Genomic DNA, 50,751 nt, shown 5'->3' with positions numbered 1-50,751 from the left:
ACCACCAGGTGAAGCTGCGCGGGTTGCGTATCGAGCTTGGCGAGATCGAGGCCCGGCTGCTGGAGCAAGCGCAGGTGCGCGAGGCGGCGGTGTTGGTGGTGGAGCAGCAACTGGTGGCGTACGTGGTAGGCGAGGCGACGGTCGAGGCGCTGAAGGCGCAGTTGTCGCGCAGCCTGCCGGAGTACATGGTGCCGGCCCAGTGGCTGTTCCTGGACGCTTTGCCGTTGAGCCCCAACGGCAAGCTCGACCGGCGCCAGTTGCCGAGCCCGCAGGCCCAGGCGCAGAAAGCGTATGTCGCCCCGGAAGGTGAGCTGGAGCAAGCCATCGCGGCGATCTGGCAGGACGTGCTACGGCTTGAGCGGGTGGGACGTTCAGACCACTTCTTCGAACTCGGTGGTCATTCGCTATTGGCCGTCAGTGTGGTTTCGCGCCTGCAACTGGAACTGGGGGTGGCGGCAACGCCGCAGATGTTGTTCCAGCATCCGCGATTGGCGGCGTTCGCCGCTCAGTTCAATGACGATGGTCTGCAAGGGACTGATGACAAATTCAGCAGGCTCGAGTCCCTGCTCGATGAAATGGAGGAAGTGTGATGGACAAGCAAGTTGCCGCACGGATCGCCCGTCGGTTCATTGCGCTACCCCTGGAAAAGCGAGCACGTTACCTGCAAACCATGCTTGCAGAAGGCATCTCGCCCGCGCAGCTTCCGATCCCTGCGCTGAGCGATGAATTTGAGCAGTTGCCGCTGTCCTATGCCCAGGAGCGTCAGTGGTTCCTCTGGCAGCTTGAACCCGACAGTGCCGCCTACCACATACCGCTGTCGCTGCGCCTGCTTGGCAATCTCGACCTTGCGGCGCTGCAACACAGCTTCACGGCGCTGCTGGGCCGCCACGCCGCGCTGCGCACCTGCCTTGAGCAGCGTGACGGAACACCCACCCAGGTAGTGCTGGAACAGGTGCAGATGCAGGTGCAGGTGTGCGCGGACGAAGCGCTCGATGACTTCGTGCAGCGCTTGACTCGCCAGCCCTTCGACCTGGCCAATGCACCGCTCTTGCGTGCGGGGGTCGCGCGGCTGGGTGACGGTGAGCATGTGCTGGTGGTGATCATGCACCATATCGTCTCGGACGGATGGTCGATCAAAGTCATGCTGGGTGACCTCATCGAATTCTATCAGGCAGCGCTCGAAGGCCGTGAACCACGGCTACCGGCGTTACCGGTGCAGTACACGGATTACGCCATATGGCAGCGGCGCTGGATGGAGGCAGGCGAGCGCGACCGTCAGTTGCAATACTGGACCACCCAGCTGGCCGGCGAACCCGACGCCCTGGAGTTGCCGTTGGACTTCGCTCGCCCACCGCAGCAGAGCTACCGGGGCGCGCGCCATGGCCTGGCACTCGATACTGACCTGGCAGGTGCCCTCGATGCGCTCGCTCGTGAGCAGGGCGTTACCCTGTTCATGCTGCTGCTGGCTGCCTATCAGGTGCTGTTGCACCGTTACACCGGCCAGGACGACATACGTGTCGGCGTGCCGGTCGCCAACCGAAATCGGGTCGAAACCGAGGGCTTGATCGGCTTCTTCACCAATACCCAAGTGCTGCGTGCCCAAGTCGACAGCCGGGAGCGTTTCAGCACCTTCCTGCAACAGGTTCGCGAGGCCGTGGTCCAGGGGCAGAATCATCAGGACCTGCCCTTCGAGCAGTTGGTCGAGGCCCTGCGCCCGGAGCGCAGCCTGAGCCACAACGCGCTGTTTCAGGTGATGTTCAATCATCAGCGTGTCGGCACGGGGCAAGCACGGCAATCGCTGGCAGCGGACTTGACCCTTGAAACCATGCCGGTGCAGGTTCACACCGCACAGTTCGATCTCACCCTGGACACCTTCGAAAGCGAATCTGGGCTCAGCGCTGCGCTGACCTACGCCACTGACCTGTTCGAGCCGGCGACCATCGAGCGCCTGGGGCAAAGTTGGCTGACCCTGCTGCGCGGTGTCGTCGCTGACCCGCATCTCGCCATATGCGACTTGCCGTTGCTCGATAGCCAGGTGCAGCAGGCGCAACTGATCAGCTGGCAGGGAGAAGTGCGTCACGACTCGCACGAGCAGACCATCCACGCAGCCATACAGGCGCAGGTGTCGCGTGACCCTGAGCGCTTGGCGCTGGTGAATGGGCTGGAGCGCCTGAGCTATGGCCAGCTCAACGCACGTGCCAACCGCCTGGCACGCCACCTGGTCAGCCTGGGTGTAGGCCCGGAGGTTCGGGTCGGCGTAGCCATGGTGCGTTCCTCCGAGCTGGTGGTAGCCTTGCTGGCCGTTCTCAAGGCGGGCGGCGCCTATGTGCCGCTCGATCCGGACTACCCCGCCGAGCGTATCGCCTACATGCTGGAGAACAGCCAGGCACCGCTGCTGATTAGCCAGGTGGGCGTGATCGAGCGCCTGGCAGTGCCGACGGGCACCCAGGTACTGTGCGTCGAGCCTGGGGAGCAATGGCTGAGCGAACTGGCGGGCACCGACCTGGCCGAAACTGCCCATGCGGATAACCTCGGCTATGTCATCTATACATCAGGTTCGACCGGGCGGCCCAAAGGAGTCGCGATCTGTCACCGCAACGTAGCCGCGTTGCGCCAATGGACGGCCAGGGTATACGCGGTCGACGACCTGCAAGGCGTACTGGCTTCGACGTCGGTGTGCTTTGACCTCTCGGTGTGGGAGCTGTTCGTGACCCTGGGCCTCGGAGGCTCCATCGTGCTTGCTCGCAATGCGCTGGAGCTGGCCGAGCTGCCGGCAAGGGACGAAGTACGGTTGATCAACACCGTCCCATCCGCCATCGCTGCACTGTTGCGCGAGGGCAGCATCGGGCCGGGAGTGCGTATCGTCAATCTGGCGGGCGAGCCGCTGAAGCAGCCCTTGGTCGATGCGTTGTATAAAGGCACGCAGGTGCGCTGGGTGTACGACCTCTACGGGCCGTCGGAGGACACGACCTATTCCACCTGGACCTGTCGCGAAGCAGGTGGGCGAGCCAACATCGGTCACCCATTGGACAATACCCGTGCTTACGCATTGGACCTGCAACTGAACCTTGTACCGGTAGGGGTCGGCGCCGAGTTGTACCTGGCCGGCAGCGGTATCACCCGCGGTTATCTGGCCAACCCCGGGCTCACCGCCGAGCGTTTCGTACCCGACCCGTTGCACGGCAATGGCGAGCGGATGTATCGCACTGCTGATCGGGTGCGCTTCGACGGTGAGGGGACGATCCAGTACCTGGGGCGTCTGGACCATCAGGTGAAGGTGCGCGGCTTTCGCATCGAGACCGGCGAAATCGAAGCACGTCTGCTGGCCGATGAGCAGGTGCGTGAAGCCGCCGTGCTGGTGCTTGATGGCCCCCATGGGGCCATGCTGGTCGCTTACGTGGTCGCACAGCAGGCTACGCCGACGCGAGAGCGGTTGCGCAAGGTATTGGCGGTGGACCTGCCCGACTACATGATCCCGGCGCAATGGGTGTTTCTGGAGGCCCTGCCACTGACCCCCAACGGCAAACTGGATCGCAAGCGCCTACCGGCACCCGACCTGTCAGAGCCTGCGCATGACCGTCAGGCGCCGGCCAACGCATGGGAGCAGCGCCTGCTGGACGTATGGCGGGCGGTGCTCAAGATCGACCAGTTGGGTGTCACCGACAACTTCTTCGAAGTCGGCGGCGACTCGATCGTTTCGATCCAGATGGTCAGCCGCGCACGTCAGGCCGGCATTCATTTCACGCCAAAGCAGCTGTTCCAGCACCAGACCGTGCGCAGCCTGGCCTCGGTCGCCACGGCCGATGGGCTGAGCGATATCGACCAGGGTGAAGTGCAGGGCGGGGCGCCGCTGTTGCCATTCCAGCGTTGGTTCTTCGAGGCGCCGATCGTCGACTGCCAGCACTGGAACCAGTCGGTGCTGTTACGTTCGACTGCCAGCCTTGACCCAGGCGCCCTGGAGCAGGCATTGCAGGCGCTGATCGTTCATCATGATGCCTTGCGTCAGTCGTTCCACCCAACGGCAGGCGTGCAGGCGCTGCACCGTAGTGTTCAGCAACAGCGTTTGGCCTGGCAACAAATGCCTGCACTGGGGTATTGCCGTATCGACCGCCAGGAGCAATTGCTTGAGGTTTGCGAGCAAGCCCAGCGTAGCCTTGATCTGGAGGCAGGGCCTCTGGTGCGTGCTGTGTTGATCGATTTGCCGGACGCTAGCCAGCGGTTGCTACTGGTGATTCACCACCTGGTGGTCGATGGTGTTTCCTGGCGGATCTTGTTCGAGGATCTGCAACAGGCCTACCGTGACGCCCTGCAGCAGCGGCCGATACGCTTGCCGGCCAAGACCAGCTCGGTACAGGCCTGGGCACAGCGCCTTCAGGGCTACGCCACGGGAGCGGCAATGGAGCATCGAGCCTACTGGCTGGCTCAGGCCAATGGCGTCGAAACCGACCTGCCACGCGATTGGCCGGTGGAACAGCCGCGCAACAGTGATGGCCGCAGCGTTGAAACCCGCCTAGGCAAAGAGCTGACGCGGCACCTGCTGCAAGAAGCTCCAGTCGCCTACCGCACCCAGATAAACGATCTGCTGCTGGCTGCCCTGGCGCGTACGCTGTGTGCCTGGGCGGACAGCTCGGCGGTGTTGGTGGAGCTGGAAGGGCATGGCCGCGAGGAACTCTTCGACGATATCGACCTGGTACGCACGGTTGGCTGGTTCACCAGCGTTTACCCGGTGCGGTTGGATAACCACGCGCTGCCGGGAGCGTTGATCAAAGGTGTCAAGGAGAAGCTCCGTGCGCTGCCGGACAAGGGCTTGAGTTTCGCAGCCTTGCGTCACCTGGGCGATGAAAAGACCCGCGCTGCATTCGCTGAGCTGCCCCAGGCCCGGGTTACCTTCAACTACCTGGGGCAGTTCGACGGCGCGTTTTCCGCCGACGAGCAGGCCTTGTTCGCACCGTCCGGCGAATACGCAGGTGCTGAACAGAGTGGTGCATCACCGATGGCCAACTGGCTGGTGCTCAATGGCCGGGTGTACGCTGGCGAACTCAGCTTGACCTGGTCGTACAGCTGCCAGCAGTACCGTGAAGAAACCGTGCAGGCGCTGGCCGACACCTATGCCCGGCAGCTGGCTGAACTGATCGGCCACTGCTGCGATGCAGAAACCGCAGGTGTGACGCCGTCTGATTTTCCATTGGCCGAACTCGACCAGCAGCAACTTGACGCCTTGCCGATTTCGGCGGGGCAGATCGAAGACATCTATCCTCTGTCGCCGATGCAGCAGGCCATGCTGCTGCACAGTGAAGCTGACAGCGAGTCTGCGTTTTACATCAACCAAGTCGACTTGCCGATTCATGGTTTGCAGGTCGAGCGCTTGCGCGAGGCCTGGCAGGCGGCCATCGACCGGCATGACATCTTGCGGACCAGCTTCCATTGGCCTGACAACAGCGAGCGACCGGTGCAGGTGGTTCAACGTCAGGCTCTGCTTGACCTGCGGTTGCTCGATTGGCGCGAGCAGGCGCAACCCGAGCACGCTATTGCAGAATTGGCGACGGCAGACCGGGCGCTCGGCTTCGACTTGGCACGTGCACCCTTGCAGCGCATCACACTGATTCGCACTGGCGAGCACGATTACCGGATGCTGTGGACCAGCCATCACATCCTGATGGACGGCTGGAGCAGTTCCCGGCTGTTCGGCGAGGTGCTTGAGCATTATCACGAAGGCCAGGTGGCCAGCCCGACGGCGCGCTATCGCGAGTTCATCGCCTGGCTGCAGCGCCAACCCGGCGAGGAACTGGAGCAGTTCTGGAAACAGCGCTTGAGCACGTTGCAGGAGCCCACGGCGCTGAGCCAGGCGATCTACCCCCGCCATGACAGCGAGGCGGCTGGGCACGAGGCCTTGTACTCCAGCTGGGACCCGCAGCAGACCGAGCGCTTGCAGCAGTTCTGTCGGAGCTGCCGAGTGACACTCAATACCTTGGTTCAGGCGGCCTGGCTGTTGGTGTTGCAGCGCTTCACCGGGCAGCGCACCGTGGCCTTCGGGTCGACGGTGGCAGGGCGCCCCGCGTCGCTGGCCAATGCCGAACAGACCCTCGGCCTGTTTATCAATACCCTGCCAGTCATCCAGACCGTGGAACCGTCTCAACCGGTCAAGCAGTGGCTTGCCCAATTGCAGGATTACAACCTCGACCTGCGTGATCATGCTCATGCGCCGCTGGCCGATATCCAGCGGTGGTCGGGTATGGGCGGTCAACCGATGTTCGACAGCATCATCGTGTTCGAGAACTATCCTATCGACGAGCGCCTTGGCCAGGCAGGTGAAAGCGAACTGAAGTTCGGTCAGTCGAACAACCATGATGTCACCAACTTCGCGATGGATTTGGCGGTGACGGTGGGGCAGCGCCTGTCCATCGAGTATCTCTACCTGCGTGCGAGCTTTGCGCCCGAGGCAGTAGAGGCTATTCGTACTTGCATGGAGCATACGCTGGAGGCGCTGGCCGAACAGGCAGAGCGGCCGGTGGGGCGCCTGCCACGCTTGCCGGCGCTTGAGCAGCAGGCATTCGAGCAATGGAGCCGTGCGCCCCAGAGCGGTCACGAGCCGGTGACTGTCACCGAGCTGATCGCTCGTCAGGCAGTGGAGCGCCCGGAGGCCGTCGCGGTAAGGTGCGGCGAAGGCCAGTTGACCCACGCCCAGTTGCAACAGCGTGCCAACGCGCTGGCGCATGTCTTGCTGGCCCAGGGGATTGGGCCTGAGACGGTGGTGGGGATCGCCCTGGAGCGCTCACTGGACAGCATCGTGGCGTTTTTGGCCGTGCACAAGGCAGGTGCTGCTTACCTGCCACTGGACATCGATTACCCCGCCGAGCGCCTGGCCTACATGATCCAGGATTGTTCGATGAAGCTGCTGGTCGGACGGGACGATACGATCCGACAGTTGGCACCGCAAGGCCTGGCCTGCATCGATATGGGCGCGCTGGACTGGGATGGCCTGCCATCTCATCCTCCTCGCTCAGCCTGCCTCCCGGAGCACTTGGCTTACCTGATCTATACCTCTGGTTCTACGGGCCAGCCCAAGGGAGTGGCGGTGACCCATGGGCCTTTGAGCATGCATTGCCAGGCGATCGCCGCGTTGTACGAGATCGATACCGACACCCGCGAGCTGCTGTTCATGTCGTTCGCCTTCGACGGTGCCCAAGAGCGTTGGCTCAGCGTACTTGGCCACGGCGGGGAACTGGTGCTGCGCGACGGTGAACTGTGGACGGCCGAGCAGACCTGTGCGGTATTGCACCAACGGCGTATCTCGATTGCTTGTTTCCCGCCTGCCTACCTCAAGCAGCTGGCCGAGCATGTGCGCGACAGCGGGCAGCCGGCGCCGCCAGTGGCGATCTACTGCTGCGGCGGTGATGCCGTACCGGCTTCGTCCTTCGAGTTGATTACTCGCGTGCTGCACCCTCGTTACCTGACCAATGGCTATGGCCCTACGGAAACAGTGGTAACGCCGATGTTGTGGAAAGCCGATGCACAGGCCCGATGCGGCGCGGCTTATGCGCCAATCGGCCGAGCCGTGGGAGCCCGTGCCCTCTATGTGCTCGATGATGACCTCGAACCGTTGCCAAGCGGCATCGCTGGTGAGTTGCATATCGCCGGTGAGGGTATCGCGCGGGGTTACCATGGCCGTCCTGGGCTGACTGCCGAACGTTTTGTACCAGACCCCTTCGGTGCGCCGGGTAGCCGTCAGTACCGCAGTGGCGACCGGGTGTTGCGACGTGAAGACGGTATCCTCGATTACCTGGGGCGGGCTGACCACCAAGTGAAACTGCGTGGTTTCCGAATAGAACTGGGCGAGATCGAAGCGGCCTTGCGCCGTCAGGATGGGGTTACCGATGCTTTGGTCGTCGCCCGAGAGCTGGCCAGCGGTAAACACCTGGTGGCTTACGTAGTCGGCAGCGAAGGGTGGGAGATCGGTGATGGGCTAAAAGAGCGCTTGCGCCAGGAGTTGCCCGATTACATGGTGCCTGCCTACCTGGTGGGCATGCAGAAACTGCCGGTCACCGCCAACGGCAAGCTCGATCGCCGCGCGCTGCCTGAACCTGAGGTGCAAGTGGGGGCCTATGTGGCGCCGGTCAGCCCTGCTCAGCGCATGCTGGCGCAGATCTGGGAGCAGACCCTGCAGGTCGAGCGTGTGGGTATCCACGACAACTTCTTCGAGTTGGGCGGTGATTCGATTCTCAGCCTGCAGGTGGTTTCCAAGGTTCGCAATCACCCTGATCTGGACATCGACCTCAAGCTGCGTGATCTGATGCGGTGGCAGACCATTGCCGGCCTGTTCTCCCGGGAGGAGATCCTGGCTCCGGGGCGTGAGGATGTCAGCGCGCAGCTGGCCACTGAGGGTTGGTTCGCACTGCTGCCCATTCAGCAGTGGTTCTTCGACTGCCCGATGAGCGAGCGCCACCACTACAACCAGGCCTTGATGTTCCGGCCGCGACAGGCGCTGAATGATGAGGCGTTGGTGCAAGCGCTGCAGTACGTGGTCGCGCAGCACGACAGCTTGCGCTTGCGCTTTCGCGAAACCGATGGCCATTGGTATCAGAGCTACGACCTGCAGCAGGCGCAACCGTTGGGCGACTGCTTCTGGCGCGAGCAAGCGGATGACGAGGCCGCGCTGCAAGCCTGCGTCAACCGCGCGCAACGCAGCCTCGACCCGCAAAACGGTCCGTTGTACCGATTCGTGCAGGTGGACCTGGCCAACGGTGAACAGCGCCTGTTGATGGTGATTCACCACCTGGTGGTCGATGCAGTGTCCTGGCGCATCCTGCTGCAGGACTTACAAGAGGTTTACCCTGCGTGCAGCCGGGGACAAACGCCGGATCTTCAGGTGCGCAGCAGCAGCTACCGGGCCTGGGTCGAGCGTTTACAGGGTCAGGCTGCGCAGCGTGCAGCGCGGGAGTTGGACTACTGGCTCGAATGCCTGCCCGACAACGATCAGCTGTTCCCGTGCGACAACCCGCGTGGCAAGAACCAGGTGCGTTACCAGGCTGGGGCGCATTTCGCCCTGGACGCAGACCAGACCAGCGACCTGCTCAAGCGTGCGCCGGCTGCCTACGGTAGCCAGATCAACGATCTGCTGCTGACGGCGTTGGGCCGCGCCATTTGCCACTGGGCGGCAACGCCGACTGCCTGGGTGCAGTTGGAAGGCCATGGGCGCGAGGATCTGTTCGATGAACTTGACCTGAGTCGAACGTTGGGTTGGTTCACCACGATGTTCCCGGTACGCCTGGATTGCCCGCCCGAGCAAAGCGAGGCCGATGCTTTGCGCAGCGTACAGGCGCGGCTTCAGGCTGTGCCTGACAAGGGCATCGGCTATGGCGTGCTGCGCCATATGGCCGGGCCTGAAGTAGCCGCACGCATGGCACAAACTTCAGCGGCGCGGGTTACTTTCAACTACCTCGGCCAGTTCGACCAGAGCTTCGACGACAAGGCTCTGTTGATGCCGGCACCGGAAGGCCAGGGTGACTGCTACAGCCTCGAGGCGCCTCTGGGCAACTGGTTGGAAATGGTTGGCCAGGTTTACGACGGGCGTTTGTCGATCCGCTGTGTATACAGCACGCGGCGCTATCGGGCGGCGACCGTGGAGCGCTTGATGCAACGCCTGCAGTACGAACTGCAAGCATTGATCGTGCACTGCGTTTCGGTTTGCGAGGCAGGTGTCGTCTGATGTTCATGCGGGAGGCAGGCCTCCCGCTTTCGTTTTCAGCTGCAGGATATTGCTTTGATGACCCTACACCCCGATATCGGTGCATTTCTCGACCTTGCCGACCAGGCGCCAGTCCAGCAGGCACCGCTGCATACCCTGGCGCCGGTGCAGGCGCGGGCGTTGTTCGAAAACACCAGCCGCCAGCTGTCGTGGGCGGCGCCGTTGGTAGAGCCCGTGCATCTGGACGTCACCCGCGAGGACGGCAGTCGCTTGCCGTTGCGCCTGTATCGGCCTGGAAGCTCGGCGCCTACGCCGGTGATAGTGTTCTTCCACGGTGGCGGCTATGTGGTCGGAAGCCTGGATTCGCACCAGGGCATCTGCCAGGAATTGTGCCAGCGTTCAGGTTTTGCCGTGGTGTCGGTCGGCTACCGCCTGGCCCCGGAGCATCGTTTTCCGCAACCCCTCGAAGACGGGCAGCGCGCACTGCGCTGGCTTGCCACTGAGGGACCGGCGTTGGGCCTGGATACCACGCGGGTTGCGTTTGCCGGAGACAGCGTAGGCGCAAGCCTTGCCACCGTGCTTGCGCAGCAGGCGGGCCTACCTGGCTTCGAGGGAATTCGTCCGCGCTTGCAGTTACTCTGCTACCCCATGACTGACGCCAGCCAGCGGCACGTATCGCGAGAGTTGTTCGCCGAAGGTTACCTACTCGAAGATTCGACCCTGGAGTGGTTCTACGACTGCCATGCGCGTCAGCCGGAAGATCGCGCCGACCCGCGCTTCTCGCCGCTGTTGGCCGAACAGCTGGAGCACAGTGCGCCCGCATGGATCGGCCTGGCGGGTTTCGATCCATTGTTCGATGAGGGCCTGGCCTATGCGCAGAAGCTGCGACTAGCGGGTGTGACGGTTGAGTTGGTGGAGTATGCGGGGCTGACTCATGACTTCTTGCGGATGTCTGCGGTGGTACCGGCCGTGCTTGAGATTTACGACGAGATGGTCGATGCACTGAAGCGTTATCTGCAGTGAAAACTGCCACTGCGGCGTTTCGCTGAACATGAAAAAGCCAGTCGATCGACTGGCTTTTTAGTGGGCGTTGGATCAGAACGTACTGCGCAGGGTAAGCACGTACTCGCGAGGGTTGCCATACCAGTTGTTGATCGCGTTGGTGCCAACGGTCTGGTAATACTTCTTGTCGAAGAGGTTGTTGACGTTGAACGACGCGTTCCAGTGTTTGTCGATCTGGTAGTCGACCAGTGCGTTCCATACGGCATAGCCAGGCTGTTCATAGGAGAACGGGTTGACCGTGGTAACGCTATTGCCGAAGGCGTCTTTGACCGTCGAGGTGCCGCTGACGTAGTTACGGCTTTGAATGTTGGCGCCCAAACCGACTTTCCAATTGTTCAGGTCACCCGGTAGGCGATAGCTGGTGAACAGTTTGAGCAAGTGTTTCGGGGTTTGCGAACTCAGCGGCTTGCCACGGTTGGAGGCGGTGCCGGTCTTGACCTGTTCGTTGATGTTGAAGGTATAACCTGCGCCGATCTGCCAGTTAGGTAGCAGTTCACCGGTGATCTCCGCATCGAAGCCCTTGCTCACGATCTTGCCGCCCGCTTCGTAACAGCATGGGTTGCCGACCACGGTCTCGGAGTTGAGTAGCATGGCCTCGTTTTCGCGCTTGGTGTAGTAAACCGCGAGCGAAAGGTTGGCCTTCTTGTCGAACAGTTCCGCCTTGGTCCCGAGTTCATAGGTGTCGCCGGTCATCGGCTTGAGCGAGCTGTGGTCGGTGCCCAGGTAGTTGGTTTGAGGAATGTAGATCTGGCTGTAACTGGTGTAGACGGACCACTGGTCATCGATGTTGTAGACCAGGCCACCGAATGGTGTGACGACACCGCTTTCCTTGCCTCCGGTGGGGTAGACCATGCCGTCGGCGGGGGTGACGCTGGTGATGTTGTCGTCATAGTCGGAATAGCGGGCGCCCACGATCAGCTTGAGCGGCTCGGCCAGCTGGGCGCGAAGCGTGGCGTAAGCACCGCTCTTGCGCTGGTTCCAGGCCGGGAAGTAGATGTACATTCCTGGCATGGCGCCTTCGGGCTGGCTGCCGATGTTGTTGGCGGCTGGGTTGACCGGGATGTTGGCCATGCCCAGGCGATACGATTCGAAGCTGCGACGGGTTTCCTGATGGTCCACGCCGAACACGACTTCGTGCTCAAGTCCGAATGCCTGGAAACGCCCCGAAACGTTGGCGTCGTAGAGATCCTGGTCGATGTTGTAGTTGCGCCCCCAACGGGAGAACAACGAACCGCGCCCCGTCACGTCGTCGATGGTGCCGGTGGCCTGGCCGATGTTCTGCGAGATGTCTTGGTGATAGCGGGTGTAGCTGCCGTTGGCTTTCCATTGTTCGTTGAAGCTGTGCTCCAATTTCACGAACATTTCATTGGTTTCGTAATTTGCCGTTGACCAGTCGGCTGCCAGCGAAGTGTCTCGAGACAGGCCGATGTCCGCGCCGGTGTTGTAACGCGGCAGGCCGCTGTCCCAATAACCTTTGATCTTGCGCCATTGATGGCTACCGCCGAAGGTCAGCAAGGTATCGTCGGTAAGGTCGGCTTCGAATATGCCGTAATAGATCTCTTTCTTGCTGTTGGTGGTGTCGTAGAAATAGTCACGGTCCTCAACCGCGAAGACCCCGCGACCCCGCAGCTTGCCCTCGAAGGCGATAGGGCCGGTCACATCCACTTCCTGGCGATAGTTGTCCCAGCTGCCTGCCGATGTGGTGGTCTTGATCTGGTTGTAGGCCAAGGGCTTCTTACGCACCAGGTTCAGCGTGCCACCGGGTTCGCCGGTGCCACTGAACAGGCCATCGGAGCCCCGCAGAATCTCGACATGATCGTACATGGCCATGTCTGGAAGCGATTGGTAGTTCTGCTGGCGAATGCCCGGTGCGCCGCCGTCAGTCTGCACGCTGGTGACTTCGAAGCCCCGTGAGTAGAACTTGGTGTCGACGCCATTGCCGCCAACCACGGTCACGCCGGTCAGTTTGTCCAGCGCCTGCTCCATGTTGGTGATGCCCTGGTCTTCCATGTTCTGGCGAGTCAGCACCGAGACGGACTGAGGGATTTCACGCAATGCGACGGGTGTTTTACCGCCTACCGATACCGCGCCGGTGGTATAGGAACCGGAGTTCTCGGTTTGATAGCCAAGCCCTGCAGCGGTTACCGAGGTGGATTCGAGTTGGATCTGATGCGCATTGCTTTCCAATGGCGCCATCAGCGTGACCGTGTTGCCGTCGACGTTGTAGCGCAGCCCGGTACCTTGGATCAGGCGCTTGAGTGCCTCGATACTGTCGATCTCCCCTTTGATCGCGACAGTTCGGACATTCTTCACCGAATCAGGGCTGTAGAGAATCTGTAACTGCGCTTGCTTGCCCAGTGTCTGTAGCGCCGTAGCCAAAGGTTGAGATGGGATGTCGAGGTTGGCCAGTTCGGCGTGCGCCTGACCCGCGCAGGCCATCAGCAGGGCAGTGCTCAGGGCTAGCAAAGGTTGAGAAGCGGGACGGGAGAGCAGTGCTCGGCTGCTGGTTTTCGATGATCTGTTGTGCATCTGTGGCTTCCGTAAGTGCTGTAATTATCAATGAGAATTATTCTTCTTCAATATGACGCAGCTCTGCTGCAAAACCGGAAACAATTCTGAAAAAAAGTTGTTCTGCAGCCAGCCGGTTCATGCCGGTCTTGTGCAAGGCAGGAGGGCGGGTGGAAATCGCGCTGCTTGAGCGCGCGGGCGATTGCCCGCGCGTCGATCGTCAGGCCAAGGCAGCCCGTTCGCTATGCACCTGGCCGGCATGCAGACGCACCAGCTGGTCGGCGACGTCGAAATACCGGTCATCGTGCGAAATCACGATGATGGTTTTACCCAGGCGTTGCAGCTCGGGAAGCAGCTCGGTGTAGAAAACCCGGCGGAATGTCGGGTCCTGGTCCGCGGCCCATTCGTCGAACACCAGTACGGGGCGTTCATCGAGCCAGGCGTTGACCAGTGCCAAGCGCTTGCGCTGCCCGGTAGACAAGTCGGTGGTGGTGAATCGGCCGTCTCGGATATCTACCTTGTGGGCGATTTCAAGGCGCTCCAGGTAATGCCTGGCGGTGTCCGGAATCTGCCGGTCGCCCAACAGTACGTCGTCGAACAGGTAGTAGTCGGCAAATACCGTGGTGAACAGTTGCCGGTAATCGTCGCGATCCTGATCGGTGATGGCCTGGCCATTGACGTTGACCACCCCTTGTTGCGGCACGTACAAGCCCAGCAGCAGCTTGATCAAGGTGGTTTTGCCACAACCGTTCTCACCGACGATGAAGGTGATTTCACCTCGTTTGAAGCTGAGGTTGACCGGGCCCAAATGGAAAGGTTGCACGCCCTCGCGCGCAGCGAACGTGAAGCTGACATCCTTGAGTTCCAGACTGTTCACCGCGTTGGCAGGTGCCGCGCTGTCTTGAATCAGCAGGTGGGGCTCCGGCGAGGAGAATTGCTCGGACAACTCGGCGATACGGCGAAAGGCGATCTGCGCGCGGCTGACGATCGGTAGCGTACCGACAAGATGTTCAAGTGGTCCCTTCATGTACAACAGCACCAACACGAAGCCGCTCATCACTGTTGCGTCGGAATTGGGCCATAGCGTCTGCAGCGCCAATGCCATGCCGATCACGACGAAGAACAGCATCGAACCGATGCTTTTGGCGATGACGAACGTATTGATCGAGCGCATCTGAATGTTGCGAATTTCGTCGGCGGTGTGGCAGATGCCGTCGCGGTACATCCGGTGCCGGCGTGGGCGATGAATACGCAGTTCCTTGGCGCCTTCGGCGATGCCGTGGTAGTGCTTTTGCAAGCGGTCCTCGGCGTCGCGGGCCTGGAAGAAACCACGAATACCCCTTGCCCTTGCCAGATATTGGACGATGGTGCCGAGGGCCAAAGCGGTCAGCATCATCAGGAACATCGGCCAGGACAGCACGGCCAGATAACCCAGGCACCCCAGCGTGACGGTCAGCGAGATCGCCAGCGGCGCGAAGGCGAAGGCGAAATCGCTGATGGTGTCGACATCGTGGGTCAGCACGGGGATCAGGCGGTGGCTGCGAAAGCGCTCTATCTGCTCGATCGGTGCCGACAGCACTTTCTCGCCCAGCTGTTTGCGCAACTGAGCGATGATGTGCTGGCCGACATAGTTGGTGCCGATGTCGGAAAGGATGGTGCTGACCAAGGCCATGGTACACAGCCCTGCAAAGCCCAGTACCAGGTCGGGCCCGAATCCGTCCTGGCTATGCAGCCCGTTGTTGATAGTGGCCAAGAGCGCGGTGACGCTGAGGCCACCGATCATCCCGAGGATGATTGACACCAGCACTACAGGCCAGAAGGGCTGGAGCAGGGCCAGCAGTTCGCGCACGGCCCCGCGGGGTTGAATGCTCATCGAAAGATTCCCGTTTTCAGACGCAGGCTCTGAGCAAGGGGTTGCTCAGGTTGTAGTCGGCCCATGCTTGCAGGCGTGAGCCGATGCTGGTGAGGACGTAGGTGTTTCCCGGAAGTGAAGTCGGGGTCATGGTTGCGGTTCCTCGGATGGTGGGTAGGGAGGCCGCCGGGCGCCCCTTGTCCTGCGCAAGTACACCGATAGGAACGAGCCGGGCAGGGGAGAATTTACCGCCGGCCGGCGCCTCAGAGCTCGCGTGCCACGCGCAAGCCCAACCAGTCGCCGCGGTTGTTGGCGAAGGCATTGTTGCGGTTTCCCGAGCGCGAGAATATGGGGGCCTCGCCCCAGTCGTTGCCGCGAATGCTCACCAATTTGCAATCGCTGTCTTTCCATGCGCTGCCGTCACTGGGGGCCCCTGCGTAGCTGTCGTGATAGCAGTCCGCAACCCATTCGTAGACGTTGCCGTGCATGTCGTACATGCCAAAGGCGTTAGGAGGAAAGCTGCCCACCGGTGAGCTGTAGCTGAAACCATCCTTGGGGCCATAGACGTTGGAGTTCTTGCTGATTTCAAAGTTGGCGTCAGGCTCGAACGGGAACGCCTTGGTAGTGCCACCGCGAGCTGCGTACTCGCGTTGCGCCTCGCTGACCATGCTGTAACGGTGGCCGGTTTTCTTCGATAGCCACGCCACGTATTGCTCGGCGTCGTAATAGCTCATGCAGACGGCTGGCTGGCGCGGGCCCTGTTTGTAACTGGGCTTGGCGTTGGTGCAGCGTCTGCCCGGTCGGTCGTCACCATCAGGCAGCACGATACCGGTTTCCTTCTGGTAGGCCGCCCACTCACCGGCGGTGACCTGGAAGCGGCTGATGGCAAAAGGTTTGGCGAAGGTCACGGGGTGCTGGGGAGACTCGTCATCCTGACGGCCCATTTCGTCTGCTGGGGTACCCATGGTGAAGGTCCCCGCTGGCAATACCACCAGTTCCGGGCACAGCTTGTCGCAATCCCGGAATACCGTACCGGGCTTGGCAGTGGCCGTTGCGGCAAGGGTCGGTAGGCTGCAGGCGGCCAGCAGTGCGGCCAGGGTCAGGTGATGCAGTGGTGCGCTCATGAGTGGGGCCTTGTTCAGAGTTGCTGGGTTATCAGGGCCATGGCCCGGTCGATCTGCTGCTCGTCGTTGAGCAGGCTGGGGGCCAGACGGATGACCGGGCCGACGTCGCGATACACTGCATCGCACATCACTTTGTTTGCAGTGAGGTGGGCGGAGACGGCGTCGGGGTCGCGGTCTTTGATCCGGAAGAACGTGAAGCCAGCCGAATAGCGTTCGCTGCGCGGCGTTACCAGCTGAATCTGCCGGTGTTCGCAGAGGCGATCCTTGAGCAGGGTATTGAGCTGATGGATGCGCTGCTGCACATCCGCCTTGCCCAGCGCCAGGTGCAGCTTGAAGGCTTCGCCGGCTGCCCAGCGATACTCGAAGGCATGGTAGCCGCCGGGCGTCATGATGGTGCCGAAGTCTTCGTCACGGGAGAACGTGGCGACAGTGGGCGTGAGATGCTCCATACCGGTGGATGCGGCGCAGATGATGCCGGTGCCGCGCGGGCCGAACATCCACTTGTGGGTGCCGGCGATGAAGTAGTCGCAATTGAAGTCGGAAAAGCGGGCGTTTTCCACGCCAAAGCCGTGCACGCCATCAACCACGTAGATGATGCGCTCGGCTTCGCTGCGTTCACGGTTATGCCGGCGCACCAGCTCGCCAATCTCTCCCACCGGCAGTTTGACGCCGCTGCTCGAATGCACCCAGGTCATGCCGAGCACACGCGTGTTGGGCTTGATGGCCTTCTCCAGGGTAGCCAGCACTTGATCGGTGGATACTGTCCAGGGTGTGTCGAACAGCCGAATCTTGCGCACTGCGGTACCCTGGCGCTGAGTACGGAAAGCCAAGGCCTTGTGGACCGAATAGTGCTCATGCTCGGTCACCAGGATTTCCTGGCCGGCGTCGAGCGTGAGGCCGCCATAGATCATTGCCAGGCCTTCGGTGGTACTGCCGGTCAGTGCGACCTGGCGCGGCTGCACGTCCAGATAGCGCCCGGCCCATTCGCGCACTTCGTCCTCGCGCTGCCACTCGTATTGGCTTTCCCAGTCCATCAGGGCGGCGGGGTTGCGGTCCAGGTTGGCACGATGGCGGTCGATGGCCGCTTGCACCGGCCGTGGGTGGGCAGTGACCAGGAAATTCGCGAAGTGGGCCACTTGTGGGTCGAGCGGGAACAATTCCCGCAGGGCTTTCCATTTGTCGCCACCACTGGATGGCTTGTCGGCCGTCGCCAGGGCTTCGGGTAATATGGGCAAGCTGGCGGCCAGCAGGCCGGCCTGTTTCAGAAAGGTGCGGCGGTTGCTCATGGCAAGCTCGTCTCAGCGATGGGCGACAGGAGTGGCGGCCTTTTGGACTTGGGCCCAGGCCCGCAGGAAATTACCCGCCCAGAGCTTGGCGATATCGGCCTCGCTATAGCCGCGCGTCAGCAGTTCGGCAGTGACATTGCGGATCTCACTCACATCCTTCCAGCCCTCCAGGCCGCCGCCATCGTTGAAGTCAGAGGCGATGCCGACATGGTCTATGCCGACTTTCTTCACCGTGTAGTCGATCGCGTCAACGTACTGCTTGAGGGTGGCCTTGGGTTCTTCTTCGAGGATGGCGTATAGCGCGCTTGCATATTCACCGAAGCGGGCCTCGGGCCAGATGGCGATCACCGCATCGCCCGGCATCAGCGCGTTGGTCAAACTCTGCAACGGTGGCAGATCGAAGCGCGCACGCAGGGCGTTGAGCTTGTCGAGCACTGGCTGGGTGAGCGGTTTGAGGTATTGGCCAAAGCCGACCACCTGAATCACGCCACCGCTGTCCTTGATCAGCTGCATTTCCTTGTCGGACAGGTTACGCGGGATGTCTACCAGGGCCCGGGGTGCCGAGTGCGACGCGACGATCGGTGCGCGGGTCAGGCGTGCGACGTCCTGCAGCGCCAGGGTCGACATCTGTGATACGTCGATGATGACGCCTAGGTCATTGAGGCGTTTGACTGCTTGTTCGCCCAGGGGCGACAAACCGCCCAGCGCATCGGCAGTGTCGTTGAAGAAGGGCAGCGGGCGCGACGAGTCGGCCCAGTCGTTGTTGCCCACATAGCTGAAGCCGAACATGCGCATGCCGCGCGAAGCCCACAAGTCCAGCTGGGACAGGTTATGGCCGAGTGGGTAGGCGTTGAGCATGCTGATGAAGATGGCGAATTTGCCCTCGCCGTTGAGGCGGCGGAAGTCGTCGGGGGTATAGGCGATGCCAACCTGGTTGGGGAAGTCCCGCACCATGCCGGTGATGATCTTGTAGCGCGCTTCCTGCTCCTGTCGCGCTGCGTCGACGAAGCCTGGAGTGGGGCGATGTGGCGCATTGGGGCCGTTCCAGATTTCCGGCCAGCCAAAGACGGTGAGCGCCGCACCGGAGAGGCGGCCACGGTTGGCCTTGACCAGGTCGAACTGGCCAGGGCCGTCCTTATCAGCTTCGTGGCCGCTGCCGCCAAGCGCCAGCGGCACGGTCACGTGGCTGTCGAAGGAGAGCATGTGCTCGTGCAGTTCGTTAGCCTGCTGGACGATTTTCAGAGGGTAACCGGCATGTTGCTGTTGCCAGAAGTAATAGCCGGTGGCACTCCCCAGAGCGGCCACCAGCGCCAGGGGCAGGCCGATGTAGAGGGCCTTGCGGGAACGGGTCTTGGTCATTGCAATCTCATTGCACGATTGATCGGGACGGCCCGCCGGTGCATGACGCGCTGCAGGGGCAGACTTGGGTATCAGGTGGACGAGCGAAGGCCTGGCAAATTTATCGATGGCGCCCGCCAGGGCCATGCCGCGGCTTCTTAAATTTTGCCCAGGCGGCAACGTTCTAGCCTTGGACGGAGCCATGCTCCATGGCCGCAATAAATGCTCAGGTAGTTGCAATGACGATTTCTCGACGCGGGTTCATCGCCGGTGTGGCATTGACGGGCGTAGTTGTGCCCAGCGTGATGTATGCGCGGAATGTGCAGCGCCAGCGGTTCGATGAGCAGTTTCCGGAAACGCCTGGTGAGGCGGTGGTGGAACTGGCCGATGCCCCGCTGCAACAGTTGGGGGACACCTTGCGCGGTATCTGGCAGTTCAGCCTGCAAGGGCGCGATGCCGGTTTGCTCGGCCTTCCAGACGGTGAGCTTGAGATGTTTCTCGACGTTGCCTCCAGCGGGCGTGGCCTGCGCGGCTACCTCGACACCCCTGAGCGATTGCGCGGCGCCGAAGAGCCGCGTTACCGGGTAGTGGGCGACCTTCTGGCCGATGCGGGCAGGACCTTGCGTTGGCGCTTGTTCTCCACGGAGTCTGGCGAAGTGCAGTATCAATGCATCGTCGTGCTCGATGAAGTGTGGGGGGCGTTCGGCAATGCCGGTCAAGCGACGCTCAATGGGCGCATCGCTGTACTGGATCGTTCCTTGGCGCTGCCGGTTGAGGACAATCGTTTTGTCGCACTCAAGCGCAGTTTCCCCGAAGCACGCCAACGCACGCCGTTGTCACCGGCGCTGCTGGCCCGTCTGGTCGCGCCGGAGCATCGCTTGTTCCACCAGCTGTGGCATGCCTCGCGTGACAAGTGGCACAAGCTTGCCGAGGACAAACAGGCCGCTTTGCGTGGCCTTGGCTGGCAGCCAGGGCCAAGGGATCATGAGCGTGACGCCCGCGGCCGGCACAAGGACCGCAATGGCTCAGGCGAGGACTTTTTCTTCATGCACAGGCATATGCTGAGCGCCGCCAGGGCCGTTCAGCCGTTGCCATCGTGGACGCGTTTTCCGCTGCCGCAGCCAGAGCTCGAGCGCGATCGCAGCGGCTTTGCCGATTATTTCGACAACCATGACGGAACCGCCTTGCCTCCCACCTGGCGCGCTGCAGGCGATGCTGCCTATACCCAGTGGGTGCGTGACATCAAAGCTCCAGATACTTTCCACGGCAATTTCCAGGTGTGGGAGTCGCGTTACACGGACCCTCACTACCTGAGCACCCTGACCCTTGGCCAGTTCGGTTCGGAAATGGAACTGGGCATCCATGATTGGCTACACATGCGCTGGGCCTCGGTACCCCGGGACCCCTCCAGTGGTTTGCCAGTACCGTTCGCCCGGCAGCCGGAAGACTTCGCAGCACGCTGGTTCGAGCCGGAGAACGATTTTCTCGGCGACCCGTTCTCATCCCATGTGCATCCGATGTTCTGGCACTTTCATGGTTGGATCGATGACCGTATCGAGGACTGGTTTCGCGCCCACGAGCGCCTGCATCCAGGCCAGGTAAAGCGCACTGAAGTCAACGGCGTGCCGTGGTTCGCGCCGGGCCGCTGGGTCGAGGTGGCCGACCCGTGGCTTGGCCCGGATACCCATGGCTGTTCGATGATGCCGGGCTTGCGGCCAGGGCACAGTGTGGAAATGGACCCGGAAACCATGAAGCTGGCGCTGCGGATCATCTTTGCCGAGGACGACCTGTTTTCCCGCTTGCGCGAGAAGGTGCCGCAACGGCCCTGGTATGCGCGCAACCTGAAGCTGGCGCAGCGCTGACCAGGCCACGGTACCTGTGCCGACAGGAGCCGTGGCCTGCGTTGGCAACTAAAGCTCGACCTGCCACCCCCCTCCCAATGCCTTGTACAACGCTACGCTGCCTTGTAGCCTGGCCAGGCGAAGCTGCGCTTGCTGGTCTTGAGCTGCATACAAAGTGCGTTGGGTTTCCAGCACCGTCAGCAAGGTTTCAGCCCCGGCGCCGTAGCGTTGCTCGGCGAGGTCGAACGCGGTGCCGGCCTCCTGCACTTCCAGGTCTTGCCACTGGCGTTGACGGTCGACACCTTCAATGGTATTGAGGGCTTTCTCGACATCGGCAAAGCCGGCCAGGATGCTGCCACGGTAGTTTTCCAGCAGTTCTTGCTGTTCGGCTTCGGCCAGCTCACGTTCGGCACGCAGTCGGCCATTGTTGAAAACCGGAGCAACCAGGCCTGCTGTGAGTAGCGAGTAGCTGCTGTCGAGGATATGGGCGAACGTGGTGGCCCCCGTTCCCAACGCGGCGCCGAGGGTGATCTTGGGTAGCAGCGCCGCCTGCGCCACCTGCACGTTGGCATGGGCGGCGGCGAGTCGCGCTTCGGCGGCAGCGATGTCCGGGCGACGGCGTAGCAGGTCGCTGGGCACGCCGCTGCCGATGGCAGGCCATTGGACGCTGGCCAGCGCCTGGTCCGCCTCGGGCAAGGCTTGCAACGGGTCGCCGAGCAAGCTGGCAAGGATGAGCCTGCTGTCTCGCCACTGCTGTTCTAGCAACGGTAACTGACGCTCCTGCGATGCCACCAAGCCACGCTGCTGCGCCAACTCCAACTGAGTGGCCGAGCCCGCCTGTCGGCGGGCTTGGATCAGGTCTAGCACGTTGCGGGCATTGCTCAGATTGAGCCGTGCGATGCGCAGTCGCTCTTGCAAGGCCAGGCCCTGCAGGTAACTGTCGGCCACCGCGCTGACCAGGGTCAGCTCCACCGTCTGACGGTCGAAACGGCTGGCATCGAGCTCATGCAGGGCGCTGGCCCGCGCAGCGCGAAGGCCGCCCCAGAAGTCGAGTTCGTAGCTGGCGGTGAGCTGAAGGTCGAACGTACGGTAGGTCGGATAGTCCTTGCTGACGTCGAGCGGGTCGTTACCCTCTCCGTGCAGCAGGTGCTGGCGGTTGCCATTAAGGCCTAGCTGCAGCTCCGGAAGCAGGGAGGCGCCAGCTACCACGGCGCGTGCCTGGGCCTGGCGTACCCGCGCGGTGGCAGCCGCGAGATCGTGGGCGTTGCTGAGCGCGCGTTCGATCAAATGATCCAGCTCGGGGCTGGAAAATGCCTTCCACCAGTGGGCGCCAGGCAACGGGGCCACATCTGTTGCCCTGCCGCTCTGCCAGGCAAGCGGGGTGGCGATACCTGGGGCAGGCGTAGGCGGCGTACTGCAGGCCGTTAGGCAGAGGCAGACGGTCAGCAGGTTGAGGCGGCTGGGCAATGTCATGACTTATTCGCTGGTAAGGGCTTTGACCGGGTCGAGTCGGGCGGCTTTGCGGGCCGGCATGAAGCCGAACACGATGCCGGTGGCAACGGCGCAACTGAACGCACCGAGAATGGCTGGCAGGGCGAAGGCCACCGCGATGTTGGCCATCAGCAGTCCGCCGCCGATCAACAGGGCCAGGAGGATGCCGGTTATGCCACCCACCATCGACATCATCACTGCCTCGCTCAGAAACTGGCGCAGGATGTCGCGCTGTCGAGCGCCGGTGGCCATGCGGATGCCGATCTCGCGGGTGCGCTCGCGCACGGTCATGAGCATGATGTTCATCACGCCGATACCCCCCACCAACAGCGAAATCGCCGCGATTGCCCCAAGCATCAGAGACAGGCTGTTCTGGGTGCGGGCTTCGGCCTGGATCAACGCAGCGTCGTTGGTCAGCTCGAAGTCGGCCTTGCCCTGATGGCGCTTGCGCATCAGCCGGTCGATGGCTGCCTCGGTCTCGGACACTCGGGCTGAGTCGGCGGAGGCGATGATTACGTACTCCGGGTCATGGCTGCCGAACAGTCGGGTAGAAGCGGCAGAATAGGGCACCACGATACGCTCGTCGCTCTTTTGATCCCCAGAGCTGGCCCCCTTGGCGGCAAGCAGGCCGACCACCTGGAAGGGCACGTTCCCGATCAGCAGGTACTGGCCTAGGGCATTGGCGTCGGGCCCCAGGAGCTTCTCTCGCACCTTCTGGCCGATTACTGCCACGGCGGCGCCGGCACGTTCGTCGGCTTCGCTGAAAAAGCTGCCTTCGACCACGGGCCAGTTGAGTATGTTGGGGAACTCGACATTGTTGCCGCCGACATAAAATTTCTGGTTGTTGTTGCCATGGCGCACCATCACGTCACCACCGATCACCGGCATGATGCGTTTGACCTGTGGTAGCTCGGCAATGGCGTCAACATCATCAAGTGAGACGATACCCGCAGGTTCGCGCAGGGTCGCGTGGCGCCCATTGAGGTAAAGGATATTGGAGCCGAACGCTGCCATTTGCGCCATGACCTGGCGCTTGCTGCCTTCGCCCACGGCGAGCATGACCACGACCGAGGCCACGCCGATGACGATTCCGAGCAGGGTCAGGGCCGTGCGGAAGTGGTTGATCCACATCACGCGCCAAGCGGCTTGCAGTGCTTCGAGCGGCTCACCCTTCCAGGCGCCACGCAGGGTCGCGCCCTGGTCCAGGCGTTGGCGCAAGTCGCCAGCCTGCAGGCCTTCGCGGGTGTCGTCGGCTGGCTGCTGTGTGGCGCTGTCACTGATCATCAGCCCGTCGCGGATCTCCACTACCCGATGCGCTCGTGCGGCGACCTCGCGGTCGTGGGTAATCAGGATAATCACGTGCCCCTGGCTGGCCAATTCGTCGAGCAAGGCCATGACCTCGGTGCCGCTGTGACTGTCCAGGGCTCCGGTCGGCTCGTCTGCCAGAATGATATGCCCTCCGTTCATCAGGGCTCGGGCAATCGACACGCGCTGCTGCTGACCGCCGGACAACTGATGCGGACGGTTGCTGGTACGGCTGCCTAGGCCCAATCGTTCGAGCAGGGTGGTGGCGCGTGCATGGCGTTCGGCAGCGGGCGTGCCTGCATAGATCGCAGGCATTTCCACATTTTCTTGCGCCGACGCCGAGGGGATCAGGTGGTAACCTTGGAATACGAAGCCGAACGCCTCGCGCCGAAGCCAAGCCAGTTCGTCGCTGGCCAACTCGGCCACATCCTTGCCCGCGAACCGATAGCTGCCGCTGGTGGGGCGGTCGAGGCAGCCGAGAATGTTCATCAGCGTCGACTTGCCGGAGCCGGAGGCGCCGACGATGGCGATGAATTCACCGGGGAGAATGCTCAGGCTGATGCCGCGCAGCACTTCGACCCTTGGCGTATCGATACCGCCGTAGGCCTTGCGTATGTCGCACAGTTCGATCAAGGGGGTGGACATTCAGCCTCCGCTGGCCAATGTTGCGCCAATGACCAGGCGCTCGCCTTCGTTGAGGCCATCGAGAATTTGCACTCGCAGCCGATCGCTCAGGCCGGTACGCACCTGGCGTTGTTCGATCCGGCCATCGGCGCCCAATACCTGGGCCAGGCGCATGCCTTCGCCGGCGCCGTCATCGAACGCCGCCAGCGGTGCACTTAGCACCTGGCGGGCCTGGCCTGCGACGAAGAACACCTGGGTCGTCATGTCCGCCATGAGCGCACCGTCGGGGTTGTCGACATCCAGTAGCACGGTGTACTGCACCACTTGGCTGCTGGTACTGCTGGCAATGGCGCTGGCCGGGCTGCCGCCCCGGCTGGTTTGTTCCAGCGGCTTGGGTGGAATGGGCAATATCTGCCGGACCGTACTGTTCCAACGGCGCTTACCGCCCGCCAAGGTCGTGAAGTAGGCAGACATGCCTGGCTTGACCTTGCCAATGTCGGCTTCTGAAACCTGAGCCCACACGGTCATCGGTGACAACCTGGCGATACGCAGGATCAGCGGCGTCTGCTGCTGGGCATTGAGTGTCTGGCCTTCACGCGCATCCACTGCTACCACTGTGCCGTCGATGGGTGCGTAGATGCGTGTATAGCCCAATTCTGCCTCGTCGCTGCGCAAGCTGGCCTTGGCTTGCAGTATCTGCGCCTGGTACATCGCGATACGAGCCTGGGCCACCTTGAGCTGTGCCTCGGCCGATTGCAGGTCTTCCTCGCGTGTGGCACCTGCCTTGGCCAGTTGTTGCTGGCGCTGTAGCTGCTGGCGGGCCAGGGTGGACTGAGCCTGCTGTTCACTTAGCTGTGCCTTGAGCGTGTCGATCGAGAAGCGCCCGGCGTCGAGCTTTGCCTGCTGGGTCGAAGGGTCGATTTCCACCAGCAACTGGCCTTTGCGCACCTGGTCGCCCGCTTCGACGTGCAATGTGCGAATCTGCCCCGACGCTTGTGCCCCGACATCGACGTAGCGCCTCGGTTGCAAGGTGCCCAAGGCGGTGACGCTGCTTTCGATATCGGCCCGAACGACAGCGACGGTACTGACCGGTTGGGCATCGAAGGGCAGGCTCTTCCAGGCCAGCAGGCTGCCCAGTCCAACCAGGCCCAAGGCACCGAAGAGGATGCGGTGGCGTTTGTGGGGTAAGCGTCTCATGCGGACTTCCAGCCAGGGGGATGGGCCACACGCGGCCATACTTGGCGCGCACGGAGGTCACAGTTAGACGAAGGCGGCATGAATGGATTTAGCCGGGACGGGGCTGCAGTGTCGAGTTGCTGAGAATAATTATAATTTGTAAGATCGCACCCTGATATCACTCAGCCTCCAGGCAGCGCAGGCCATTGCCGTGCTGGGACGATCCAGGTGCCGTTGTGGAACACTACTATCGTGAATTGGTGAATTTCCTTAGTGCGCGATTGGGTAGCCGCCAGGCAGCCGAAGATGTGGCCCACGATGCCTACCTGCGGTTGCTGGAGTATCCCGGTCTGCAGCAGGTCGAGCACCCGCGTGCATTTCTCTACCGCACGGCACTGAACCTGGTGGTCGATCGCCATCGGCGTCATCAGGTGCGCAGAGCCGAACCACTTGAGGTGCTTGATCAGGACGAGTGCTGTTATGCCGCCGTGACTGCGCCGCAGGTGCAGACCGAGCAACGGCTTTCATTGATGCAGAAAGCGCTGGCCGAATTGAGCCAGCCTTGTCGCGACAGCTTCCTGCTGCGCAAGCTCGAAGGCCTGTCCCATCAGCAAATCGCCGAACGCCTGGGCATTTCCCGCAGCCTGGTGGAAAAGCACATCGTCAACGCCATGAAGCATTGCCGGATACGCATGCGCCAGTGGGAAAGCTGAACAGGCGCCAAGGGCCGTGTGAAAATTCTGTGTACTGGCCACTTGATTTCTCACTGTTTCCCGACAACTATCTACATTGACCCCTCCAGGAAATGGCCTGGTGGTTGCCTGTTGCTGGCGCAGTTTGGTCAGGGAGCGTGCCCTTATTACTCCAACTGCCCAGGTCCGCCCATGACGAACAAGACGCTGCGCATCCTGATCGCCGATGAGCATCCCTACCAGCGCTTGCAGCTGGAAAAGCTGCTCAATGGCCTGGGTTACTACCGCATTGCCCCCGTTAATTGCTTCGAAGAGCTGCAGCGCCTGGTGCAGAGCGCCTTGCAGCCGTTCGACCTGCTTTTGGGCAACATCGAGCTGGCCAGCCACGCCGGGGTAGACCTGGCGCGGTTCTGCCGGGTCAGCACGCAGATCCAGCATGCCTTGCTGTACCACTCGCAGCACCTGAAGGTGCCGGTGGTGCCACCCACCGAGCGCGAGGCGGTGAGCCTGAGCCTGCCGCAGGCGCCGGACAGCGAGGCGCTGGAGTCGTTCATGGCGATCATCGACGGCCCGGTGCTGGTCGGCAAGATCGCCTTGCCAGCAGGCCTTGGCAGCAGCGCGGCCTACACCCGCAAGCACAGGAACTTCGGGCAGACGGTGTTCAGCCGTTAGGGGCGGTGGGCAGGGTTTTGCTATCCTCTTGCCCTTTGCCGATTCTGCGGACCCTGCCATGACTGCCATCGATACCGCACGCCCGCCCCGGTTCAGCCGCGGCGACCACCGGACCCTGGGCCTGGCGGCACTGGGCGGCGCGCTGGAAATCTATGATTTCATCATCTTCGTGTTCTTTGCCCTGACCCTCAGCCAGCTGTTCTTCCCGCCGCAAATGCCCGAATGGCTGCGCCTGTTGCAGAGCTTCGGGATCTTTGTCACCGGCTACCTGGCGCGGCCACTGGGCGGCATCTTGATGGCCCACTTCGCCGACCACCTGGGGCGCAAGCGGGTGTTCAGCCTGAGCATCCTGATGATGGCCTTGCCGTGCCTGCTGATCGGGGTGATGCCGACCTACGCCGATATCGGCTACGCGGCGCCGTTGATCCTGCTGGCGCTGCGCATTCTGCAGGGGGCAGCGGTGGGCGGTGAGGTGCCGAGCGCCTGGACCTTCGTCGCCGAGCACGCGCCGCCCGGGCGCCGGGGGTATGCCCTGGGCTTCCTGCAGGCGGGGCTGACCTTCGGTTACCTGCTGGGGGCGCTGACGGCGACGCTGCTGGCCCAGCTGTTCACGCCCCAGGAAATTCTCGACTACGCCTGGCGCTACCCGTTCCTGCTGGGGGGTGTGTTCGGCGTGATCGGCGTATGGCTGCGCCGCTGGCTTAGTGAAACGCCGGTGTTCCTGGCCTTGCGCGAGCGCCAGGCGCAGCCGGTGAAGTTCCCGTTGCGCCAGGTACTGGCCGAACACCGCGCGGCGTTGATTCCGGCGGCCTTGTTGACCTGCGTGCTGACCTCCGCCGTGGTGGTGCTGGTGGTGATTACCCCAACGGTGATGCAGCAGCGCTTTGCCATGACGGCGGGGCATACCTTTGCCCTGAGCAGCGTGGGTATCGTGTTTCTCAATATTGGCTGCGTGCTGGCCGGGCTGCTGGTGGACCGCGTGGGGGCGTGGCGTGCGCTGATGGTCTACAGCCTGCTGCTGCCGCTGGGTATCGGCGTGTTGTACGCAAGCCTGGTGGGGCAGTGGGGCATGACGTGGCTGGCCTATGCGCTGGCTGGCCTTGCCTGTGGTGTGGTGGGGGTGGTGCCGTCGGTGATGGTGGGGCTGTTCCCGGCCGAGATTCGGGTGTCGGGTATTTCCTTTACCTACAACGTGGCTTATGCGTTGTGGGCCAGTACCACGCCGTTGGCGCTGATTGCACTGATGCCGTGGAGCCCGTGGGTGTGTGTGGGTTTTTGCCTGGTCATGGGCACGGTTGGGTTGCTGACGGCCCTGTATTTCGGGCGTCGGGCTCGGGGGGGAGCTTCAGAAGCATCGCGAGCTTCGCTCGCTCCTACGGGGTGCACACGCTCCCGGTAGGCGCGCCGCAATCCCCTGTAGGAGCGAGCGCAGCTCGCGATGGGCTGCAAAGCAGCCCCGGTGTGATGCGCCGCGCAAGCGGCGCCCTCTGACCCGTTTACATGTTCGGGTAATTCGGCCCGCCCGCACCCTCAGGGGTCACCCAGGTGATGTTCTGGGCCGGGTCCTTGATGTCGCAGGTCTTGCAGTGCACGCAGTTCTGCGCGTTGATCTGGAAGCGCTTGTTGCCGTCTTCCTGGGTCACCACCTCATACACGCCAGCTGGGCAATAGCGCTGTGCCGGCTCGTCGTACAGCGGCAGGTTGCTGGCGATCGGCACATTCGGGTCGGTCAGCTTCAGGTGGCAGGGTTGTTCCTCTTCGTGGTTGGTGCTGGAGAGGAATACCGAGCTGAGCTTGTCGAAGCTGAGCTTGCCGTCTGGCTTGGGGTAGTCGATCTTCTTCGAGTCAGCAGCCAGCTTCAGGCAGGCGTAGTCCGGCTTGGTGTCGTGCAGGGTGAACGGCAGCTTGCCGCCGAACCAGTTCTGGTCGACATAGTTGAAGGCCGCGCCCAGCAGGGGGCCGAACTTGTGCATGGCCGGGCCGAAGTTGCGGCTGGCGAACAGTTCCTCGTACAGCCAGCTGGCCTTGAACGCGCTGACGTAGCCGTCGAGCTGATCGCCACCCTCACGGCCAGCGGCCAGCGCTTCGGCCACTGCCTCGGCGGCGAGCATGCCCGACTTCATGGCGGTATGGCTGCCCTTGATCTTGGCCACGTTCATGGTGCCCAGGTCGCAACCGATCAGGGCGCCGCCGTTGAACACCATTTTCGGCAGCGAGTTGATTCCGCCCTTGGCCAGGGCCCGGGCGCCGTAGCTGATGCGCTTGCCTCCTTCGAGGTACTGGCTGATCACCGGGTGGTGCTTGAGGCGCTGGAACTCATCGAACGGCGACAGGTACGGGTTGGCGTAGGACAGGTCGACGATCAAGCCGACCACCACCTGGTTGTTTTCCAGGTGATAGAGGAACGAGCCACCGGTGTTGTCCTTGGCCATTACGTCCAGCGGCCAGCCGGCGGTGTGTACCACCAGGCCCTGCTCGTGCTTGGCTGGGTCGATTTCCCAGATTTCCTTCAGGCCGATGCCGTAGTGCTGCACGTCGGCGTCGCTGTCGAGGTTGAAGCGCTTGATCAGCTGTTTGCCGATGTGGCCACGGCAGCCTTCGGCGAACAGGGTGTACTTGGCACGCAGTTCCATGCCGGGGGTGTACAGGCCGTCTTTCGGGTTGCCTTCGCGGTCGACACCCAGGTCGCCGGTGACGATGCCACGGACCACGCCGTTTGCATCGAACAGCGCTTCCTGGGCGGCGAAGCCCGGGTAGATTTCCACGCCCAGGTTCTCGGCCTGCTGGGCCAGCCAGCGGCACAGGTTGCCCAGGGAGATGATGTAGTTGCCCTGGTTGTGCATGGTTTTGGGCACGAACAGGTCTGGCACCTTGGTCGAGCTGCCGGCATCCTTGAGCACATAGATGTCGTCGCGCTTCACCTCGGTGTTCAGTGGCGCGCCGAGTTCCTTCCAGTCGGGGAACAGTTCGTTCAGGGCGCGCGGCTCGAACACCGCGCCGGAGAGGATGTGGGCGCCGACTTCAGAGCCTTTTTCCACCACGCAGACGCTGATTTCGCTACCGGCTTCGGCGGCCTTCTGCTTCAGGCGGCAGGCGGCGGACAGGCCCGCGGGGCCTGCGCCGACGATGACCACGTCGAATTCCATGTATTCGCGTTCCACAGGTTCTCTCCTACTCATCAAGGCTCGTGCTGTTGCTTTGTCTTATGGGTGCTTGCGTGCGGTGGCGCTTCACTGGCGCGAAACTGTAGCGACGCAATGGGACGGACTACACCGTTTTGTCTTGGCGCGCATTATATCTACACCACTGGACGGGTCCAATACAAACGTTTGTTTGAATTTGCCAAAGCCCCGTAAAATCAAAGGAGCGCGGCTGGAGGGTGACCGATTTGCCGTATTGACCGGATTGGGTGTTACGGTCAAGATACGAGCGGTTTTACGTTCGCCGTAGGCTTGCAGCCGGGCGCAGGTACACCTCTAAAGACCAGGTGTGGAGCAGGGTTTTGCGGCTTTTGGTCGGTTTGTAGTGGAGTTTACACGCCACGACAGGAAATGACCCGTGGGTTATTGCCGCAACGGTCTGATAAGGACTGTTCGGTCACCATGAAGTTTGCCCCTCCCGGTACGTTTTTAGAGGTGCCCTTGTACCCACGCGCATCGCCGGGCTCTGCCCCAGGCGACTATCTATTCACCGGAGAGTAACGAGGAATCCATGAAGGTTCTTGTAGCTGTCAAACGAGTGGTCGACTACAACGTCAAGGTTCGCGTCAAGGCGGACAACTCCGGCGTCGACCTTGCAAACGTCAAGATGTCCATGAACCCCTTCTGCGAAATCGCCGTCGAAGAAGCCGTGCGCCTGAAGGAAAAAGGCGTGGCGAGCGAGATCGTCGTCGTTTCCGTTGGCCCGACCACTGCCCAGGAGCAGCTGCGTACCGCCCTGGCCCTGGGTGCCGACCGCGCCATTCTGGTCGAAGCCGCTGACGAGCTGAACTCCCTGGCCGTGGCCAAGGCGTTGAAAGCCGTTGTCGACAAGGAGCAGCCGCAGCTGGTGATCCTTGGCAAGCAGGCCATCGACAGTGACAACAACCAGACCGGCCAGATGCTGGCTGCGCTGACCGGCTACGCCCAGGGCACCTTCGCCTCCAAGGTGGAAGTGGCGGGCGACAAGCTCAATGTCACCCGTGAAATCGATGGCGGCCTGCAGACTGTTTCGTTGAACCTGCCGGCTATCGTCACCACCGACCTGCGCCTGAACGAGCCACGCTATGCGTCGCTGCCGAACATCATGAAGGCCAAGAAGAAGCCGCTGGAAACCGTTACGCCAGACGCGCTGGGCGTTTCCCTCGCCTCCACCAACAAGACCCTGAAGGTTGAAGCCCCGGCTGCCCGCAGCGCTGGCATCAAGGTCAAATCGGTGGCCGAACTGGTCGAGAAGCTGAAGAACGAAGCGAAGGTAATCTAAATGACTATCCTGGTTGTCGCTGAATACGAAGCCGGTGCCGTAGCCCCGGCCACCCTGAACACTGTCGCCGCAGCCGCCAAGATCGGTGGTGATGTGCACGTGCTGGTCGCCGGCCAGAACGTCGGTGGCGTTGCTGAATCTGCCGCCAAGATCGCCGGCGTGGCCAAGGTGCTGGTGGCTGACAACGCCGCCTACGCCCACGTTCTCCCAGAGAACGTCGCGCCGCTGATCGTCGAGCTGGCCAAGGGTTACAGCCACGTGCTGGCCCCGGCCACCACCAACGGCAAGAACATCCTGCCGCGCGTTGCCGCGCTGCTGGACGTCGACCAGATCTCCGAGATCATCTCGGTCGAGTCCGCCGATACCTTCAAGCGCCCGATCTACGCCGGTAACGCCATTGCTACCGTGCAATCGAGCGCTGCGGTCAAGGTCATCACCGTGCGTACCACCGGCTTCGATGCCGTGGCCGCCGAAGGTGGTTCGGCTGCCGTGGAAGCCATCGGTGCCGCGCACAACGCCGGTATCTCGGCCTTCGTTGGCGAAGAGCTGGCCAAGTCCGACCGCCCAGAGCTGACCGCTGCCAAGATCGTCGTTTCCGGCGGCCGCGGCATGGGCAACGGTGACAACTTCAAGCACCTGTACAGCCTGGCCGACAAGCTCGGCGCTGCCGTGGGTGCCTCGCGCGCCGCGGTGGACGCAGGCTTCGTGCCGAACGACATGCAGGTCGGCCAGACCGGCAAGATCGTTGCGCCACAGCTGTACATCGCCGTCGGTATCTCCGGCGCGATCCAGCACCTGGCGGGCATGAAGGACTCCAAGGTGATCGTCGCGATCAACAAGGACGAAGAAGCACCGATCTTCCAGGTGGCCGACTACGGCCTGGTGGCTGACCTGTTCGAGGCGGTGCCGGAGCTGGAAAAGCTGGTCTGATCCGGCGGCTTCACTTATAAAGAAGCCCGGCCCTTGCAAGGGGGCCGGGTTTTTTTTGCCTGTTTGTAGGGCGCCGTTTTGCGCCGCATCGCGAGCTGCGCTCGCTCCTACAGGGGGCACGTCAACCGGTAGGAGCGAGCAAAGCTCGCGATGCGCCGCAGCGCGGCGCTGCTAAGGAGTAAAAGGATGGTCAAGGTACTGGCATGCATGGCAGCGCTGCTGTCGCCCCTCGCCGTGGCAGCGGGTAAATGCGAGCGCCTGGTCGCCACTGGCAGCCCGGATGCCCCGCCGTATTCCTGGCAAGACCCGCAAGACCCCGCACACCTGATCGGCGCCAACGTCGACCTGCTGCGCCAGGTGGCTGGCGAGCTGGGCCTGAAGGTGGAAGTGCTCAATGCCGGCCGCCGTGACCAGGCGCTGGAAGAGGTGCGCAGCGGGCGCATGGACGTGCTGCTCGACACACCGCTGTTGGTGGAGCAACTGACCGCGCTGGACTACATCCACCCAGCCCTGCAACTCAACGAATACCTGGTGTGGACGCGCCATGACGCAACCCTGGCGTTCGAAGGCCCGGCCGACCTGGCCAAGTACCAGGGCAGCCTGTCGGAAAAGGCCCGCCTGACCCCAGCCTTCAGCGCGTTCACCAAGGCACAGCTCAAGCTGGTGCCGGCACAGAACCTGACCCAGGCATTCCAGAAGCTGGTGCTGGGCCAGGTCGACTACGTGCTCGCTGGCCGTTACTCAGGCATGGCCATGGCCCAGAGCCTGGGCATGAGCAACCACCTGATCGCCCGGGGCTTGCCCGTTGATCGCCCGGGGCTGTACCTGGCGCTGTCACACAATTCGGCCTGCAATGATGCGTGGTTGCGTGGGCAACTGGCGAAAAAGCTGACAGAATTGCCGATCTCCGGTGCGTCTGAAGCCGTGCTGCAACGTAACGTCGAGCGCTGGAAGGCGCAGATGCAGGTGCAGGCAGGCGCCCCCAAACAGTAGGAAGAGTGCGTGAGAACCCAATCACTGATCCTTGCCGTGGCCATGCTCGGCCTGGCCGGCTGCGCCAATGACCCGGCGCCCAATGAACAGATGCGTATTTCCGAGCAGGCGCTGGAACAGGCCAAGGCGGTGGGTGCCACCGACCAGGTCGAAGCGCTCAAGCTGGCCGAAGACAAGTTCGCTCGGGCCAAGACCAACATGCTCACTGAGGATTACCGCGATGCGCGCATGCGCGCCGAGCAGGCCGAGCTGGACGCACGCCTGGCCGAGGCGCAGGTGCTGAACCAGAAAAGCGAAGAGCAGTTACAGGTGTTGCAGTCGCGGGTCAAGCGCCTGCACAAGCAACTGGAGGTGCAGCCATGAAGTGCTTCAAGCCCATGACTGCGTTGGCCGTGCTGGTGTTGGCGGCAGGTTTGCAAGGTTGCGCCAGCCAGCGCAGTTCGCAGGCGCTGGATGATGCGACCGCGGCCTTCCAGAAGGTCAAGGACGACGCCGATGTGCTGCGCAGCGCGCCGCGCGATGTGATTCGCGCCGGTGAATCGCTGTCGCGGGCCGAGCGCTTGTCTGGCTACATTGGCAGCGGCACCGACGTGCGCCATTACGCCTACCTGAGCCAGCGCTACAGCGAAATTGCCCGCGAGCATGCCAAGCTGGCGCTGAACCAGGAGCGTCAGGCCAAGCTCGACCTGGAGCGCCAGCGCCTTCAGCTGGCCCTGCGTGAGGCCAAGCTTGCCAGCGTGCAGCAGCAAGGCAAGTGGGTGGAAAGCCAGATTGCCGCGCTGGCCTCGGAGCAGGCCGACCGTGGCCTGGTGATGACCCTGAGCGATGTGCTGTTCGACACCGGCAGCGCCGACCTGAAGAACTCGGCCAGCCGCACGGTGCTCAAGCTGGTGCAGTTCCTGCAGCTCAATCCGCGCCGCGTGGTGCGCATCGAGGGCTATACCGACAGCACCGGCGCGCCTGAAGACAACCTGGCGCTGTCGCGCGACCGCGCCCAGTCGGTGGCCGACATGCTGGTCGACCTGGGCGTAGATGAAAAGCGCCTGCAGGTCGAGGGTTATGGCGACCAGTACCCGATCGAGGCCAATGCTTCGGAGCGGGGCAGGGCGCAGAATCGCCGGGTCGAGATCGTCTTTTCCGATGACAAGGGCAAGCTTGCGCCGGCGCGCTGATCGAGGGCCGAGCGGGGCCGCTGTGCGGCCCATTCGCGGGGCAAGCCCGCTCCTACAGGGACCCAAGGGCGGTGTAATAGGCTTAATGTTTTAGACAGGTGTCACACAACTGTATTGGTGACTATCCTGCCATCTGTCCCAGTACACTTTGCAACTGTTACGGTATGCTCTACCGTCAGTGTGTCACACAAGAATAACGAGCCCGCCCGCGCGTCGAGATACCGCCATGACCAACCTGCTGCTGTACCAGCGCATCGCCCAGCAACTGGCCGATGACATCCGTCGTGGTGTCTACCAGCCAGGCGAGCGCGTACCCTCCGTGCGCAAGATGAGCGCCCAGCTCAATGTTAGCCATGCCACGGTGTTGCAGGCCTATGCCAACCTCGAAGACCAGGGCCTGATTCGCGCCCGGCCGCAGTCGGGCTACTACGTTCACCAGACCCCGGCCCTGACCGCGCAAACCCCGGATATCGCCCGGGTCGAACGCCCTGGCCTGGTCACCCGGGCCAGCATCATCCAGCAGGTGCTGACCGAAGCCCGCCGCGACGGCGTGTTCCCCTTCGGCGCCGCGGTGCCCCATGTCGACTACCTGCCGGTGCGTGCCCTGCACCAGCAGATCGCCAAGGTGACCCGCTTCCACAGCCCGCGTGCGTTCAGCTACATGTTCAGCCCCGGGTTCGAGCCGCTGCGCCGGCAGATCGCCATTCGCATGCGCGATGCCGGCGTGCTGGTGGACCCGCGTGAGGTCATCGTCACCCATGGTTGCGTCGACGCCCTGCAGATGTCACTGCGGGTGCTGACCCGCCCGGGCGACCTGATCGCCGCAGAGTCGCCCACCTACTACGGCTTGTTGCAGTTGGCCGACCTGCTGGGCCTGAAGGTCATCGAAATCCCCAGCGACCCGTCCACCGGCATCAGCCTCGAAGCGCTGCAGTTGGCCGCCAACCAGTGGTCGATCAAGGCCCTGGTGCTGACCTCGCGCCTGAGCAACCCCCTGGGCGGCACCATTCCCGAAGAGCGCCAGAAGCAATTGCTGCGCCTGGCCTCGGACTTCGATATCCAGATCGTCGAGGATGATATCTACGGCGAGCTGATGTTCGAGCAGGGCAAGACCCGGGCGCTCAAGGCCTTCGATCGGCTGGACCGGGTAATCTACTGTTCGAGCTTCTCCAAAACCCTGTCCCCCGGCGTGCGCGTAGGCTGGATGGTGGCAGGGCGCTACCAGGAGGAGATCCAGCGGCTGCAGACCTTCACCACCCATTCGGCCTGCAGCGTCACCCAGATGGGGGTAGCGGCGTACCTGGAAAACGGTGGCTACGACCGCCACCTGCGCTACATCCGCCAGGAGTACCGCAAGAACCTCAGTGCCTACCAGCTGGCGGTTCAGCAACATTTCCCGGAAGGCACGCAGATGACCCGGCCTACAGGGGGCTTCATTCTCTGGGTGAGCCTGCCAGGGCGGGTCAACACCCAAGAGCTGCATGTGCGTGCGCTGGAGCAGGGGATCAGCATTGCCCCGGGGCTGATCTTCAGCAATACCGAGCAATTCAACCACTGCATCCGGCTCAATTGCGGCATTCCGTGGAACAAGGAAGCCGAACGCGCGGTGATTACCTTGGGGCTGCTGGCGCAACAGTTGTGCCGCGAGCCACAACCCACACTTTTGTAAGGCTTGCCAGCGGCGGGCGGAACAGCGAGCATACGCACTTTCACAACCTGCCTTTTCTGGTGTTCATGAGCCTGTTGCGTCGTTTTTCCCTGGTGTTTTGCCTTGCCGCCTTCTGCGGGCCTTGCCTCGTGGTGCAGGCTGCGCAGCCGCCTGCACCGGCCAAGGCGGAGCAGCCCAAGGCGGCGCACAAGCCCGTGGCCAAGCCAGCGGCCCGGCAGCCGGCCAAGGCGAGCAAGCCAAAGGCCAAGGCCAAGCCCGTGCGCAAGCCGGTCAGCAAGGCGGTGGCGCAGCCGTTGCCCAAGGCCAAGCTGGACCTGAGCCTGCCCACCGAGATGGTCAAGAACCTGCAGCCCGAGGTGGGTGATGCTACCCTGCGGCGCAAACCTTTGCTGCCCGCCATGTTCACGGCCAAGCCGGAATCCGATGACAGCCCGTTCCAGCTCAATGGCCGGTTGATCAGCAATGAAATGCAGCTGCAACTGCGCAACGATGCCCGCCGGGAAGTAGACGGTGCGGCCATCGAATTTCAGTTTCGCAACTAGCCCTGCGCAACTGACTGCCGGGTCACGGCAGTTTTCATCGGGCCAGCAATTTCAAACGTGTGTTTGAGCGGTTACTATCCAGGGACGTTCGTCCCGTTTTGCTTCTGGGAGTACTGAAAGCCATGAATTGCCGTGAGGGCTGCGGTGCCTGCTGCATTGCCCCGTCCATCAGTTCCGCGATGCCGCGCATGCCCCAGGGCAAGCCGGCGGGCGAGCGCTGCCTGCACCTGACCCTCGACAACCTCTGCGACCTGTTTGGCAAGCCCGAGCGGCCGGCGGTGTGTGGGGGGTTCAAGGCGGACATCGAGGTCTGCGGCAATGACCGCGACGAGGCAATCAGGATTCTGGGCTGGTGGGAGCAGATGACGGCGGCGTGACAGGTTGGATCTTCGACAACAAGGAACAAGACGATGAGATCGATCAAGCGTATTGCACTGCTGTGTGGCCTGGGCGTGGTATTGGCGCCCAGTGCCTGGGCCGAGAACTGGCAGGTGGCCAAGGACGAGGAGGGCATCAAGGTGTCCCTCAGTGAAGTGGCAGGCTCCAAGTACAAGGCCTACCGTGGCGTGACCCTGATCAAGGCGCCGCTGGCCAAGGTGCAGGCGCTGCAGGAGGATGTGGCCGGGGCGTGTGCCTGGATTCACGAGTGCAAGGCGCAGAAGTTGCTCAAGCACGAGGGTGACCAGAGCTGGACCTACACCCAGTTCAATACCCCGTGGCCGGTAACGGCGCGCGATTCGGTGCTGCACATCACCACGGTCAAGGGCGCTGACGGCAGCCTGACCCGCAACCTGGTCGAAGAGCCGACCTATATCCCGGAAGAGAAGGGCTTCGTGCGGGTGGCCAAGGTAGAGGGCTTCTGGAAACTGGTGCCCAAGGGCGACAGCACCGAGGTGACCTACCAGGTGCACACCGAGCCTGGGGGCAGTGTGCCGGCCATGGTGGCCAACAAGTTCGTGGTGGATGCGCCGTTCAATACCCTGAAGGGGTTGCGTGAGCGCGCCGAGAAGAATTGATAGGCGTGTGATGGGCGCCTGGCGGTGCATCGCGAGCTACGCTCGCTCCTATCGAGGTACACAACCCTTGCTGTAGGAGCGAGCGTAGCTCGCGAAGCGTCGCCAGGCGCAAAAAAAGGCTGCCCGAGGGCAGCCTTTTTGCGTTCGGCGTGAAACCGCTTACTTGCGGTCTTTCAGCTCGACGATGTCGCGCTGCAGTTCGCCGGTGTACAGCTGGCGAGGGCGGCCGATCTTGTACGGGCTGGAGAGCATTTCCTTCCAGTGCGAGATCCAGCCCACGGTACGTGCCAGGGCGAAGATCACGGTGAACATGCTGGTTGGAATGCCGATCGCCTTCAGGATGATGCCCGAGTAGAAGTCGACGTTCGGGTACAGCGAGCGCTCGATGAAGTACGGGTCGGTCAGGGCGATCTCTTCCAGGCGCATGGCCAGTTCCAGCTGCGGATCGTTCTTGATGCCCAGCTCGCCCAGCACTTCGTCGCAGGTCTTCTTCATCACCGTGGCGCGCGGATCGCGGTTCTTGTAGACGCGGTGACCGAAGCCCATCAGCTTGAACGGATCGTTCTTGTCCTTGGCCTTGGCGATGAACTTGTCGATGTTCGAGACATCGCCGATTTCATCGAGCATGGTCAGGACGGCCTCGTTCGCACCGCCGTGGGCAGGGCCCCACAGTGCGGCGATACCAGCGGCGATACAGGCGAACGGGTTGGCACCCGAAGAACCGGCCAGGCGCACGGTGGAGGTGGAGGCGTTCTGCTCGTGGTCGGCGTGGAGGATGAAGATCCGGTCCATCGCCTTGGCCAGCACCGGGCTGATCGGTTTGATCTCGCACGGGGTGTTGAACATCATGTGCAGGAAGTTTTCCGCGTACGACAGGTCGTTGCGCGGGTACATCATCGGCTGGCCCATGGAGTACTTGTAAACCATCGCGGCCAGGGTCGGCATCTTGGCGACCAGGCGCACCGCGGAAATTTCGCGGTGTTGCGGGTTATTGATGTCCAGGGAGTCGTGGTAGAACGCCGACAGGGCGCCGACCACGCCGCACATCACCGCCATCGGGTGAGCGTCGCGGCGGAAACCGTTGAAGAACGACTTCAGCTGCTCGTGAACCATGGTGTGGTTCTTCACGGTGCTGACGAACTGGGCCTTCTGCTCGGCGTTCGGCAGTTCGCCGTTGAGCAGCAGGTAGCAGGTTTCCAGGTAGTCGGACTTCTCGGCGAGCTGTTCGATCGGGTAGCCGCGGTGCAGCAGCACGCCCTTGTCGCCATCGATGTAGGTGATCTTCGACTCGCACGAGGCGGTCGCCATGAAACCAGGGTCGAAGGTGAAGTGACCAGTGGCCCCCAACCCGCGGACGTCGATTACATCAGGACCAACGGTGCCGGTTAAAATGGGCAGCTCGACGGGGGCAGCGCCCTCGATGACCAACTGCGCTTTTTTGTCAGCCATGTGGCCTCCTATTAATGCTTGAAATCATCAGACAGCCCCCCACGCAGGGCCCGCACCACTATAGAGAAGTAAATTCGAATGTCAATTTGCCTAAAGGCTGCTTGAAAGCCCCCCTGAAGCCTGATTTTTCTGGGAATTCTCGCCCATTTACGCCTTTTGCTCGCTAAAGGCAATGCGCTATTTGGGCTACCCCGTCACGTTGTCATAAGCAGCCTAACTGTCTATACTCGGCACCCGACTCCCAGGGGCTTGCAAGCCCGAACTGCTGGGTGTCGCCGTTCCCTGGGTGGTGGGTACCTGACCAGTACACTTACCAACAACTTTGCCCTGATTCGCTAGGGGCTCTTCAGTGTGAAAAAAGCCGTGAAAAGCCAACGACCTGTAAACCTAGACCTAAGGACCATCAAACTCCCCATTACCGGCGTAACGTCATTCCTCCACCGTGTATCCGGCATCATTCTCTTCCTCGGCCTGGCTATCATGCTTTACGCATTGAGCAAGTCCCTGGGTTCGGAGGAAGGTTACGGTGAGGTGAAGGCGTGCTTGACCAGCCCCCTGGCCAAGTTCGTTGCGTGGGCTCTGCTGTCTGCCCTGCTGTATCACCTGGTCGCTGGCGTGCGCCACCTGATCATGGACATGGGCATCGGCGAGACGCTGGAAGGCGGAAGACTGGGCTCGAAAATCATCATCGCTGTTTCCGTTGTGGTTATCGTGCTGGCAGGAGTTTGGATATGGTAACTAACGTCACGAACCTTTCGCGTTCGGGCCTCTATGACTGGATGGCGCAACGCGTCTCTGCGGTCGTTCTCGCGGCTTACTTCATTTTCCTGATCGGCTACCTCGCCGTTCACCCAGGTATCGACTATGCCCAGTGGCACGGTCTGTTCTCCCACAACGCGATGCGAATCTTCAGCTTGCTGGCCCTGGTTGCCCTGGGCGCCCACGCCTGGGTCGGCATGTGGACCATTGCTACCGACTACCTGACGCCAATGGCGCTGGGCAAGTCGGCAACTGCGATTCGTTTCCTGTTCCAGGCGGTATGCGGCGTTGCGATGTTCGCTTACTTCGTCTGGGGTGTGCAGATTCTCTGGGGTATCTGATCCATGGCTAGCATTCCAACCATTTCCTTCGACGCCATCATCATCGGTGGCGGCGGCGCCGGCATGCGCGCTGCGCTGCAGCTGGCACAAGGCGGTCACAAGACTGCCGTGGTCACCAAGGTGTTCCCGACCCGTTCGCACACCGTATCGGCCCAGGGTGGCATCACCTGCGCCATCGCTTCGGCCGACCCGAACGACGACTGGCGCTGGCACATGTACGATACCGTCAAGGGTTCCGACTACATCGGTGACCAGGACGCTATCGAATACATGTGTCAGGAAGGCCCGGCTGCGGTCTTCGAGCTGGACCACATGGGCCTGCCGTTCTCGCGTACCGAAACCGGTCGTATCTACCAGCGTCCGTTCGGCGGCCAGTCCAAGGACTTCGGTAAAGGTGGCCAGGCCGCCCGTACCTGCGCCGCTTCCGACCGTACCGGTCACGCGCTGCTGCACACCCTGTACCAGGGCAACCTGAAAGCCGGCACCACCTTCCTCAACGAATACTATGCCGTTGACCTGGTGAAGAACCAGGACGGCGCATTCGTAGGTGTGATCGCGATCTGCATCGAAACCGGCGAAACCCTGTACATCAAGTCCAAGGCCACCGTACTGGCCACGGGCGGTGCCGGCCGTATCTACGCCTCCACCACCAACGCCCTGATCAACACCGGTGACGGTATCGGCATGGCCCTGCGTGCAGGCGTGCCGGTGCAAGACATCGAGATGTGGCAGTTCCACCCAACCGGCATCGCCGGCGCCGGCGTACTGGTTACCGAAGGCTGCCGCGGTGAAGGTGGTTACCTGATCAACGCCCACGGCGAGCGCTTCATGGAGCGTTACGCGCCGAACGCGAAAGACCTGGCCGGCCGCGACGTGGTTGCCCGTTCCATGGTCAAGGAAATCATCGCTGGCAACGGCGTGGGCCCGAACAAGGACCACGTACTGCTGAAGCTGGACCACCTGGGCGAGGAAGTGCTGCACAGCCGCCTGCCAGGTATCTGCGAACTGTCCAAGACCTTCGCCCACGTCGACCCAGTGGTCGCGCCGGTGCCGGTCGTTCCAACCTGCCACTACATGATGGGCGGCGTTGCCACCAACATCCACGGCCAGGCCATCACCATGGACGCCGAAGGCAACGACCACATCATCCCAGGCCTGTTCGCCGTAGGTGAAGTGGCGTGCGTATCGGTTCACGGTGCCAACCGCCTGGGCGGCAACTCGCTGCTCGACCTGGTGGTGTTCGGCCGTGCTGCCGGCCTGCACCTGGAGAAGGCGCTGTCCGAAGGCGTGGAATACCGCGACGCCAGCGACACCGACGTCGATGTTGCCCTGAACCGCCTGAACAAGCTCAACGAGCGCACTTCCGGCGAAGACGTTGCCAGCCTCAAGCGTGAGCTGCAAAGCTGCATGCAGAACTACTTCGGTGTATTCCGTACTGGCGAATACATGCAGAAGGGTATCGAGCAACTGGCCGGCCTGCGTGACCGCATCGCCAACGTCAAGATCAACGACAAGTCCCAGGCCTTCAACACCGCGCGTATCGAAGCGCTGGAGCTGCAGAACCTGCTGGAAGTCGCCGAAGCTACCGCCATCGCGGCCGAAGCCCGTAAAGAGTCCCGCGGCGCCCACGCCCGTGAAGACTTCGAAGACCGTGACGACGAAAACTGGCTGTGCCACACCCTGTACTACCCGGGTGAGAAGCGCGTTGCCAAGCGCGGCGTCAACTTTGCGCCGAAGACAGTTCCTGCCTTCGAACCAAAAGTCCGGACTTACTAAGGGTGGCTGCTATGTTGAAAGTCGAAGTTTATCGTTACAACCCGGACACCGATTCGGCCCCCAAAATGGAGTCGTTCGACGTCGATACCGGCGGCAAGGACCTGATGGTGCTGGATGTATTGGCACTGATCAAGGAAAAGGACGAAGGTTTCTCGTACCGTCGCTCCTGCCGTGAAGGCGTTTGCGGTTCCGACGGCATGAACATGAACGGCAAGAACGGCCTGGCCTGCATCACCCCGCTGTCGGGTGTGGTGAAGAAGGGCAAGCTGGTGCTGCGTCCGCTGCCAGGCCTGCCGGTCATTCGTGACCTGGTGGTCGACATGAGCATCTTCTACAAGCAGTACGAGAAGGTGAAGCCATTCCTGCAGAACGACACCCCGGCCCCGGCCATCGAGCGCCTGCAATCGCCGGAAGACCGTGACAAGCTGGACGGCCTGTACGAGTGCATCCTGTGCGCCTGCTGCTCGACGTCCTGCCCATCGTTCTGGTGGAACCCTGACAAGTTCCTGGGCCCAGCGGCCCTGCTGCAGGCCTATCGCTTCCTGGCCGACAGCCGTGACACCAAGACCCAGGAGCGCCTGGCGTCCCTGGATGACCCGTTCAGCGTATTCCGCTGCCGCGGGATCATGAACTGCGTCAACGTTTGCCCGAAGGGTCTGAACCCAACCAAGGCAATCGGTCACGTACGTAACATGCTGCTGCAAAGCGGCACCTGATACAAAGTGTTGTACCTGCAGTAAGCCGAGGTGCGGGTGGTGAGCCCGCACTGAGGTAAAACCTGGGCAAGGGCCCACAAAGCCCGCGCTCGATACCTATGAAGATATGAGACCAGCAGGGGCTTTCCGGGCTGGTACCCGGAAAATCAGCAGGATCCAAGTGGCGTGGTTCAGTCGCTTTATTCGGACTTTTCCAGGTTTGCTGTGGCTCTCGCCGATCAGTCCCCTAACCGAGGGTGACCAAGCATGCAAGAAAGCGTGATGCAGCGCATGTGGGAAAGCGCCCACCTTTCAGGTGGTAACGCTGCATATGTGGAAGAGCTCTACGAGCTCTACCTGCACGACCCTAACGCTGTGCCAGAAGAGTGGCGCACTTACTTCCAGAAGTTGCCCGCCGACGGCAGCACCGCTACCGATGTATCGCACTCGACGATCCGCGACCATTTCGTATTGCTGGCAAAGAACCAGCGCCGCGCCCAACCGGTGTCCGCCGGGAGCGTGAGCACAGAACACGAGAAGAAGCAGGTTGAAGTTCTGCGACTGATCCAGGCCTATCGTATGCGCGGCCATCAGGCTGCCAAGCTCGACCCGTTGGGGTTGTGGCAGCGACCTGCGCCTGTAGACCTGTCGATCAATCACTACGGCTTGACCAATGCCGATCTTGATACGACCTTCCGTGCCGGCGACCTGTTCATCGGCAAAGAGGAGGCGAGCCTACGCGAGATCGTAGAGGCACTCCAGAAGACATATTGTCGCACCATTGGTGCCGAGTTCACCCACATCGTCGATTCCGAGCAGCGCAGCTGGTTCCAGCAGCGTCTGGAGAGCGTGCGTGGCCGTCCGGAATTCTCCGTCGACGTGCAGGCTCACCTGCTTGAGCGCGTGACCGCCGGTGAAGGCCTGGAAAAATACCTGGGCACCAAGTACCCGGGCACCAAGCGCTTCGGCCTGGAAGGTGGCGAAAGCCTGATCCCGATGCTGGACGAAATGATCCAGCGCTCGGGCTCCTACGGCACCAAGGAAGTCGTGATCGGCATGGCCCACCGTGGCCGCCTGAACGTGCTCGTCAACACCTTCGGCAAGAGCCCGCGCGAGCTGTTCGACGAGTTCGAAGGCAAGAAGATGAACGAGCTGGGCTCCGGTGACGTGAAGTATCACCAGGGCTTCTCCTCCAACGTGATGACCTCCGGTGGCGAAGTTCACCTGGCCATGGCATTCAACCCCTCCCACCTGGAAATCGTCTCGCCAGTGGTGGAAGGCTCGGTTCGTGCCCGCCAGGACCGTCGCAACGACACCGTTGGCGACAAGGTGCTGCCGATCTCGATCCACGGCGACGCAGCCTTCGCCGGCCAGGGCGTGGTCATGGAAACCTTCCAGATGTCGCAGACCCGCGGTTTCAAGACCGGCGGCACCGTGCACATCGTGATCAACAACCAGGTCGGTTTCACCATCAGCAACCCGCTGGACTCGCGCTCCACCGAGTACGCCACCGACGTTGCCAAGATGATTCAGGCGCCGATCCTGCACGTCAACGGCGACGACCCGGAAGCCGTGCTGTTCGTGACCCAGCTGGCCGTCGACTACCGCATGCAGTTCAAGCGTGACGTGGTCATCGACCTGGTCTGCTACCGTCGCCGCGGCCACAACGAGGCCGACGAGCCGAACGGCACCCAGCCGCTGATGTACCAGCAGATCACCAAGCAGCGCACTACCCGCGAGCTGTACGCCGAGTCGCTGATCCAGGCTGGCCGCATCGATGCCGAGCGCGCCCAGGCCAAGATCGACGAGTACCGCAACGCGTTGGACAACGGCCTGCACGTGGTGAAAAGCCTGGTCAAGGAGCCGAACCGCGAGCTGTTCGTCGACTGGCGTCCGTACCTGGGCCATGCCTGGACCGCGCGTCACGACACCCGCTTCGACCTCAAGACCCTGCAAGACCTGTCGGCCAAGCTGCTGGAGCTGCCGGAAGGCTTCGTCGTTCAGCGCCAGGTCGCGAAGATCTACGAAGATCGCCAGAAGATGCAAGCCGGTGGCTTGCCGATCAACTGGGGTTATGCAGAAACCATGGCCTACGCCACCCTGCAGTTCGAAGGTCACCCGATCCGCATGACCGGCCAGGACATCGGCCGTGGCACCTTCTCGCACCGTCACGCGGTGCTGCACAACCAGAAGGACGCCAGCACCTACGTACCGCTGAAGAACCTGTTCCCGGGCCAGCCGAAGTTCGAACTGTACGACTCCTTCCTTTCGGAAGAAGCGGTACTGGCCTTCGAATACGGCTACTCCACCACCACGCCGAACGCGCTGGTGATCTGGGAAGCCCAGTTCGGCGACTTCGCCAACGGTGCGCAAGTGGTGATCGACCAGTTCATCACCAGCGGCGAGCACAAGTGGGGCCGCCTGTGCGGTCTGACCATGCTGCTGCCACACGGCTATGAAGGGCAGGGGCCGGAGCACTCCTCCGCGCGCCTGGAGCGTTACCTGCAGCTGTGCGCCGAGCACAACATCCAGGTCTGCGTACCGACCACCCCGGCACAGATCTACCACCTGCTGCGTCGTCAGGTCATTCGTCCGCTGCGCAAGCCGCTGATCGTGCTGACGCCCAAGTCGCTGCTGCGCCACAAGCTGGCCATCTCGACCCTGGAAGACCTGGCAGAAGGCTCGTTCCAGACCGTGATCCCGGAAATCGACGCGATCGATCCGGCCAAGGTCGAGCGCCTGGTCCTGTGCAGCGGCAAGGTCTACTACGACCTGCTGGAAAAACGCCGTGCCGAAGGCCGCGAAGACATCGCGATCCTGCGTCTGGAGCAGCTGTACCCGTTCCCGGAAGACGACCTGGTCGAAATCCTGGCGCAATACAGCAACCTCAAGCACGCCGTATGGTGCCAGGAAGAACCGATGAACCAGGGCGCCTGGTACAGCAGCCAGCACCACATGCGCCGTATCCTGGGCCGCCACAACAAGGCGCTGGTCCTGGAATACGCCGGCCGCGACGCATCTGCCGCGCCCGCTTGTGGTTACGCTTCGAAGCACGCCGAACAGCAGGAAAAACTGCTGCAAGACGCCTTCACTGTCTAACGCCTTCGCGCACCTGAAACCGAATTTAAGGAAACACAGATAATGGCTATCGAGATCAAAGCCCCAACCTTCCCGGAATCGGTTGCCGACGGCACCGTTGCCACCTGGCACAAGCAGCCGGGCGAAGCCGTCAAGCGTGACGAGCTGATCGTCGACATCGAAACCGACAAGGTCGTCCTGGAAGTGCTGGCCACTGCCGACGGCGTGCTGGGTGCGATCGTCAAGGGCGAGGGCGACACCGTCCTGTCCGACGAAGTACTGGGCTCGATCGTTGAAGGTGGCGCTGCCGCTGCTGCCCCTGCCGCCGCACCGGCCGCTGCTGCCCCGGCTGCCGCTGCCGCCGACGCTGGCGAAGACGACCCGGTCGCTGCCCCAGCCGCACGCAAGCTGGCTGAGGAAAACGGCATCGACCTGGCCACCGTTGCCGGCACCGGCAAGGGCGGTCGCATCACCAAGGAAGACGTCGTCGCTGCCGTCGCCAACAAGAAGTCGGCGCCTGCACCGGTTGCCAAGCCTGCCGCTGCCGCTGCCGCTGCTGCTGCCCCAGTTGTGGTCGCCGCCGGCGACCGCACCGAGAAGCGCGTGCCGATGACCCGCCTGCGCGCCAAGATCGCCGAGCGCCTGGTCGAAGCCCAGTCGAACATGGCCATGCTGACCACCTTCAACGAAGTGGACATGACCGAAGTCATGGCCCTGCGTTCGAAGTACAAGGACCTGTTCGAGAAGACCCACAACGGCGTACGCCTGGGCTTCATGTCGTTCTTCGTCAAGGCTGCCACCGAAGCCCTGAAGCGCTTCCCGGCGGTCAACGCCTCGATCGACGGCAACGACATCGTCTACCACGGCTATGCCGACGTCGGCGTTGCCGTGTCCAGCGACCGTGGCCTGGTGGTTCCGGTTCTGCGTAACGCCGAGTCGATGAGCCTGGCTGAAATCGAGAACGGCATCGCCACCTTCGGCAAGAAGGCCCGTGACGGCAAGCTGGCCATCGAAGAGATGACCGGTGGCACCTTCACCATCACCAACGGCGGCACCTTCGGTTCGATGATGTCGACCCCGATCGTCAACCCGCCGCAGGCCGCGATCCTCGGCATGCACAACATCATCCAGCGCCCGATGGCCATCAATGGCCAAGTGGTGATTCGCCCGATGATGTACCTGGCGCTGTCGTACGATCACCGCCTGATCGATGGCAAGGAAGCGGTAACCTTCCTGGTCACCATCAAGAACCTGCTGGAAGATCCGTCTCGCCTGCTGCTGGACATCTAACCCTCTGGCTGCGTACCGTGCCGGGCCTGGCTTCGCGAGAAGCCATGCCGCGCGGTCCGCGGCTTGTAGCTTGTAGCTGATAAGGAATCTTTTATGACCCAGAAATTCGACGTAGTGGTAATTGGTGCAGGTCCTGGCGGCTATGTGGCTGCCATCAAGGCCGCACAACTTGGTCTGAAGACTGCCTGTATCGAGAAGTACACCGACGCCGAGGGCAAGCTGGCCCTGGGCGGCACCTGCCTGAACGTAGGTTGCATCCCCTCCAAGGCGCTGCTGGACAGCTCCTGGAAGTACAAGGAAGCCAAAGAGAGCTTCAACGTCCACGGCATTTCCACTGGCGAAGTGAAAATGGACGTGGCCGCGATGGTTGGCCGCAAGGCTGGCATCGTCAAGAACCTGACCGGTGGCGTTGCCACCCTGTTCAAGGCCAACGGCGTGACCTCGATCCAGGGCCACGGCAAGCTGCTGGCTGGCAAGAAAGTCGAAGTCACCAAGGCTGACGGCACCACCGAAGTCATCGAAGCCGAGAACGTGATCCTGGCTTCCGGCTCGCGCCCAATCGACATTCCGCCGGCTCCGGTCGACCAGAACGTCATCGTCGACTCCACTGGCGCCCTGGAATTCCAATCGGTACCCAAGCGCCTGGGCGTGATCGGCGCTGGCGTGATCGGCCTGGAACTGGGCTCGGTATGGGCTCGCCTGGGTGCTGAAGTCACCGTCCTGGAAGCCCTGGACACCTTCCTGATGGCTGCCGACACCGCGGTGTCGAAAGAAGCCCAGAAGACCCTGACCAAGCAAGGCCTGGACATCAAGCTGGGCGCGCGCGTCACGGGCTCGAAAGTCAACGGCAACGAAGTCGAAGTGACCTACACCAACGCCGAAGGCGAGCAGAAGATCACCTTCGACAAGCTGATCGTCGCGGTTGGCCGTCGCCCGGTGACCACCGACCTGCTGGCTGCCGACAGCGGCGTGAACATCGACGAACGTGGCTACATCTTCGTTGATGACTACTGCGCCACCAGCGTGCCGGGCGTGTACGCCATCGGCGACGTGGTACGCGGCATGATGCTGGCCCACAAGGCCTCGGAAGAGGGCATTATGGTCGTCGAGCGCATCAAGGGCCACAAGGCCCAGATGAACTACGACCTGATCCCATCGGTTATCTACACCCACCCGGAAATCGCTTGGGTCGGCAAGACCGAACAAGCCTTGAAGGCCGAGGGTGTTGAGGTTAACGTAGGCACCTTCCCGTTCGCGGCCAGCGGCCGTGCGATGGCAGCCAACGACACCGGTGGTTTCGTCAAGGTCATCGCCGACGCCAAGACCGACCGCGTCCTGGGTGTGCACGTGATTGGCCCGTCCGCTGCCGAACTGGTACAGCAGGGCGCAATCGCAATGGAATTCGGCACCAGTGCCGAGGATCTGGGCATGATGGTCTTCAGCCATCCAACCCTGTCCGAAGCGCTGCATGAAGCAGCGCTGGCAGTGAATGGCGGCGCCATTCACGTAGCCAACCGTAAGAAGCGTTAATTATAAGAAACCACGGCGGGCTGCCCGTCGTGAGTCTTGCGTGCATGACTCACCGCGGAACGTCCGCCGGACTGAACCACATGGGATAACCCGGGGTTAACGGTCACAGGTGGTGCGGCGCCAGCAATGGCGCAGCGCCGAAGCGCAGTACCTAACGAAGACGGTAAAAAGCATGAATCTTCACGAGTATCAGGGTAAGCAGCTGTTCGCTGAATACGGCCTGCCAGTTTCCAAGGGTTTCGCAGTCGATACCCCTGAGCAAGCTGCAGAAGCCTGCGACAAGATTGGCGGTTCCGAGTGGGTTGTCAAAGCCCAGGTTCACGCCGGTGGTCGCGGCAAAGCGGGCGGCGTCAAGCTGGTTCGCAGCAAGGAAGACGCCAAGGCGTTCGCTGCACAGTGGTTGGGCAAGAATCTGGTTACCTACCAGACTGATGCCAACGGTCAACCCGTCTCCAAGATTCTGGTCGAATCCTGCACTGACATCGCCAAAGAGCTGTACCTGGGCGCTGTAGTGGACCGCTCGAGCCGCCGTATCGTGTTCATGGCCTCCACCGAAGGTGGCGTGGACATCGAGAAAGTCGCTCACGAAACACCTGAGAAGATCCTCAAGGCCACCATCGACCCGCTGGTCGGCGCTCAGCCGTTCCAGGGCCGTGAGCTGGCGTTCCAGCTGGGCCTGGAAGGCAAGCAAGTTCAACAGTTCGCCAAGATCTTCGTTGGCCTGGCCAAGCTGTTCAAGGATCACGACCTGGCCCTGCTGGAAGTGAACCCGCTGGTGATCAAGGCCGATGGCGACCTGCACTGCCTCGATGCCAAGATCAACATCGACGCCAACGCCATGTACCGTCAGCCTAAGCTGAAAACCTTCCACGACCCGTCGCAGGACGACGCCCGTGAAGCCCACGCTGCCAAGTTCGAACTGAACTACGTTGCCCTGGAAGGCAACATCGGCTGCATGGTCAACGGTGCCGGCCTGGCCATGGGTACCATGGACATCGTCAACCTGCACGGCGGCAAGCCAGCCAACTTCCTCGACGTGGGCGGCGGTGCTACCAAAGAGCGCGTTACCGAAGCGTTCAAGATCATTCTGTCCGACAGCAATGTCGCGGCCGTTCTGGTTAACATCTTCGGCGGCATCGTTCGCTGCGACATGATTGCCGAAGGCATCATCGGTGCAGTGAAAGAAGTCGGCGTTAAAGTTCCGGTTGTGGTTCGCCTCGAAGGCAACAACGCCGAACTGGGCGCTAAAGTACTGGCAGAAAGCGGTTTGAACATCATTGCGGCCACCAGCCTGACCGACGCTGCTCAACAAGTTGTCAAAGCTGCGGAGGGCAAGTAATGAGCGTTCTGATCAATAAAGATACCAAAGTCATCTGCCAGGGCTTCACCGGCTCGCAGGGTACTTTCCACTCCGAACAAGCCATCGCCTACGGCACCAAGATGGTCGGCGGCGTAACCCCGGGCAAGGGTGGCACCACCCACCTGGGCCTGCCAGTGTTCAACACTGTCAAGGAAGCCGTGGAAGCTACCGGCGCTGACGCTTCGGTCATCTACGTTCCGGCTCCTTTCTGCAAGGACTCGATCCTGGAAGCGGCCTTCGGCGGCATCAAGCTGATCGTCTGCATCACCGAAGGCATTCCTACCCTGGACATGCTGGATGCCAAGGTCAAGTGCGACGAGCTGGGCGTGACCCTGATCGGCCCTAACTGCCCAGGTGTCATCACCCCGGGCGAGTGCAAGATCGGCATCATGCCAGGCCACATCCACCTGCCAGGCAAGGTCGGTATCGTTTCGCGTTCCGGCACCCTGACCTACGAAGCGGTCAAGCAGACCACCGACGCCGGCTTCGGCCAGTCGACCTGCGTGGGCATCGGTGGCGACCCGATCCCAGGCTCCAACTTCATCGACATCCTGAAGCTGTTCCAGGAAGACCCGAAGACCGAAGCGATCGTCATGATCGGTGAGATCGGCGGTTCGGCTGAAGAAGAAGCGGCAGCCTACATCAAGGCTAACGTGACCAAGCCAGTGGTTTCCTACATCGCTGGTGTTACCGCACCTGCGGGCAAGCGCATGGGCCACGCTGGCGCCATCATCTCCGGCGGCAAAGGCACTGCGGACGAGAAGTTCGCTGCGCTGCAGGACGCCGGTGTGAAGACCGTGCGTTCCCTGGCTGACATCGGTAAGGCCCTGGCCGAGCTGACTGGCTGGGAAGCCAAGAAGTAATTTAGCGACACCCCCCACGCGCACAGAGGCCACCTTCGGGTGGCCTTTGTCGTTGTGCGCCAGGCATGGCGCGTTGCGCGTTAGCGCAACCTGCTTGGCTGTGGTGGCCAAAGCAGGAGACTTGGAGGTGCAAGTCCTCTACACACCCGGCAAGGGGAAGTGTTAGCCAGA

Annotated in this window: 35 protein-coding genes; 25 read left to right on the top strand and 10 right to left on the bottom strand. The window is 62.2% G+C overall.

Features of this window, described 5'->3' with window-relative positions; genetic code table 11:
* The 3 genes from F3J45_RS27360 to F3J45_RS27350 form a co-directional block, all read left to right on the top strand.
* Window positions 1-590: phosphopantetheine-binding protein (locus F3J45_RS27360; protein ID WP_205300705.1), on the top strand; the 590-nt coding region annotated here is incomplete at its 5' end.
* Window positions 590-9,706 (top strand): non-ribosomal peptide synthetase, encoded by a 9,117-nt coding sequence (locus tag F3J45_RS27355; protein ID WP_167070387.1) that lies wholly within the window; start codon window positions 590-592, stop codon window positions 9,704-9,706. The genes F3J45_RS27360 and F3J45_RS27355, both read left to right, overlap by 1 nt.
* A gap of 57 nt (window positions 9,707-9,763) precedes the next feature.
* On the top strand, window positions 9,764-10,708 hold the full coding sequence (locus F3J45_RS27350) for an alpha/beta hydrolase (RefSeq protein WP_167070385.1): 945 nt from the start codon (window positions 9,764-9,766) through the stop codon (window positions 10,706-10,708).
* Window positions 10,709-10,780: 72 nt separating this feature from the next.
* Here F3J45_RS27350 and F3J45_RS27345 read toward each other — a convergent pair whose 3' ends face one another.
* The 5 genes from F3J45_RS27345 to pvdM form a co-directional block, all read right to left on the bottom strand.
* Complete coding sequence (locus tag F3J45_RS27345) at window positions 10,781-13,276, bottom strand: TonB-dependent siderophore receptor (RefSeq protein WP_167070383.1); 2,496 nt, start codon at window positions 13,274-13,276, stop codon at window positions 10,781-10,783.
* A 199-nt stretch (window positions 13,277-13,475) separates the two neighbouring features.
* Window positions 13,476-15,128, bottom strand: a complete 1,653-nt coding sequence (locus F3J45_RS27340; RefSeq protein WP_167070381.1) for a cyclic peptide export ABC transporter — start codon at window positions 15,126-15,128, stop codon at window positions 13,476-13,478.
* A 242-nt stretch (window positions 15,129-15,370) separates the two neighbouring features.
* Window positions 15,371-16,231, bottom strand: a complete 861-nt coding sequence (locus F3J45_RS27335; protein ID WP_167070379.1) for a formylglycine-generating enzyme family protein — start codon at window positions 16,229-16,231, stop codon at window positions 15,371-15,373.
* A gap of 14 nt (window positions 16,232-16,245) precedes the next feature.
* On the bottom strand, window positions 16,246-17,517 hold the full coding sequence (locus tag F3J45_RS27330; protein ID WP_167070377.1) for an aminotransferase class V-fold PLP-dependent enzyme: 1,272 nt from the start codon (window positions 17,515-17,517) through the stop codon (window positions 16,246-16,248).
* A 12-nt stretch (window positions 17,518-17,529) separates the two neighbouring features.
* Window positions 17,530-18,876, bottom strand: coding sequence for a pyoverdine-tailoring dipeptidase-like protein PvdM (gene pvdM, locus F3J45_RS27325; RefSeq protein WP_167070374.1), 1,347 nt, complete (start codon window positions 18,874-18,876; stop codon window positions 17,530-17,532).
* 218 nt (window positions 18,877-19,094) lie between these two features.
* Here pvdM and F3J45_RS27320 point away from each other — a divergent pair, with 218 nt between their 5' ends.
* A complete protein-coding gene (locus F3J45_RS27320; protein WP_167070372.1) occupies window positions 19,095-20,717 on the top strand; it encodes a PvdJ/PvdD/PvdP-like protein in 1,623 nt (540 codons plus the stop codon).
* A gap of 48 nt (window positions 20,718-20,765) precedes the next feature.
* Here F3J45_RS27320 and F3J45_RS27315 read toward each other — a convergent pair whose 3' ends face one another.
* The 3 genes from F3J45_RS27315 to F3J45_RS27305 are packed head-to-tail and all read right to left on the bottom strand — an operon-like array spanning window position 20,766 to window position 25,313.
* A complete protein-coding gene (locus F3J45_RS27315) occupies window positions 20,766-22,169 on the bottom strand; it encodes an efflux transporter outer membrane subunit (RefSeq protein WP_167070370.1) in 1,404 nt (467 codons plus the stop codon).
* A 3-nt stretch (window positions 22,170-22,172) separates the two neighbouring features.
* Entirely contained in the window at window positions 22,173-24,137 is a 1,965-nt protein-coding gene (locus tag F3J45_RS27310; RefSeq protein WP_167070368.1) for a MacB family efflux pump subunit, read from the bottom strand.
* Window positions 24,138-25,313, bottom strand: a complete 1,176-nt coding sequence (locus F3J45_RS27305; RefSeq protein ID WP_167070366.1) for an efflux RND transporter periplasmic adaptor subunit — start codon at window positions 25,311-25,313, stop codon at window positions 24,138-24,140.
* Between the two features lie 215 nt (window positions 25,314-25,528).
* Between F3J45_RS27305 and F3J45_RS27300 the strand changes: the two genes are divergently transcribed.
* From F3J45_RS27300 to F3J45_RS27290, 3 genes are all read left to right on the top strand, one after another.
* A complete protein-coding gene (locus F3J45_RS27300) occupies window positions 25,529-26,005 on the top strand; it encodes a sigma-70 family RNA polymerase sigma factor (RefSeq protein WP_167070364.1) in 477 nt (158 codons plus the stop codon).
* Window positions 26,006-26,176: 171 nt separating this feature from the next.
* Entirely contained in the window at window positions 26,177-26,656 is a 480-nt protein-coding gene (locus F3J45_RS27295; RefSeq protein ID WP_167070362.1) for a histidine kinase, read from the top strand.
* Between the two features lie 58 nt (window positions 26,657-26,714).
* Window positions 26,715-28,055 (top strand): MFS transporter, encoded by a 1,341-nt coding sequence (locus F3J45_RS27290; RefSeq protein WP_167070360.1) that lies wholly within the window; start codon window positions 26,715-26,717, stop codon window positions 28,053-28,055.
* 97 nt (window positions 28,056-28,152) lie between these two features.
* Here F3J45_RS27290 and F3J45_RS27285 read toward each other — a convergent pair whose 3' ends face one another.
* Window positions 28,153-29,835 carry an electron transfer flavoprotein-ubiquinone oxidoreductase gene (locus F3J45_RS27285; RefSeq protein ID WP_167070358.1) on the bottom strand — a complete coding sequence of 561 codons (1,683 nt, stop codon included), beginning with the start codon at window positions 29,833-29,835 and terminating at the stop codon, window positions 28,153-28,155.
* Between the two features lie 532 nt (window positions 29,836-30,367).
* Here F3J45_RS27285 and F3J45_RS27280 point away from each other — a divergent pair.
* The 9 genes from F3J45_RS27280 to F3J45_RS27240 all read left to right on the top strand — a co-directional run bounded on the left by F3J45_RS27280 (window position 30,368) and on the right by F3J45_RS27240 (window position 37,439).
* Window positions 30,368-31,117 carry an electron transfer flavoprotein subunit beta/FixA family protein gene (locus F3J45_RS27280; RefSeq protein ID WP_167070356.1) on the top strand — a complete coding sequence of 250 codons (750 nt, stop codon included), beginning with the start codon at window positions 30,368-30,370 and terminating at the stop codon, window positions 31,115-31,117.
* Window positions 31,118-32,047, top strand: coding sequence for an electron transfer flavoprotein subunit alpha/FixB family protein (locus F3J45_RS27275; RefSeq protein ID WP_167070354.1), 930 nt, complete (start codon window positions 31,118-31,120; stop codon window positions 32,045-32,047).
* 186 nt (window positions 32,048-32,233) lie between these two features.
* Entirely contained in the window at window positions 32,234-33,040 is an 807-nt protein-coding gene (locus tag F3J45_RS27270; protein WP_167070352.1) for an ABC transporter substrate-binding protein, read from the top strand.
* A gap of 9 nt (window positions 33,041-33,049) precedes the next feature.
* On the top strand, window positions 33,050-33,403 hold the full coding sequence (locus tag F3J45_RS27265; protein WP_167070350.1) for a DUF4398 domain-containing protein: 354 nt from the start codon (window positions 33,050-33,052) through the stop codon (window positions 33,401-33,403).
* Window positions 33,400-34,212, top strand: coding sequence for an OmpA family protein (locus F3J45_RS27260; RefSeq protein ID WP_167070348.1), 813 nt, complete (start codon window positions 33,400-33,402; stop codon window positions 34,210-34,212). The genes F3J45_RS27265 and F3J45_RS27260 overlap by 4 nt, the downstream gene beginning before the upstream one ends.
* A gap of 226 nt (window positions 34,213-34,438) precedes the next feature.
* Entirely contained in the window at window positions 34,439-35,881 is a 1,443-nt protein-coding gene (locus F3J45_RS27255; RefSeq protein ID WP_167070345.1) for a PLP-dependent aminotransferase family protein, read from the top strand.
* A 65-nt stretch (window positions 35,882-35,946) separates the two neighbouring features.
* On the top strand, window positions 35,947-36,423 hold the full coding sequence (locus F3J45_RS27250) for a hypothetical protein (RefSeq protein ID WP_167070343.1): 477 nt from the start codon (window positions 35,947-35,949) through the stop codon (window positions 36,421-36,423).
* Between the two features lie 122 nt (window positions 36,424-36,545).
* On the top strand, window positions 36,546-36,800 hold the full coding sequence (locus F3J45_RS27245) for a YkgJ family cysteine cluster protein (protein WP_167070341.1): 255 nt from the start codon (window positions 36,546-36,548) through the stop codon (window positions 36,798-36,800).
* 33 nt (window positions 36,801-36,833) lie between these two features.
* Window positions 36,834-37,439: an START domain-containing protein gene (locus tag F3J45_RS27240; protein WP_167070339.1), complete on the top strand. Its 606-nt coding sequence runs from the start codon at window positions 36,834-36,836 to the stop codon at window positions 37,437-37,439.
* 159 nt (window positions 37,440-37,598) lie between these two features.
* Here the strand turns inward: F3J45_RS27240 and gltA are convergent, their stop codons facing one another.
* On the bottom strand, window positions 37,599-38,888 hold the full coding sequence (gene gltA / locus F3J45_RS27235) for a citrate synthase (protein WP_167070337.1): 1,290 nt from the start codon (window positions 38,886-38,888) through the stop codon (window positions 37,599-37,601).
* A gap of 351 nt (window positions 38,889-39,239) precedes the next feature.
* Here gltA and sdhC point away from each other — a divergent pair, with 351 nt between their 5' ends.
* The 9 genes from sdhC to sucD all read left to right on the top strand — a co-directional run bounded on the left by sdhC (window position 39,240) and on the right by sucD (window position 50,580).
* Complete coding sequence (gene sdhC, locus F3J45_RS27230; RefSeq protein WP_370526489.1) at window positions 39,240-39,626, top strand: succinate dehydrogenase, cytochrome b556 subunit; 387 nt, start codon at window positions 39,240-39,242, stop codon at window positions 39,624-39,626.
* On the top strand, window positions 39,620-39,988 hold the full coding sequence (sdhD, locus tag F3J45_RS27225; protein ID WP_167070335.1) for a succinate dehydrogenase, hydrophobic membrane anchor protein: 369 nt from the start codon (window positions 39,620-39,622) through the stop codon (window positions 39,986-39,988). Before sdhC ends, sdhD begins: the two co-directional genes overlap by 7 nt.
* A 3-nt stretch (window positions 39,989-39,991) precedes the next feature.
* Complete coding sequence (gene sdhA, locus F3J45_RS27220; protein WP_167070333.1) at window positions 39,992-41,764, top strand: succinate dehydrogenase flavoprotein subunit; 1,773 nt, start codon at window positions 39,992-39,994, stop codon at window positions 41,762-41,764.
* 11 nt (window positions 41,765-41,775) lie between these two features.
* On the top strand, window positions 41,776-42,480 hold the full coding sequence (locus tag F3J45_RS27215; RefSeq protein ID WP_167070331.1) for a succinate dehydrogenase iron-sulfur subunit: 705 nt from the start codon (window positions 41,776-41,778) through the stop codon (window positions 42,478-42,480).
* Between the two features lie 246 nt (window positions 42,481-42,726).
* Window positions 42,727-45,558 carry a 2-oxoglutarate dehydrogenase E1 component gene (locus F3J45_RS27210; RefSeq protein WP_167070329.1) on the top strand — a complete coding sequence of 944 codons (2,832 nt, stop codon included), beginning with the start codon at window positions 42,727-42,729 and terminating at the stop codon, window positions 45,556-45,558.
* 42 nt (window positions 45,559-45,600) lie between these two features.
* Complete coding sequence (gene odhB, locus F3J45_RS27205; RefSeq protein WP_167070327.1) at window positions 45,601-46,827, top strand: 2-oxoglutarate dehydrogenase complex dihydrolipoyllysine-residue succinyltransferase; 1,227 nt, start codon at window positions 45,601-45,603, stop codon at window positions 46,825-46,827.
* Between the two features lie 93 nt (window positions 46,828-46,920).
* The gene (gene lpdA, locus F3J45_RS27200; protein ID WP_167070325.1) at window positions 46,921-48,357 is read left to right on the top strand and encodes a dihydrolipoyl dehydrogenase; all 1,437 of its coding nucleotides are present in this window, start codon (window positions 46,921-46,923) and stop codon (window positions 48,355-48,357) included.
* A 172-nt stretch (window positions 48,358-48,529) separates the two neighbouring features.
* A complete protein-coding gene (sucC, locus tag F3J45_RS27195; protein WP_011534748.1) occupies window positions 48,530-49,696 on the top strand; it encodes an ADP-forming succinate--CoA ligase subunit beta in 1,167 nt (388 codons plus the stop codon).
* Window positions 49,696-50,580 (top strand): succinate--CoA ligase subunit alpha, encoded by an 885-nt coding sequence (gene sucD / locus F3J45_RS27190; RefSeq protein WP_016393102.1) that lies wholly within the window; start codon window positions 49,696-49,698, stop codon window positions 50,578-50,580. Before sucC ends, sucD begins: the two co-directional genes overlap by 1 nt.
* Window positions 50,581-50,751: the final 171 nt, after the last annotated feature.

This window comes from Pantoea sp. Ap-967 (assembly GCF_011752565.1).
Lineage (GTDB): Bacteria > Pseudomonadota > Gammaproteobacteria > Pseudomonadales > Pseudomonadaceae > Aquipseudomonas.
The sequence above is the reverse complement of the archived record's forward strand: the minus strand, read 5'-3'. Positions and strand labels throughout refer to the sequence as shown.

Coding starts and splice junctions, on each gene's coding strand:
- F3J45_RS27355 (WP_167070387.1), top strand. CDS start 590: ATGGACAAGCAAGTTGCCGCACGGATCGCCCGTCGGTTCATTGCGCTA.
- F3J45_RS27350 (WP_167070385.1), top strand. CDS start 9,764: ATGACCCTACACCCCGATATCGGTGCATTTCTCGACCTTGCCGACCAG.
- F3J45_RS27345 (WP_167070383.1), bottom strand. CDS start 13,276: ATGCACAACAGATCATCGAAAACCAGCAGCCGAGCACTGCTCTCCCGT.
- F3J45_RS27340 (WP_167070381.1), bottom strand. CDS start 15,128: ATGAGCATTCAACCCCGCGGGGCCGTGCGCGAACTGCTGGCCCTGCTC.
- F3J45_RS27335 (WP_167070379.1), bottom strand. CDS start 16,231: ATGAGCGCACCACTGCATCACCTGACCCTGGCCGCACTGCTGGCCGCC.
- F3J45_RS27330 (WP_167070377.1), bottom strand. CDS start 17,517: ATGAGCAACCGCCGCACCTTTCTGAAACAGGCCGGCCTGCTGGCCGCC.
- pvdM (WP_167070374.1), bottom strand. CDS start 18,876: ATGACCAAGACCCGTTCCCGCAAGGCCCTCTACATCGGCCTGCCCCTG.
- F3J45_RS27320 (WP_167070372.1), top strand. CDS start 19,095: ATGACGATTTCTCGACGCGGGTTCATCGCCGGTGTGGCATTGACGGGC.
- F3J45_RS27315 (WP_167070370.1), bottom strand. CDS start 22,169: ATGACATTGCCCAGCCGCCTCAACCTGCTGACCGTCTGCCTCTGCCTA.
- F3J45_RS27310 (WP_167070368.1), bottom strand. CDS start 24,137: ATGTCCACCCCCTTGATCGAACTGTGCGACATACGCAAGGCCTACGGC.
- F3J45_RS27305 (WP_167070366.1), bottom strand. CDS start 25,313: ATGAGACGCTTACCCCACAAACGCCACCGCATCCTCTTCGGTGCCTTG.
- F3J45_RS27295 (WP_167070362.1), top strand. CDS start 26,177: ATGACGAACAAGACGCTGCGCATCCTGATCGCCGATGAGCATCCCTAC.
- F3J45_RS27290 (WP_167070360.1), top strand. CDS start 26,715: ATGACTGCCATCGATACCGCACGCCCGCCCCGGTTCAGCCGCGGCGAC.
- F3J45_RS27285 (WP_167070358.1), bottom strand. CDS start 29,835: ATGAGTAGGAGAGAACCTGTGGAACGCGAATACATGGAATTCGACGTG.
- F3J45_RS27280 (WP_167070356.1), top strand. CDS start 30,368: ATGAAGGTTCTTGTAGCTGTCAAACGAGTGGTCGACTACAACGTCAAG.
- F3J45_RS27275 (WP_167070354.1), top strand. CDS start 31,118: ATGACTATCCTGGTTGTCGCTGAATACGAAGCCGGTGCCGTAGCCCCG.
- F3J45_RS27270 (WP_167070352.1), top strand. CDS start 32,234: ATGGTCAAGGTACTGGCATGCATGGCAGCGCTGCTGTCGCCCCTCGCC.
- F3J45_RS27260 (WP_167070348.1), top strand. CDS start 33,400: ATGAAGTGCTTCAAGCCCATGACTGCGTTGGCCGTGCTGGTGTTGGCG.
- F3J45_RS27255 (WP_167070345.1), top strand. CDS start 34,439: ATGACCAACCTGCTGCTGTACCAGCGCATCGCCCAGCAACTGGCCGAT.
- F3J45_RS27250 (WP_167070343.1), top strand. CDS start 35,947: ATGAGCCTGTTGCGTCGTTTTTCCCTGGTGTTTTGCCTTGCCGCCTTC.
- F3J45_RS27245 (WP_167070341.1), top strand. CDS start 36,546: ATGAATTGCCGTGAGGGCTGCGGTGCCTGCTGCATTGCCCCGTCCATC.
- F3J45_RS27240 (WP_167070339.1), top strand. CDS start 36,834: ATGAGATCGATCAAGCGTATTGCACTGCTGTGTGGCCTGGGCGTGGTA.
- gltA (WP_167070337.1), bottom strand. CDS start 38,888: ATGGCTGACAAAAAAGCGCAGTTGGTCATCGAGGGCGCTGCCCCCGTC.
- sdhD (WP_167070335.1), top strand. CDS start 39,620: ATGGTAACTAACGTCACGAACCTTTCGCGTTCGGGCCTCTATGACTGG.
- sdhA (WP_167070333.1), top strand. CDS start 39,992: ATGGCTAGCATTCCAACCATTTCCTTCGACGCCATCATCATCGGTGGC.
- F3J45_RS27215 (WP_167070331.1), top strand. CDS start 41,776: ATGTTGAAAGTCGAAGTTTATCGTTACAACCCGGACACCGATTCGGCC.
- F3J45_RS27210 (WP_167070329.1), top strand. CDS start 42,727: ATGCAAGAAAGCGTGATGCAGCGCATGTGGGAAAGCGCCCACCTTTCA.
- odhB (WP_167070327.1), top strand. CDS start 45,601: ATGGCTATCGAGATCAAAGCCCCAACCTTCCCGGAATCGGTTGCCGAC.
- lpdA (WP_167070325.1), top strand. CDS start 46,921: ATGACCCAGAAATTCGACGTAGTGGTAATTGGTGCAGGTCCTGGCGGC.
- sucC (WP_011534748.1), top strand. CDS start 48,530: ATGAATCTTCACGAGTATCAGGGTAAGCAGCTGTTCGCTGAATACGGC.
- sucD (WP_016393102.1), top strand. CDS start 49,696: ATGAGCGTTCTGATCAATAAAGATACCAAAGTCATCTGCCAGGGCTTC.